This window comes from Lentzea sp. NPDC051838 (assembly GCF_040681245.1).
Classification (GTDB): Bacteria; Actinomycetota; Actinomycetes; order Mycobacteriales; family Pseudonocardiaceae; genus Lentzea.
Map to the genome: position 1 here is coordinate 171,524 of NZ_JBFAYI010000006.1, position 57,671 is coordinate 229,194.

A 57,671-nucleotide genomic window follows, 5' to 3' on the forward strand; every position below is an offset into this window, starting at 1 on the left:
GGTCGTGTTCGGGCTGTCGAGCCTCGGGCGCGGAGCCGGCAACCCGCTCACCCTCGCGCTGGCCGGACAGGGCGTGACGGTGTTCCTCGCCGCGATGACCGTCGGGATCGCGTTGGGCGACAAGCTGACCCTGGACGTGCTGCGGTACTGGAACGCCGGTTCGGTGCAGGGCGTCGGGTGGAACGTGATCATCGTCGCCACGATCTTCGTGGTCGTGGGACTCGTGCTGGCGTTGCTCAACCTGCCCACGATCAACCTGCTCAACCTCGGCGACGACGTGGCGCGCGGGCTAGGCGTGAACATCGCGGCGGGCCGGACCATCGGCGTCGTGGCGGTCACGTTGCTCGCGGGAGCGGCCACGGCGGCGTGCGGGCCCATCGCGTTCCTCGGTCTGATGGTCGCGCACATCGCGCGATGGCTGACCGGCCCGGACTACCGCTGGCTCGTCCCGTACGCGGGGTTGCTGGGCAGCTTGGTTCTTCTGCTCGGCGACATCGCGGGCCGGCTGGTCGTGCGGCCGTCCGAGCTCGCGGCCGGCATCGTCATCTCCCTCATCGGCGCCCCGTTCTTCGCGGCGCTGGTCTGGCTCGGGAAGTTCAGGCAGGCATGACCACCACACAGATGCACCCCGGTGTCCGCGTCGGCGGCTGGTCCTGGGTCTGGCGGCCGTGGATCGTGCTGGTGACCCTCGTCCTGGCCGCGCTGACGTTCCTCGTCTTCTGCGTGTCGATCTCGGTCGGCGACTTCACGATCGAGCTGCCCGCGGTGATCAGGACGATCTTCGGCCAGGGCGAGCGCGTCGACGAGTTCGTGATCATGGACCTGCGCATGCCGCGCTCGTTGATCGGCCTGATCGTGGGCGTCGCGCTGGGAGTCTCCGGCGCCCTGACCCAGTCGATCGCGCGCAACCCGTTGGCCAGCCCGGACGTTCTCGGCATCACCGGCGGAGCGAGCGCGACCGCGGTGTTCCTCGTGACTTTGAGCGGTGGCGCGGCGATCACCAATGCGGTCGGCCTGCCCGCGGCGGCGCTGACCGGCGGGCTGCTGACCGGGTTGCTCGTCTACTTCATGGCGTGGCGGCGCGGCATCGACGGCGTTCGGCTGATCCTCATCGGCGTCTCGGTCAGCGCGGTGATGCAGGCTTTGACCACGTGGCTGCTCGTGGTGGCGGACATCCGCGACGTCGCGCGCGCCCAGGCGTGGCTCGTCGGTTCTTTGGACTCGCGGTCGTGGAACGAGGTGTGGACGACGCTGTGGGTCACCATCGCGCTGGTCGTCGTCGTCCTGGTCGTGGCGTTCCAGATGCGGCCGATGCACTTCGGTGACGACGTGGCCGCCGGTCTCGGCGTCCGCTACACGACCGTGCGCGCCGTACTGCTGCTGTGCGCGGTGCTCCTCGCTGGTGTCGCGGTCTCGGCTGCCGGTCCGGTGCCGTTCGTGGCGCTCGTAGCACCGCAGATCACCATGCGGCTGCTGCGTTCTCCCGTGCCGCCGTTGATCGCTTCCGGCCTGTTCGGTGCGTTGCTGCTCATCGGCTCGGACCTCATCGCACGGACCGTGCTGCCCAACGACCTGCCCGTCGGCATCGTCACGGCGATCATCGGCGGGCCGTTCCTCGTCTACCTGCTGGTGCGCGCGAACGTGAAACGCGCCGCCTGAGGTCACTTCTTCGTCGCCACCGCAGCGGTGAGCGCGCTGGTCACCGCCACGATCACCACGGATCCGACTGCGACGATCGTCAGAAGGGTCCACGGGACGTAGACCACGGTCGTACCGATCGCTTTGCGCACCGCGCCGCCGATGCCCGCGAGACCCGCCCCGGCCACCAGGCAGCCGAGCAGCACGCCGATGACCGCGACCGCGATCGCCTCCACCACGGCCGTCCTGACCACCTGGGGCCGCGTCAGCCCGGTCGCGCGGAAGACCGCGAACTCGCGCCTGCGTTCGGTTCCGGCGATGACCACGGAGTTCACCACGGCCATCAGCGCGTACAACCCGGCCAGTCCCATCAGAACGGTCAGGATCTTGACGTTGCCGTCCTGCGCGTTCTCGGCACGAGCGGAAGCCCACTCGGCCACGGTCCGGACGCTGAAGCCCAGTTCCTCGATTCGTCCGGCGACTGCGGCGGGACTTTGCCCGTCAGCGACCTGGACGACGGTCTCGGTCGGCGCGCCCGCCCACACCTGCCTGGGCAACGCCTGACGTGGCACGAGGAAGCTGTCGCCCATCTCCAGGGTCTCCGGCAGTCCCCCGACCACGGTCAGCTGCAACGGTGCCCCTCCTGCCTCGGCGGACAGCACCTGGCCCGGAGCGATCCGATCCGCGTGGAGAGCAGGACCGGTGAACACAGTGGCACCGGTCAGCGCGGACAGATCACCCCACACCGGAGCCAAGGTGTGCGTGCGCGCGTAGTCCGCCGCGTCCACCGCGACGATCCCGGCGTAGAACGACTTCCTGGCCGAAGTGATCGTGATGTCCACGGTGTTCTGCCGTGACGCGACGGCGACGCCCTCGATGCCCGCCAGCCGTTCCGCTTCCTCGCCGGACGACGTGACGACGAGGTGGGCGTTCACCGACCGCTTCGCCTCCTCGCCACCCGCGGCCGACAGCGAGCCGAACGTGCCCGCCAGTCCCAGCAACAGCGCGACCAGCACGATCAACGGCGACGCGGTGGCGGCGCTGCGGCGCACGCCGTCCCGCAGGTTGGCCCGTGCCAGGGTGCTGCCCGGCACCAACCAGGCGGTGAGCGGCACCACCAGCGGGCTGAGCAGACTCATCGCGACCGCGCCGGACATGGAGACGCCGAGCGCCGCCATCATCGCGCCGATCAGGTTCGCTCCCTGCGCCCACAACACCATCGCGATCGTGCAGGCGCCGGCCGACACCCCGAAGAACCACCGCGACACGGTCATCACCGCGGCGGCCTTTCCCGTCTCCCGCAACGCTTCCAGCGGCAGGATCCGCGCCGCCCGCAGCGAGGCGGTGAACACCCCGGCCACCGCGACGCCGACACCGACCACCCCGGACACGATCACCGCCCACAACCGCCACGGTGCCGTGAACCCGTCCGGCAGCAGGCCGATCTCGACGAGCAGCCACGTCTGCGCGTACTTCGCGATCAGTCCGAACGGGACACCGAGCACCGATCCGACCAGGCCGAGCAGCAGGGACTCCGACAGCAGCAGCACCCGCAGCTGGGTGCGGCTGCCACCGGTGAGGCGCAGCAGGGCGAGGTCGCGGCGGCGTTGGGCGACGGTGAAGCCGAACGTGGAGCTCACGATGAAGACCGCGAGGAACATGGCGAGGAAAGCGGTCATGCCCATGACGGTCGCGGCGGCCACGAACCCCTCACGGATCTTGTCCTCGGTCTGGCGGGACATCCCGGGCGGGATCTGCGGTGTACCGGTGGCCACCAGCACAAGCATCGAGGCCTGCACGAGAGCGACACCGACACCGACGCTGAGGATCGCTCCGACGAACAGCTCCCAGCGTTCGCGGAACGTGCTGAACGACAGCTGGAACATCAGCTCTCCAGTTTCGCGAGCCGCTCGGCGACGTCGTGGACGGTCGGTGAGTCGACGCGGTCCACGAGCCGCCCGTCGGCGAGGAAGACGACGGTGTCGGCACTGGCCGCGACCGCCGGGTCGTGCGTCACCATGACGATGCTCTGCCCCACCGTCCTCACCATGGTGCGCAACAACTCCAGGACGACCTTCGCCGAATGGGAGTCCAGCGCGCCGGTGGGTTCGTCGGCGAACAGCACGGCGGGACGGGAGATCATCGCGCGGGCGATCGCGACACGTTGTTGCTGGCCACCGGAAAGTTCACGCGGCTTGTGCGTCGCGCGATCGGCCAGCCCCACACCGGCCAGGGTCTGTCTCACGTCCTTTTTGGACACTCGCACTCCGGCGAGCTTCGAGGGGAACGCGACGTTCTGCTCGGCGGTCAGCGAGCTGATCAGGTTGAAGCTCTGGAACACGAACCCGATCGTGCGGCGGCGCAACTCGGTCAGCGTGCTGTCCGGCGCCCTCGTGATGTCGCGGCCCGCGAGCAGGACGCGTCCGCTGGTGACCTGGTCCAGTCCTGCGGCGCAGTGCAGCAGGGTGGACTTGCCGGAACCGGACGGACCCATGATCGCGGTCCACGTTCCCGCCGGGCAGCTCAGGCTGACGTCGTCGAGCGCAGCCACGCTCGTGTTCCTGGTTCCGTAGTGGCGCGTGACCTGATGCAGTTCCACGGCCTGCCTGTGATCGAACACAGTGGACAGCCAACCGCGCGGGACAGGCCGGCGTCACTGCTCTCAACTGCCGTCTGGAGGTAGCAGAACCTCTACCTTGGCTACGGTGGGGTGGTGCACACGATCTGGGGGTCGATGGCACGACCGGGGTTCCTGCTGAGCGCCTGGCCGTGGCGCGGTGTGGCGTACCTGCTGAGCACGCCGGTCGTGGCGGCGTTCGCGGGCGTGTGGTGCCTGCCCTGGCTGTACCTGGGGTTCCGGCTCATCGGAGGGGAACCAGCGCTCGGAGAGGTGACGCTCACCGCGCTGGGCGGGCTGCTGGCCGTGGCCGCGGGCCCGCTGATCGCCTTGCCCGTGGCGACCGTGGAACGGCTGCGGTTGCGGCTCGTCGGCCTGAAACCGGTGCCGAGACCTCGGCCGAACGGACTGCTGCGCCGCTACACCGATCCGATGGCCTGGCGGGAGGTCGGCTACCTGGCCGTCGTCTCGGCGGCCGCGCTGCCCAGCGCCGCGCTCGCCCTGACCCTGGTGGTGGCCGTCTCGATGATCGTCAGCCCGCTGGTGGTCGAGCCGGGCAGTCCACTGGCACTAGGCGTCGGCCAGGCGGGCACGGCCTCCGAAGCGCTGCCGTACGCACTGCTGGGGCTGGTCCTGCTCGCGGGGGCGCTGTACCTGGCCGCCGGACTCGCCGGCCTGCACGGCGTGGTCGCCAGGAGGCTGCTCTCCGACGAGCGGTTGCGCACCCAGCTCGTCGAGATCTCCCAGTCCCGCCAACGGCTCGTGACGGCGTTCGAGGCGGAACGGCGCCGGATCGAGCGCGACCTGCACGACGGCGCCCAGCAACGCCTGGTCAGCCTGATCCTCCAGCTGGGCATGGCGAAGGTGGAGATGCAGCCGGACTCCCCCGGCACCGAGTTCGTGACGGCCGCGCACGAGCAGGCCAAGCAGGTGCTGGTCGAGCTGCGCGAGCTCATCCACGGCATCCACCCGCAGGCGTTGTCGGACCTCGGCCTGCCGGCCGCGTTGCAGAACCTCGCCGATCGCTCGCCGACCCCGGTGAGCGTCGACTGCGAGATCCCCGAACGCCCGTCCGACGCGGTCGAGAGCGCGGGCTACTTCGTCGTCGCCGAGGCGTTGAGCAACGCGGGCAAACACAGTGGCGCCACCGAGATCAAGGTCTCCGCTGTGGCGCGGCACGACGTCCTCACTGTGGAGATCACCGACAACGGCCGCGGTGGCGCCGACGCCGGTCGCGGCAGCGGGCTGACCGGCCTCGCCGACCGTGCCGCGGCGATCGGCGGCACCCTGTCCCTGTCCAGCCCTTTGGGCGGGCCCACCACCGTGCGAGCGGAGTTCCCGTGCACGTGATCCGCACCGTCCTGGCCGAGGACAGCGCACTGCTGAGGGAAGGCCTCGCCGCCCTGCTCGACAGGTTCGGGTTTGACGTGGTGGCGGCCGTGGGTGACGCGGAAGCCCTCGTCGCGGCCGTCGCCGAACACGCCCCCGACCTGGTCGTCACGGACATCCGGATGCCACCGGGCTTCTCCGACGAGGGCCTGCGGGCGGCCGTGCGCCTGCGCCAGGACCGCCCTGACCTGCGAGTGGTCGTGCTGAGCCAGTTCGTGGAGACCAGCTACGCGGCGGACCTGCTGGACTCCGGCAGCGGCGAGGGCGTGGGCTACCTGCTCAAGGACCGAGTCGGGGACGTGCGGGAGTTCATCTCCGTCCTGCGGCGCGTGGCAGCGGGCGACACCGTCGTCGACCCGCAGGTGGTGCGCACGTTGCTCAAGCGCAACCCGCTGACGGCGCTGTCGAACCGGGAGCTCGAGGTCCTGGGCCTGGTCGCGGAGGGCTACGCCAACGCCGGCATCGCCACGAAGCTCGTCATCAGCGAGGCCGCGGTGAACAAGCACGTGGGCAACATCTTCACCAAGCTCGGGTTCTCGCCGGGTGAGGACCGCAACCGGAGGGTGCTCGCGACGCTCGCTTACCTGAGGTCAGGCTCAGTTAAGTAAGGTTGCCCTATGACCGCGCTCCGCAACGATGCCGCCCGACTGGGTGCAGAAGGCGTCACCGTCGGGTACGCCGACCGCGTCGTCCTGGACAACCTGGACGTCTCCATCCCGACCGGCGTCATCACCACGGTCATCGGCCCGAACGGCTGCGGCAAGTCGACCCTGCTCCGGACGCTGTCCCGGCTGCTCAAACCGCGCCAGGGCACGGTGCTGCTCGACGGCCACGACATCGCGCGGCTCAAGACCAAGGACGTCGCGAAGAAGATGGGCCTGCTCCCGCAGACGCCGATCGCGCCGGAGGGTCTGACGGTCGCCGACCTGGTGGCGCGTGGCAGGCACCCGCACCAGAGTTGGGTGCGGCAGTGGTCGAGCGACGACGCGGGGATCGTCGCGAAGGCGCTGGAGATGACCGGGGTGGCCGATCTCGCGCACCGGCCCGTCGACTCGCTCTCAGGGGGCCAACGGCAGCGCGTGTGGATCTCCATGACGCTCGCCCAGGGCACCGACCTGCTGCTGCTCGACGAGCCCACGACCTATCTGGACCTCGCGCACGCGATCGACGTGATCGACCTCGTCGACGACCTGCACGAGGGCGGCTGCACGGTCGTGATGGTCCTGCACGACCTGAATCTCGCGGTTCGCTACAGCGACAACCTCATCGTGATGAAGTCCGGGTCCATTGTCGCTCAAGGACATCCGAGCGAAGTGATCACGAGCGAACTGCTGCGCGACACATTCGGCCTGCAGGCGAAGGTGATCGACGACCCCGTCAGCGAGCGTCCATTGATCGTCCCTGTCGGACGGACTCATGTGACATCAAAGAGTGACGAAGGACTAGGTTAGCCTGCCCTAACCGGGTGATAAGGTTCGCCTGTCCTAATTTCCCCGCCGCGTGGGCAGCGAACGAAGAGGTGCCGAATGGGCCAGAGAACAGCCATGACCTGGAAGCGATTGACGGCCGTGGCAGCAGCCGCGATCGTCGGGGCGACCGTCCTCGCCGGGTGTGGTTCCTCCACGCCAGCCTCGACGCCGAACCAGAACAACGCCTCCGGTGGCACGTTCCCGACCAAGGTCGAGCACTTCTTCGGCACGACGGAGATCAAGGAAGCGCCCAAGCGCGTTCTCTCCCTCGGCTACACCGACGACCAGACGCTGCTCGCGCTCGGCGTCGTGCCGGTCGGCATGATCGACCAGTACCCGAACCCCGAGGGCACCAAGCCCGACATCAACACCCAGTGGGCCTGGGTGAAGGACAAGTGGGGTTCGACGACGCCCGAGGTCGTCATGAAGAACGGCGACACCGAGCCGAACTACGAGAAGATCGCACAGCTGCGTCCCGACCTGATCGTCGCCGTCTACTCCGAGGCCACCCAGGACTGGTACGACAAGCTGACCAAGATCGCCCCTGTGGTCGGCCGTACCAAGGAGGAGAAGGAGCCCTTCAGCGCGAAGTGGCAGGACAACGTGCTGCAGATCGCGAAGGCGGTCGGCAAGGGTGACGAGGGCGCGAAGCTGATCAAGGGCCTCGACGACAAGCTCGCCGAGGTCAAGAAGGCCAACCCGGCGTTCACGAGCCAGACCGCGTCCGTGATCACCTGGTACAAGGACTCGATCGTCGCGTTCACCACTACCGACGTGCGCGGCCAGCTCGTGGGCGGCATCGGCTTCAAGGGCAACGCGGAGGTCGACAAGCTCGGTGAGGGCGGTTTCTCCGCCAAGCTGTCGCCCGAGCGCGTCGACGTGATCAACACCGACCGCATCTTCGTGATCGCCGACAAGGCGGACGCGGACTCGCTGAAGAACTTCCAGCTGTTCGCGAACCTGCCCGCGGTCAAGGCCGGCAAGGTCACGTGGCTGCTCGACAGCGAGGGCCCGGCGGTCGGCGCCGCGATCTCGCAGGCCACGCTGCCGTCCCTGCCCTACGCGATCGACGAGCTGGCGAAGGCCGCCAAGTCCGCCGGCTGATCAACGCTCAACCCAGCGAAAGGCCTCCCCTCGTGACCACGAGTGTCTCTGGCGCGCCCGCGAAGATCTTGCGCACGGCCACCGGACGGGAGGCCCTTCGCTGGGTGCTCGACCACTGCCGCGCCGCTCCCGCCCTGCCGATCGCCACCGTGGTGGCGACGGTGGTGGGAGCGGTGCTGCAGATCGTCCCGGTGTTCCTTCTGGGCACCGTGGTGGACGGGATCACGCAGGGGCGCGACGCGTCGATCCTGTGGTCGATCGGCATCGCGACCGTCGTCTCGGCACTGGCCGGGGCGGTGATGACCGCGGTCTCGACCTACCTCGTCGGACGGGTCGGCGCGGAAATGCTTGCGCGACTGCGGGAAGGCGCTGTCCGGGCCGTGCTCGGCATGCCGAGCGCGCGCATCGAGCAGGTCGGCCGCGGCGACGTGCTGTCCCGTGTCGGCGACGACGTTGCTGTTATTTCCAAGGGTTTCCGCACGGCCATCCCGACGATCTTCTCGGCGGTCGTGCTGGTGGTGATCGCCACCGCGGGCATGTTCGGGCTCGACTGGCGGCTCGGTGTCGCCGGTGCCTGCGCGCTTCCCGCGTACGCCTTGGCGTTGCGCTGGTACCTGCCGCGGTCGCAGCCGCTCTACCGCGCCCGTTCCGAAGCCCAGGCGGATCGCGCCCAGGCGTTGATCAGCGGCCTCGACGGTATCGCCACAGTGAGGGCTTACCGCCTGGAGAACGCCTTCCGGGACAAGGTGACCGCGGAGTCGTGGCGGGTGCGCAACATCGGCATCGACGTCTTCCGGTTCTTCGGCCGGTTCATCGGACGGGAGAACCGCGCCGAGTTCATCGGTCTCGGCCTGATCATCGTCGTCGGCTACTTCCTGGTGACCAACGGACAATCGTCGCTGGGCCAGGTTTCCGTCGCCGCGCTGTTGTTCCACAAGTTGTTCGTGCCGCTCGGCCTGATCATGGCTTTCTTCGACGAGGCGCAGAAGTCCGGCGCCGGGCTGACGCGTTTGGTCGGTGTGCTCACCGAATCCGACGGCGACGAACTCGTGCGCAGCGCGGTCGCGGTGGACGCGGACGCACAACCACTTCCGGTGTCGGTGCGCGGGCTTTCCTTCCGCTATCCCGAATCCGAGCACGACGTCCTCCAGGACATCTCACTCGAAATCCCCGCGGGCACTTCGCTCGCATTGGTGGGCGCGACAGGCGCGGGCAAGACGACGTTGGCGGCTTTGGTTGCCGGAACGGGAACTCCGCGCACCGGCCAAGTGCACATCGGCACGACGAACCTCGCCGACGTCGACGAAGCAGGCGCCCGCGCGCTGGTGAGCATCCTGACCCAGGAAGCGCACGTGTTCGCCGGACCGCTGGCCGAGGATCTGCGTTTGGCCGCACCGGATGCGACCGATGACGAGCTGATGGACGCGCTGCGCACCGTCGGCGCCGAAGCATGGGTCGAGGCGCTTCCCCAAGGCCTGCACACGGATGTGGGCGAGGGCGGCGAACGTCTTGACGTGACCAAGATCGCCCAGATCGCGCTGGCCCGGCTGGTGCTCGGCCGCTCCCCCGTCGTCGTGCTGGACGAGTCGACAGCCGAGGCCGGCAGCCAGGGTGCCGCCGCGCTCGAACGGGCCGCGCTCGCGGCCTGCCGCGGCCGCACCACGCTGTTGGTCGCGCATCGCTTGACCCAGGCCATTGCCGCCGACCGCATCGCCGTTCTCGACGCGGGACAGGTGATTGAGCAGGGCACGCACGAAGAACTTGTCGCGCGTGACGGGCGTTACGCGGCACTTTGGGCCGCTTGGAGATTCGGATCGGCAAATACTTAGGTTAGGCTCACCTTTATGGAACAGGTGCTGCTTTCGTCCGACCGGATCGCCTCCGTTCGGCGCCGTGCCGGTGAGTACCCGCAGCGGACCATCGCCGTCGCTACCGCGGTGGCGCTGACGCACTGGGTGGATCCCTCGCTGATCGTCGACGGGATCGACCTCTCGCCCGCAACGCTTTTCGGCGACCTGCTCGTGTGGGCCGACAAGGGCCAGCAGTCGGACGTCGCCGAAGATGCCGACGGCTGGAGGATTCCTCTCCCCTCGGGCGTGGACGCGCAAGCAGCACAACGGGCGTTGGACGACCTCGCCGAGTTCCCCAATCGCGCCATCGGAACGATCACCGCGCAGACGCTGGACGAGCGGCTCGCGGACCTGGCCCGGTGGAACGACAACGAGTTCTCGCGCGAACGGCCAAGCATCGTCGAGCTGTTCCGCGCGCAGGCCGCCGAACGCCCGGACGCCGTGGCGATCAACGACGGCGACCGCGCCTTCACCTACGGCGAGGCGCTCGCCCGTTCCAACCAGCTGGCCCGGTTCCTGGTCGAGCGCGGCCTGAAGACCGAGCAGGTCGTCGGCATCTCGCTGCCCCGCTCGGCCGAGATGGTGATCAGCCTGCTCGCCGTGCTGCAGGCCGGTGGCGCGTTCGTGCCGCTCGACCCGCAGTGGCCGGCGTCCCGCCGCGAGTCCGTGATCACCGACGCCCAGGTCGTCTTGGTTCTGGGCAGTGGGCAGGAGAACGAGCCCGAGGCCATCGCGGTCGATCTCGACGACTGGGGCTTCGAGGGCTACTCCGCTGATCCCACCGACGTCACGATCGCCGGCGCGCAGCTCGCCTACGTGATGTTCACGTCCGGCTCGACCGGCCGCCCCAAGGGCGCGATGATCCGGCACGAGGCGATCAGCGAACGCCTGCTGTGGCAGGTGAACCAGATCCTCCACTTCGGACACTCGGATGCCTCGCTGTTCAAGGCGCCGCTGTCGTTCGACATCTCGATCAACGAGATCTTCCTGCCGCTCGTGTGCGGTGGCCGCACGGTCGTCGTGCGTTCCGGCGGCGAACGCGACCCGCACCACCTGCTGCAGACCATCGACCGGCACCGGGTGACGTTCGTGTACCTGGTGTCGTCGATGCTCGACGTGCTGCTGAACATCGCTTCAGACGGCGAGCTGGCGAGCCTGCGGCACGTGTGGTGCGGCGGCGAGGTGCTCACTCCCGAGCTGTACGACCGGTTCCGCACGCAGCTCGACATCCCGATGTACCACGGCTACGGCCCGGCCGAGGCCACGATCGGCGTCTCGCACGTGATCTACCGCGGCGAGGCCGAGCGGCTGTCGACGTCGATCGGCAAGGCGAACCCGAACACCGACCTCTACGTGCTCGACGACCAGCTGCGGCCGTGCCCGGTCGGTGTCGGCGGCGAGCTGTACCTCGGCGGGTTCCTGCTCGGTCGTGGCTATGTGAACGCTCCCGGCCTCACCGCGTCGCGGTTCGTCGCGAACCCGTTCTCCGACGACGGTTCGCGCCTCTACCGGACCGGTGACCTGGCGCGGTTCGCGCCGGACGGGTCGCTCGACTTCCTCGGCCGCGTCGACAACCAGGTCAAGATCCGCGGCATGCGGCTGGAGCTGGAGGACGTCGAGGTCGCCCTCGCCGAGCACCCCCAGGTTCGCCACACCTGTGTCGTGGTGCGGAAGAACTCGGCCGGCGGCAACTACCTCGTCGGGTACGTCGTTCCGTCGGACGAGTCGTTGACGTCGGATGCCGTGAAGCAGTGGGCGACCGAGAACCTCGTCGAGTACATGGTGCCCACGCACATCGTGGTGATGAGCGAGTTCCCGTTGACGGCCAACGGAAAGCTCGACCGCCGCGCGCTGCCGGAACCGGTCGTCGAAACCGGGCCGGTGACGGCGGCGGAGACGGACGACGAGGCCGTGATCTGCGCGGCCGTCGCGTCGGTGCTGCGGGTCGAGCAGGTCGGCGCCGACCAGGACTTCTTCGAACTGGGCGGCGACAGCATCCTCGCGATCTCGTTGCTGTCGGCTTTGCGTGCGGAGGGCGTGTTCGTCACCGCCACCCAGATCTTCGTCAACCGCACGCCGCGCGCTCTCGCCGCCGTCGCGTCACGTGACGGTGCTTCGGCGGTCGACCACGACGACGTGCCGACCGGTCCGGTGGTGGGTCTGCCGATCGTGCAGTGGCTCGGCGAGACCACCGACGCGATCGACGGGTTCGTGCAGTCGGTCGTGCTCAACACCCCGGCGGAGCTGACGGCGGACGCGCTGACGCAGATCCTCGACGCGGTGGTAGCGCGGCACGACATGCTGCGCGCCAAGCTGGTCCGGGGCGAAAGCTGGTCGTTCGACATCCCGACCGACGGTCATGCGCTCTGGGAGGAGAGCGACGCACCGCTCGAAGAGTGTGTGCAAGCCGCGACCGAGGGCCTCAACCCCGACGCGGGCATCATGCTGCGCGCGGTGTGGCGACCCGAGGCGCGGCAGCTCGTGCTCGTGATCCACCACGTGGTGATCGACGGCGTCTCGTGGCGCATCCTGTTCGACGACCTCGCGTTGGCGTGGCAGCAAGTCTCTTCTGGTGCCCCGGTGGAACTCCGGCCAGTCGGCACCTCGTTCCGACGCTGGACTCAGTTGCTCGAGCAGGCCGACTTCGACGGCGCTTACTACCGGCGTGCGTTGCCGGGCGTGGATCAGCTGCTCGGACGGCGCGAGCTGACCGATGAAGATGTCGTTGCGGGCGAGCAGACCCGCACCGTGACGGTCGGATCCCAGGCCACCGCCGCGTTGCTGGGCGACGTACCCGCGTTGTTCCACGCGAAGGTCAACGACGTGCTGCTGACGGGTCTCGCGGTCGCGCTGGCGAAGTGGCGGCGCGACAACGGCCAGGACCAGACGTTCGCGCACATCGAGCTGGAGGGCCACGGCCGCGAGGGCAGGTTCGTGCCGCGCGACCCCGACCTGTCGCGCACGGTCGGCTGGTTCACCACGTTGTTCCCGGTGACCGTGGACCCCGGCTCGAACGATCTGGCCACCGCGCTGAAGCGGGTGAAGGAAGACCTCGCGCGGGTGCCGTCGAACGGTGTCTCCTACGGGGCCCTGCGGTACCTGCGAGACGAGGTTTTCGACGCGTCCAGGCCGCAGGTGCTGTTCAACTACCTCGGCAGGTTCTCCGGCGGCACGACCGGCGACTGGCAGCTCGCGGAGAACGCCGGGCAGCTCGGCGAGAAGCGCGACCCGGCGATGCGGCTGCCGCGCGCCCTGGAGTTCAACGCCTCCGCCGAACCCGGCGCCGACGGTGAGCTGGAGCTGGTCACCGTCCTCTCGTGGCCGGACGGGATCTTCACCGACGAGGACATCGCGCAGATCGGCGAGTACTTCGTCACCGCGCTGGAAGGCCTGGCGGAGCTGTCCACCGGTGGCCACTCCCCCAGCGACTTCCCGTTGCTGCCGCTCACGCAGGCCGACGTCGACGCGCTGGACTCCCCGCAGCTGCGCGAGATCCTGCCGCTGACGCCGTTGCAGGAAGGCCTGTACTTCCACTCCGTCTTCGACGACGACTCCTCGCACCGGTACGTCGAGCAGCAGCTGCTGACGCTGACCGGCACCGTCGATGCTCGTCGGCTCGAAGCGGCGGCGACGCGGGTGTTCGAGCTGTTCCCGAACCTGGCCGCGCGGTTCACGAGCCTCGCCGACGGCAGGGTCGTGTCGGTGCTGGAGTCGGGTGTGCGGCCAGGGTTCACGACGGTGAACGGCCAGGGCATGTCCGACGAGGAGATCGCCGAGCTCGCCGAACGCGACCGCGTCGCCGGGTTCGACCTGAGCACCGGCCCGCTGATGCGCTACACGCTGGTGCTCACCGCGCCGCGTCAGTACGTGCTCGTGCAGACCGTGCACCACATCATCGCGGACGGCTGGTCGGTGCCGCCGATGCTGCGCGCGTTGCTGGCCGAGTACGACGCGCCGGGGTCGGTGCACGCGCGCGGCAGCTACTCCGACTACGTGCGGTGGCTCGTCGAAAGCGACGCTGCCGAGAGCGACCGCGTCTGGGCGCGCGAGCTGGAAGGCTTGCCCGGACCGTCGATCACCGTGCCGGACCACGTTCCGTCCGAGCGGTTCGGCGACATGATCCTGGACGCGCCGTCCGATGTGGACGAACGTGTGCGCGCGGCCGGGGTGTCGCTCAGCGTCGCCGTGCACAGCGCGTGGGCCCTGACGCTCGGCGAAATCCTGGGCAGCCAGGACGTGGTGTTCGGCTCCACGGTGTCGGGCCGTGACGCCGAGGTGCCCGGTATCGACGAGCTCGTCGGCCTGTTCATCAACACCATTCCCGTGCGCGCCAAGTGGTCCGGCGAGACGACGGCTCGCGAACTGCTGGACGCGGTGCGCGAGCACCAGACTGCCGTCCTGCCGCACCAGCACGTGTCGCTGACCAGGATCGGCCGACTCGCCAACGCCGGGTCGATGTTCGACACGCTCGTGGTGTTCGACGTCGCGACGGACGTGACCTCGTTGCGCAGCGACTCGTTCGGCATTGCGGACGTCGTCAACGAGGGTGCGCCGCACTACCCGCTGACCCTGGTGGTCGCGCGCCGGCACGACGGTTCGCTGTGGTTCAACCTGGTGCACGACACCGCGGTGATCCGCCCGGCGGGTGCGCAACGGATCGTGCAGACCTTCGCCGACACGCTGAACGCATTGCTGGCTGGGAACATCCAGACTTCCCTGTACGTCCAGCCTGCCGTCGAGCCCGCCACGCTGGCCGACCTTTTCGACACCACCGCCAGCCGCGCACCCCAAGCCCGCGCCGTGACGTTCTGCCGTCTCGACGGCACCTCGGAAACCCTCACGTATGGCCAACTCCTCGACGCGAAGAACCAGCTCGCCCGCACGCTCGCGAACGCCGGAGTCGGGCCGCACGAACGCGTCGCCGTCGCCGTGCCCCGGTCGCTGGAGCAGATCGTGTCGCTCGTCGCGGTCGTGTCCGCCGGTGGCGCGTACCTGCCGCTGGACGAGGCCTACCCGGACGACCGGCTCGAGTACCTGATCTCCGACAGCGCGCCGAAGGTCGTGCTCATCGCACCCGAACAGCGCGACCGCTTCGCCGCGATCGTCGCCAGGACCGGCAGCGCCGCACGGGTGGTCGCGATCGGCGACGAGGTGCCCGGCACCGGCGTGATCACCCCGGCGACCTGGCGGCACCCCGCGTACGTGATCTACACGTCCGGGTCGACCGGCAAGCCCAAGGGCGTCGTGATGCCGCACCGCGGCGCGGTGTCGCTGCTCGCGAACATCCAGCCGGACATGGGTTTCGGGCCGGACGACGTGATGACGCAGTTCCACTCGTTCTCGTTCGACCCGTCGGTGCTGGAGGTCTGGGGTGCGCTGGCCAACGGCGCCGAGTTGGTGGTGCCCGACCGTGGCCTGACCCGCTCGACGGTCGACTTCCACCGGATGGTGCGCGAGCGCGGCGTCACGTTCATCGTCCAGACGCCGTCGGCGTTCTACCAGTTCATCGAGGCGGACAAGCACAGCGAGCCGGTCACGACCGTGCGCCGGTTCATCATCGGCGGCGAGGTGCTGGAACCCGGCCGGATGCGCGACTGGATGGCGCGGTACGGCACACAAAGGCCGGACCTGGCGAACTGCTACGGCCCGACCGAGTCCACTGTGTACACCACGCGGCACGTGCTCGACGACTACGACTACGAGCCCGGTCGTCCCGACGGCAGCCCGATCGGTTCGTCCGTGCCCGGCCAGCAGGCCTACGTGCTCGACGAGCAGCTCAAGCCGGTCGGGCCGGGTGTCGTCGGCTCGCTCTACCTCGCCGGGCCGCAGCTCGCGGACGGCTACGCGAACCGGGCGGGGCTCTCGGCGAGCAGGTTCGTCGCCGACCCGTTCGCGGGTGACGGCTCCCGCATGTACCAGACCGGTGACATGGCGAAGTGGAACCTCGACGGCGACCTGGAGTTCCTCGGCCGCGCCGACGGCCAGGTGCAGCTGCGCGGCTTCCGCATCGAGCTGGGTGAGGTCGAGACCGTTCTGCGCGAGGTCGCAGGTGTGGCCGACGTGGCCGTGACCGTGGCGGACACCGCGGACCACCTCGTCGCGCACGTCGTGGGCACGCTGCCCGCCGACATCACGTCCGTGCTCGCCGCGAAACTGCCGCAGCACATGGTGCCGCAGCGGTTCCTCTCGCTCGACGCGCTGCCGATCACGATCAACGGCAAGCTGGACCGCACCGCGCTGGAAGCACGCGCCCGCCAGGGCGACGCCCAGGTGGTCACGGCGGACGCCTCTGTCCTCGACGCGCTGGTGGAGATCTTCCGCGCTGCTCTGCCGGTGTCCGAGGTGGACGCCGACACCGACTATTTCATGGCGGGCGGCGACAGCATCGTCGCGATCGGCGTCGTGAACCGGGCGCGCGCGCTGGGGCTGGCGATCTCGCCGCGCGACATGTTCCTGCACAAGACTCCGCGAGCGCTGGTGGAGAAGTTCGCCGCGCAGCCCGGGGTGCAGCAGGTCGTGGAAGAGATCTCCGACGGTCCGGTCGTGCCGACGCCCATCGTGCTGCGGTTGCGGGAGCTCGGCGGGTCGCTCGACCTCTTCGCACAGGCGAGGCAGCTTCCGTGCGCGAGCCTCGACGACGCCCGGCGCGCGGCGAACGCGGTCGTGGCAACGCATCCCGCGTTGCGGTTGCGCCTGAACACCGACCAGGGCGTGTGGTCGCTGCGCACCGAACCGGCAACCCAGATCGACGTCGTGGTGTCGGAGGACGACCCGCAGGAGGCCGCTGAGGCAGCCGCGCGCACGCTCGACGCCGAGGCCGGTGTCATGGCGGCGTTCACGTGGCTGAAGAACAGCAGCACGCTCGTCGTCGTGGTGCACCACTTCGCGGTGGACGCCGTGTCGTGGATGATCCTGCTCGAAGACCTCGCCGTCGCGATGCGCGGCGAAGAGCTCGCGCCGGTGACGACGTCGTTCGCCTCGTACGCGGCGGCGTTGGCGCTGAACGCCCAGTCCGGCGGCGACCTGCGCCGGTGGATCGAGACGCTCGACGCCCCGGTGCTCACGCCGCAGCTCGGCGCACGGCGCGAGGTCACCGTCACGCTGGCCGGCGACATCACCAGCAACGTTGTGCAGAAGGCCCCGAACGCGCTCGGCGTCGGCCTGACCGAACTGCTGCTCGGCGCGCTGCGGACCGCGCTCACCGAGATCCAGGGCACCCCGACGGACCTGGTGGTCGACCTCGAACGACACGGCCGCGTCCCCGCCGCCGACCACCACGACTACACCCGCACGGTCGGCTGGTTCACCGCGCTCGCGCCCGTGAAGCTCAGCCCCGCAACAGATCCGGTCGCGGCGGCCCGTGAAGTCGTCGCACGGCAACCGGACGAGGTCGCGCACGTCGCGTTCGGCCAGCTGCGCCACCTGAACCCGCAGACCGCGCCCGTGCTGGCCGCGTTGCCCCGGCCGCAGGTGCTGTTCAACTACCTCGGCCGCGCGAGCGAGTCGCAGGCGCTGCACGTCGATCCCGAGAACCGGCCGAGCCCGTACGCGGTCGAGGTCAACTGCTGGGTCGACGTCACCGGCTCGCTGCGCGCCACGTTCGGGCTGACCGAGGACGTGTCGGACGAGATCGCGGCACGGTGGCTGCTGGCGCTGGAACGAATCGCGGACGCCTCGGCGACCGTGCGGCACACCGCGCCGGTCTCGCCGTTGCAGCGCGGCCTGTACTTCCAGGCCGAGCTGGCCGGCAAGTCCGGTCAGTACGTGGCGCAGAGCTTCTTCACATTCGACCGGCGGCTCGACCCCGGCGTGCTGGCCAAGGCGCTCACGCACGTGATCGCGAAGCACCCGGTGGTCGGCGCGGCCTTCGAGTCCGACGAGAACGGCACGCCGGTGCAGGTGCTGGGCATCAGCGGCGAGGTGCCGGTGCGCACGGTCGACGTGCTGAACTCCGATGCCGTCGAGGCGTTGCGCCTCGAAGATCGCGCCACGGGCTTCGACCTGACGGCACCGCCGTTGGTGCGGCTGACGATCCTGCGACTGCCGAACGGCCACGACTCGTTGCTGTTCACCACGCACTTGCTGCTGTGGGACGGCTGGTCGCGCATGCTCGTGCTGGAGGATCTGTTCGACGCCTACCGCGCTTTGCTCGCGGGCGAACCGGTCGACTCGACGCCCGCCACGCCGAGCTTCGAGAGCTACACCCGTGCACTGGCCTCGAAGGATGCCGAGGCAGCGCAACGATTCTGGGCGCACTACCTCTCCGACCTGCCCGGCCCGACACTCCTGGGTGGACAGTCCACGTCGGACTCGCTACCGACCAAGATCGTGCGGACGTTGCCGATCGAAGCGTCTCACCGGGTGCGTGAGGCCGCACGTCGCCACGGCGTGACGGTGAACTCGGTGCTCACCGGAGCGCTCGGGCTCGCGCTCGGCCGGGAGACCGGGCGCGGCGACGCGGTGTTCGGTGTGACTGTGTCCGGACGTGAGGAGGAGGGCACCGAGGGCATCGTCGGTGTTCTGCTCAACACCGTGCCGATACGGGTGAACGCACGGCCGCACGACACCGTGGGCGAGTTCCTGGCGTCGGTGCAGGCCTCGCGAGTCGCGACGATGGAGCACGAGCACTTCGGCCTCGGCGAGATCCAGCGCGCGAGCGGCCACGACCAGCTGTTCGACAGCCTGTTCGTGCTGCAGAACTTCCTGGGCGACGACACGTTCACCGAGTTCGACGCGAAGAACGGGATCATCGAGCACGACGCGGAGGACTCGACGCACTTCCCGTTCACGTGGGTCGTGACGCCGGGCGAGGAGCTCACGGTCAAGGTCGAGTACCGGCCCGACGTCACCGAACCCGCGTTCGCGCACCGGTTGTTCGACGGGTACCTTCAGGTGCTCGACGAGCTGACCCGCACGGACGGTCTGCTGGGGTCGATCGGCTCGGGGCTGACGCCGGAGCTCAACCCCGCCAACGACTTCGGCACCCTCACGGTGGTCGACCTGTTCGACCAGGCCGCTGATCGCAACCCGGATCGAGTCGCGCTCGTCTCGCACGGTCGGACCATGACCTTCGCGGAACTGCGGGACCGCAGCCGACACCTCGCCGGTGTGTTGTCCGGCAAGGGAATCGGTGTCGAGACGTCGGTCGCCATCGCGGTGCCGAGGTCGATGGAGTGGGTCGTCGCGCTGTTCGGCATCCTGCGCTGTGGTGCGGCGTACGTGCCGCTGGAGCTGGACCACCCGGACGAGCGGATCGCGTCGATCATCGAGGACGCACAGCCGTCGTTGATCATCACGACATCCGCTGTGGCGCCTCGGATCCAGGGGCCGACGTTGAAGCTCGACGAGCCGTGGCCCGCCGCCGAGCCGGTGATCACGTTTGCTCCGGGTGATCCGAACCGGCTCAAGCACGCGGCCTACACGATCTACACCTCGGGTTCGACCGGCAAGCCCAAGGGTGTCGTGACGGAGTACGCCGGCCTGACGAACATGCTGGTCAACCACCAGCGCAGGATCTTCGAGCCGGTGCTGGCCGAGCACGGGCACCGGATGTTCCGGATCGCGCACACGGTGTCGTTCGCGTTCGACATGTCGTGGGAGGAGCTGCTCTGGCTCGCCGACGGCCACGAGGTGCACATCTGCGACGAGGAGCTGCGCCGCGACGCGACCGGGCTGGTGGAGTACTGCCTGGAGCACGAGATCGACGTCATCAACGTGACGCCGACCTACGCGCAGCAGCTGGTCGCCGAGGGGCTTTTGAGTTCGGCGCACAAGCCGCCGCTGGTGCTGCTAGGTGGTGAGGCCGTCACGCCGACGTTGTGGCTGCTGCTCGCCGACACCCCCGGTGTCGTCGGCTACAACCTTTACGGGCCAACGGAGTACACGATCAACACGCTGGGCGTCGGCACGTTCGACTGCGTCGACCCGGTCGTCGGCGTGGCGATCGACAACACCGACGTCTACGTGCTGGACCCGTGGCTGCGGCCGGTGCCGGACGGCATCGCGGGCGAGCTTTACGTGTCAGGCGTGGGTATCGCGCGTGGCTACCTCGGGCAGCCGGGGCAGTCCGCCGAACGGTTCGTGGCGTGCCCGTGGGTGCCGGGTGAGCGGATGTACCGGACGGGCGACCTGGTGATCAGGCGTGCTGACGGCAACCTGCTCTACCTGGGCCGCACCGACAAGCAGGTCAAGATCCGCGGCCACCGGGTCGAGCTGGGCGAGGTCGAGGCGCGGTTCGCGGCGCACCCGGACGTCCGGTTCGTCGCGGCCGTCGCGCAGGCCGACCCGCAGGTCGACGGCGCGTACCGGCTCGCGGCCTACCTGGTCTTGGCCGACGGCGCGGACATCCCGTCGATCGCTTCGGCGGTCGGTGCCGGGATGCCGGACTACCTGCGGCCGACGCACTACGCGGCAGTGGACGCGATCCCGTTGACGGTCAACGGAAAGGCCGACACCTCGGCCTTGCCCGAGGCCCGCCCGCTCGGCACGCTGGTCGAGCAGGAGGTCCGCGATCTCACCGAGACCGAGGTCGTGGTGCGGGAGATGTTCGCCGAGGCACTGGACCTCGACGAGGACGAGGTGGGCATGGCGAGCGGCTTCACCGAGCTGGGCGGGCACTCGATGCTCGCCGTGCGGCTGATCGGGTTGCTGCGCCGCGAGTTCGGCCCGGTCGTCACGATCCGCGACCTCATGGCTCTGTCCACCCCCGAAGCGATTGCGCGCCACGTTGACGAACACTGAAGTCCGCACCGGCAGGGAGATCCTGCGGATCGCCCTGCGCCGCAACCTCGGCGCGATGGCCGGTGGCACCCTGCTGATGGGGATGTACCAGGCCGCCGAGACCGCCGTGCCGATCCTGCTCGGCGTGATCGTCGAGTACGCGCTGCGCGGCGGTCAGCTGAGCTCGCTCGGCCTGGCGTTGCTGGCGCTCGGGCTCGTCATGGCGACCGTCTCGTACTCGTGGCGGTTCGGCATGCGGATCCTGCAGAAAGCCAACACGACCGAGGCGCACCGGTGGCGCGTCGAGGTCGCGGATCGCGGCCTGCAACCGGTGGCACGTGACGTCGACCTGAAGTCCGGCGAGGTGCTCACCATCGCCACCGAGGACGCGGACCAGACCTCGGACATCATCGAGGTGGTGCCGCTGCTGGTCAGCTCGCTGGTGTCGGTGGTGATCACGGGTGTCGTGCTGGCGGTGATCAGCGTGCCGTTGGGCGTGCTGGTGTTCGTCGGCACGGCGGCGATTCTCAGTGTTCTGAGCGTGATGTCACGGCGAATCGGCGCCAGCACCCAGATGCAGCAGGCGAAGGTCGCCCGGGCTGGGGCCAAGGTGTCGGACCTGATCGCCGGTTTGCGTCCGCTGCACGGCTTTGGTGGCAGCTACGCGGCGTTCCAGGCGTATCGGCGGGTGAGCACCGAAGCGAAGAAGCAGTCGATCGTCGTGGCACGGGTGAACGGCGTCTACGCGGGTGCTGCTTTGGCGCTGAACTCGTTGCTGGCGGCCGTTGTCACGTTGTGGGCCGGCTACCTGACGTTCCAGGGCACGATCGGGATCGGCGAGCTGGTGACGGTGGTCGGGCTGGCGCAGTTCCTGATCGAGCCGTTGAAGCTGTTCTCGGAGATGCCGAAGTACGTCATGATCGCGCGTGCTTCCGCCGAGCGGATGGCGTTGATCCTGGCCGCGCCGCCGCTGATGACGCCCGGTGTCGAGGTGCCGGGAACTGAGGGCGGTCTTGAGGTCAAGGGGCTGACGCACGGAACGTTGCGGGATCTGACGTTCTCCGTGCGGCCCGGCGAGTTCGTGGCCGTGGCGGCCTACCAACCGCAGGCCGCGGCCGAGCTGGCGTCGGTGCTTTCCGTTGACGTGCCGCCGTCTTCGTACTCGGGGGTCGTCCGGGTGGCGGAGCAGGAGATCGCCTCGCTGACCATCGAGAGCGTTCGTGAGCACCTTCTGGTGAACCCTTCGCACCACGAGGTGTTCGCGGGAACGTTGCGGGACAACGTCGATCCGTCCGGCACGAGCTCGTTGGTCTCGGAGGCCGTCTCGGCGGCGATGTTGACCGACGTCGTGGCGCTGCACTCCGAGGGCCTCGACTACGCCGTGCGCGACCGCGGCGCGAACCTCTCCGGCGGCCAACGGCAACGCCTGTCGCTGGCCCGAGCGTTGGCCGCGGACCCCTCGATCCTGGTGCTGCACGACCCGACCACCGCCGTCGACGCGGTGACCGAACAGCTGATCGCCCGCAACGTCACGGCGTTGCGGCGCGGCCGGACGACCGTCGTGATCACCAGCAGCCCGGCGCTGCTCGACGTGGCCGACCGGGTGCTCGTGCTCGACGACGGCGCGGTGACCGGCGAGGGCACGCACCGCGAGCTCCTCGGCAGTGACTCCTCCTACCAGCTGGCGGTGGCCCGATGACGTTGTTCCAGTTCGACCGCCCGGCGACGCTGCGGTTCGAAAGCACGGTGGACGAGGTCGAGCTGCGCCAGGACGGCGACCTGTGGTCGGCCGAAGTTTCGTTGCCCGAGCGGTTCCGCGTGACCTACCACTTCTTCGCCGACGGCGAGGAGTTCGCCGATCCCTCGAACCCGTCCGCTGCCGGCCCGAACAGGTCGCTCTTCTCGACCCCGGACCTGGAGGCGCAGCCGCACTGGCCGGTGGTCGGGCCGGACGAGGTGCTGGACGTGCCTTCGCTGCGCATCCGGTGGAACGGTTCGCTGGGCCGCAAGACCGTGCGCGTGCACAAGGGTGGCCCGGCGGTGGTGCTGCTGCTCGACGGCGACGACTGGATGTACGTGCACCCGGCCGTCGCCGCGTTCGAGTCCGCGATGGGCTCGGCCATGCCCACGCTGGTTTTCCTGCCCACGCCACGGGATCGTGACGCCGAGTACAGCTCTTCCGCTCTGTGGCAGGCGATCCGGGATGAGCTGCTGCCGTTGCTCTCCGAGAACGGTGTTCCCGTGGATGTCTCGCGGTTCGTCGTGGCCGGTCAGAGCCTCGGCGGGCTGAGCGCGTTCAACGCCGCCCTGGACTTCCCCGACCTGGTGTCGCGGGTGGCGTGCCAGTCCGGTTCGTTCTGGTACGCCCAGGACCTTCCTGGTAACGGGATCTCGCTCGACGGTCCTGCCGGTGGCGACACCGCGGAACGCCTGCGCGACCGCGACCTGTCGGGGCTGCGGGTGGCGTTCGACGTCGGTGAGCACGAGCCTCGGATGCACCGGCACTGCGAGGCCGTGGAAGAACTGAGCGCCAAGGCAGGCGCGGTCGTGCAGGTGAACCGCTCCCCCGCGGGCCACGATCGGGTGGGCTGGCGGCACGCGCTGCTGAGGGACGTCGTCTGGTTGCTCGACGACCTCTGAGGAGCGACGCTGGTCACCATGTCCGAACCGGTGATCTCAGTGATGCTGATCGTCCCGGACGCCGACGCCGCGGTCGCCTGGTACCGGACCGCGCTCGGCGCGACGGAGCTGTGGAACCTCGGCGGCGTCGCCGGTCTGTCGATCGGCGGCGCTGCTTTCTTCGTCCACCAGGTCAATCCGGACAATCCCGCGGAGACCAGTCCCGCCGGGGTCACGAGCGTGCGGGTCGAGCTGTTCTGCGACGACCCGGACGACTTCGTGGCACGCGCGGTCGCGGCCGGGGCCGTTCAGGGGTCGGCGGTCGTGGAGCATCAGGTCCCGTGGGGCACGCATCGGCAGGGCGGGTTCACGGATCCGTTCGGCCACAAGTGGTCTGTGGGCGACAGGTCACCGTTGCTCTAGCGGCCACACCTCCACCACTCCGTGAGCAACCGCGCACGGAGTGTTCGCGACCATGGCGACGGCGTCGTCCAGCGACTCGGCCTCGATGATCGCGAACCCCGCGATCGGGAGGTCGGCCCGCAGGAACGCGCCTTCCTCCACCTTCCTCCCGGTGTTCTCGGGATTGCGCACCTGCACGGGAGTTCCGGCCATGCCCATGTCCACCCCCGCGGCACGGAGCCGCTGGTCGTGCGCATGCGCTTCGTCGCGAACAGTTTGCGGTGTCCGCTCGTAGTCCTCGCGTGAGCCATATCCGATCGTCACGAACTTCATGCCTGTACAGACTCGGCGGCCGCGTGAAACTCATCGGCTCGTTCACCGACTGTTCATTCTGCGGTTGCGACGATCGCCTCGGATACCGCGTCGAAGTGACGTGAAGAGAACACTCGGCATCGGTCTCGCGGTCGTGCTGTTGGTGGGTGTGGTTGCGGCCATCGTCTACGGACAGGGCGACGAACAAGCCCAGCTCCAGACGGTGCGCGGCGTGATCGGCTCGGAGAAGCTCGCCTTCTTCGCCGACCAGCGGGTCAAGGACGTGTTCGCGAAGCACGGGCTCAAGGTCGAGGTGGATCCGGCCGGGTCGCGGCAGATCGCGACGGCAACGGACCTGAGCTCGTACGACTTCGCGTTCCCGTCGTCGGCTCCGGCGGCGGAGAAGATCCAGAAGGACAAGAAGGCCGCGCGGACGTACGCGCCGTTCTCGTCGCCGATGGTGATCGCCACGTTCGACCCGATCATCGACCTGCTCACCAAGGCGGGCGTGGTCAAGCAGGGGCCGGGCTACCAGACGTTCGACGTGCAGGCGTACCTCGACCTGGCCGCCAAGGGCACGCGCTGGGACCAGCTGCCGAACAACACCGCGTATCCCGCGCGCAAGAACCTGCTGGTCACGACGACGGATCCGCGTGACTCGAACTCCGCGGCGATGTACCTGGCGATCACGTCGTTCGTCGCGAACGGTGGCGTCGTCACGTCGCCGGACGCCGAGGCCAAGGTGCTGCCCGCGGTGTCGAAGCTGTTCCTGGACCAGGGATACACGCAGAGCAGCACCGAGGGGCCGTTCGAGGACTACCTGTCCGCGGGGATGGGCAAGACGCCGCTGGTGCTCGCGTACGAGGCGCAGTTCGTCGACAGGGTGGTGCGCGGCGACTCGACGATCCGGCCGGACATGAAGCTGCTCTACCCGGCGCCGACCGTGCTGTCGAAGCACACGCTGGTGCCGTTGCGGGAGAACGGGGACAAGGTCGGGCAGCTGCTGCAGACCGACGCCGAACTGGGCAAGCTCGCCGCGACGTTCGGCTTCCGCACCGCCGAGCCGCGCCACTTCAACGACATCGTCAAGGAGAAGAACCTGACCGTGCCGCAGACGATCGTGGACGTCGTCGAACCGCCCGCGCACGAGACGCTGGAGCGGATGCTCGAAGCGATCGCGAAGCAGTACTGATGAACGACTTCGTGTTGACGCCACCGGATCCTGTCGAGCCCGTGCCGGTCGACCGCGCGGCCGGGCTGATTCCCGTGGCGGACGACGCCAAGGTCGAGCTGTCCGCGCAGGCGCAGGAGTTCATCTCCGCCCTGGCCGCGGTCGACCCGCAGTCTCCGGACTTCGGCCGGATCGTCGACCAGGCGTTGGTGCTGGGCGAGGCGGAGATGCGGGTGGCGGCCCAGATCGCGGGCCGGATGCTGGACCGCACGCTGGCCTCGGTCTCGTCGCCGCATGGCGCGCAGGTGTCGACGAGTCTGGTTGAGCTGCGACGGTCCGTGCGCGAGTTGGACCCGCAGGACCTGACCAAGCTGACCAGCCGCAAGATCCTCGGGTTCATCCCCGGTGGCAACGCGGCGAAAGGGCTCTTGGCGAGGCTCCGGGCGGCAGACGAGCCCGTCAACCGGATCGTGCTGAAGCTGCGGTCGGGCCAGGACGCGCTGAAGCGCGACAACGCGGCCATCAAGGGCGAGCGGCAGCGGTTGTGGGACCTGATGACGAAGCTGTCGCAGGACGCCGCGCTCGCCGCGGAGATGGACGAGGCCGTCGGGCGGCAGGTGGACATCCTCGACCTGTCGGATCCCGGTCGCGCTACCGCGTTGCGTGCTGATGTCCTTTTCGGACTGCGGCAACGGCATCAGGACCTGCTGACCCAGCTCGCCGTGTGCGCACAGGGCTACATGGCCCTGGATGTGGTACGCCGCAACAACGACGAGCTGATCAAGGGCATCGAACGCGCGGTCAGCACGACCGTCACGGCGTTGCGCATCGGTGTGGCGGTGGCGGCGGCACTGGCCGGGCAGCGCGAGGTGATCGACCAGGTCGACGCCGTGCGCGGTCTCACCGACTCGATCCTGCGGTCGAACGCGACGCTGATGTCGTTGCAGGGTCAGGACATCCAGCGCATCGCCGCGACGCCCGCCGTCGGCATCGAGGCGGTGCGGACGTCGTTCGACCAGATCTACGCGGCGATCGACGCCATCGACACGTTCAAGGCCCGCGCGGCCGACTCGATGTCCAGCACGGTGACCGCGCTGGACGCCGAGATCCGGCGCGCCCACGACCACCTGAGCCGGGTCCGCGAGACCGGTGAGCAGTCTTGACCCGCCACTACTTTGGAGCCCGCATGATCCGCCGCCTCATCCCCGCAGTGGCCGTCGTGGCCCTGCTCGCGGGATGTTCCGACGAAGCAGACCCGTCCAGACCTGTCGGCGACGCCTCCCCCGGCGTGCTGCGCGTCCTCGCCGGCAGCGAGCTCGCGGACCTGCAGCCCGTCCTCGACGAGGCCGCCAAGGCCACCGGCATCAGCGTCAAGTTCAGCTTCACCGGCACCATCGAGGGCGCGGAGAAGGTCGCGAGCGGTGCCGCCGAGCAGGGCTTCGACGCCGTCTGGTTCTCCTCCAACCGCTACCTGGAACTGGTTCCCGAGGCCCAGAAACGTCTCGGCACGCCGACCAAGGTGATGTCCTCCCCCGTCGTCCTCGGCCTGCCCGCCGCGAAGGTGCGCGAGCTCGGCTGGGACTCCAAGCGCGTCGGCTGGGCCGAGATCGCCGAGGCCGCGGGCGCGCGGAAGTTCACCTACGGCATGACCGACCCGTCCGCCTCCAACTCCGGCTTCTCCGCACTGGTCGGCGTCGCGGCGGCGCTGTCCGGTTCGGGCTCTGCGCTGGACGCGGCCAAGATCAACGCGGTTGCGCCACAGCTCAAGCAGTTCTTCTCGGCCCAGACGCTGTCCGCGGGCTCGTCCGGCTGGCTGTCCGAGGCTTACCAGCGCAGGGCCAGGGGTGAGGATCCCGGCGCCAAAGTGGACGGTCTGATCAACTACGAGTCGGTCCTGTTGTCGCAGAACGAACTGACGCTGGTCTACCCCAGCGACGGCGTGGTGACCGCGGACTACCCGCTCACGCTGCTCACGTCGGCGTCGTCGGAAGCCCGTGAGGCGCACCAGAAGCTGTCGGACTACCTGAAGAGCCCGGACGCCCAGCGCAGGATCATGGACACCACGCACCGCCGCCCGGCAGTGCCGCAGGTGCCGCTGGACGGCAAGTTCGCGGTGAAGGACCTCGTCGAGCTGCCGTTCCCAGGCAGCCAGTCCGCTGTGGACGGTCTGATCACGACGTACTTCGACCAGCTGCGCCGCCCGTCCCGCACCCTCTACGTGCTCGACACGTCCGGCTCGATGCAGGGCGACCGCATCGAGGGCCTCAGGCAGGCCTTGGTCGGACTGACCGGCGCCGACGAGTCGCTCGCGGGCAAGTTCAACAGGTTCCACGGACGCGAACAAGTGACCCTGCTGCCGTTCAACAGCACCGCGCAACCGCCGTTGAAGTACGAGGTGGCGGCGGACAACCCGCGCCCGGTGCTCGACCAGATCCGCACCACCGCCACGTCACTGGACGCGGCGGGCGGCACCGCGATCTACAGCAGCCTGCGCAGCGGCTACGACGTGCTGCACGAGCAGATCAACGCGGACCCGGACAGGTTCACCTCGATCGTGCTGATGACCGACGGCGAGAACACCGGCAGTGAGGACATCGGCCAGTTCGAGACGTTCCACCGCAACCTGCAGCAGAACCTCAAGGGCATCCCGATCTTCCCGGTGCTGTTCGGCGAGAGCGCCACGGCCGAGATGGACCGGCTCGCGAAGATGAGCGGTGGCAAGGTGTTCGACGCCCGCAGCCGCTCGCTCTCGTCCGCCTTCAAGGAGATCCGTGGCTACCAGTAACCCGGTGCTGCGCTACCTGGCGTCCTGGAAGAACCTCGCGGGATGCACGGGCGGGCTGATCGGCCTGCTGCTGCACTTCGCTGGGCTCGCGGGCTCCTACTGGGTCGTCGTGGTGATCGGCCTGTACGGCGTGGGCGCCCTCGCCGCGCCGCCCGAACGGATCATCCTGGTCACCGATCCCGAAGAAGAAGCAGGGCAGCTCCGGTCCGAGCTGGACGCGCTCCTGGTGCGCGTGCAGGGTTTCAGCGTGCCTGGTGAGGTCATGCCGAAGCTGGGTGAGATCGCCGAGATCCTGCGTGGCATGCTGGACCGTCCACGCGAGCTACGCGCAGACCCGGATGCGCTGCACGCGGTGGTGCGGCTCGTCGGCACCGATCTGCCGCTGTCCGTGCAGACCTACGTGAACCTGCCGTGGTGGTACTCCGCCGCCCGCGGTTCGGGCACGGAACTGGTGCGGCAGCTGGAGTTGCTTCACAAGGATGCCGTGCGGGTCGCCGAACGGTTCCACGCGGCAGACGCGCAACGGCAGTCCGACCACACCCGCTACCTCGAAGATCGAGAGTAGCCTGCAGATCATGCGGTACGTCAGGGTTTTCGCGGACGAGAACGGCAAATCGGTCTTCGAGGACGTCGAGGTGGAAGGCACACCAACGGTCACGGTCGAAGGTGTGCCGCCACTGCTGGTGTCCGGACCGTTTCCAGCGGCGCGGATGCTCGTCGTCGAACAACCCGCAGGCGGCACGCCCGAGTGGGAACTGCACGTAGCGCCGCGCAAGCAGTGGCTCGTCGTGCTGACCGGCCGAGCGGCAGTCACGGTGTCGAACGGGGAACGCCGCGAGTTCGGGCCGGGCGCGCTGCTGTCCTTTGAGGACACGACGGGTGAGGGTCACATGTCGACACCGCTCACCGACGACCTGTCGTTCGCGATGTTCCCGCATCAGGCCGGATAGCCCAGCGCTGGACGCCGCTACGCGAGGAGGTCGAGCTCGACCTCGGACAACGGATAGCCCACGCACGTCAGAACGTCGCCGTCGGCCTTCTGTTGCGGTGTCAGGCAGTTCGGTCCGCTCATCGCGACCTGGCCACCGAGGAGCTTCACCCGGCAGTCCCCGCAGCTGCCGACCGTGCACGAGTACGGCATCGGCAGTCCTGCGGCGAGCCCGGCGTCGAGCAACGTCTGGCCGGGCTCGACGACCACGCGTGTGCCGTCCTCGACGACCATCACCTGCGGCGCGGTCGCCGAGACAGGAGTGTCCGCCCCACTGCTGTAGCGCTCGCGGTGCACAAGGGAGTCAGGAACACCAAACTCGGCCAGGGCAGCCGAGACCGTGTCCATCAACGCCTCCGGCCCGCACACGTAGAACCGGGCGTCACCGGACGGCCGCAGCGCGGTGAGCCAGTCGCGGACACCAGCGGCGTCGAGCCGTCCACGTTCCCGCGTCAGGACGTGGGTGATCGACAACCGCTCCGGGTGCTCCTCGGCCAACCGGGACAGCTCATCGGCGAAGATGACCTCTTGCTGGCTGCGATTGCTGTACAGCAACGAGATCCGGCCTGCCGATCCCGCCAGCAAGGTGCGGATCATGCTCATCATCGGCGTCACACCGCTGCCCGCCGCGATCAGCACGACGTCGTGCGCCGCCTCGGGATCGACGTGGAACGCCCCGGACGGACCTCGAAGCGACAACCGGTCCCCGGCGACGATGTTCTGGTGCACGTGCGTCGAGACGCGACCGCCCTCGACCTGCTTGACCGTGACCTCCAGCCGAGGTCCTGGCGCAGACGAAGCCGAGTAGGCACGGCGGCCGATGTCGGTGACGAGCGTGAAGAACTGCCCCGGCCGGAACTGGAACGCCTCCCCCGTGGAGTCCTCCAGCACGAGGGTGACCGCGCTCGGTGTCTCCCTGCGCACCTCCGCGACACGCACCTCCCGCAACCGTTGCGGCGCATCGGGTCCAACGACAGGCGGCGAGCCGACCTGGACGTCGTCGTACCCCTCCTTGCGCAGCCCGGACCGGTAGCCGAGGTTCATCGCCCACCGCAACACCCGGCCGATCCCGGGAATCCCGGCGACGATCCGGATCATCCGGGCGCTTCTGCCGGCCATGTTCGCGGCGAGATGATTCCCGGCGATCACCATCAGGTCCGGCGCCGAGCCGCGGTCGAGATGGGTGCTCAAAGCCCAGACCCGCGACCGCGTCACGGCGTCGTTCGCGGTCACCTCGGCGTGCTCGACGTCGATGACCAACGCGGCGTGCGGGGGCATTCCGCGCAACGCCAGCGGCTCCAGCAGCGCGGGATCGTCGGTGATCGAGGCCCGGCCGCGGACGTGCAGCACACCGGTGCGGCCGGGAACCAGCGCGGCGAACGAAAGCCTGTCGTCCTGCACGAGGTTGTGCAGGCTGTCCGCACGCTTGTTGCCCTTGCGGTCGGCGATGACGAGCGTCCTGCCGTCGAGGATTCGCGCGACAGCACCGTGATCCCCACGCGGACTCGTGTCGCTCCCGCCTGCGAAATCCCAAGTGGACAGTGCGAGGAACGGCGCTGCGGCGACGAAGTCCGCGACGCCGGGACCGCACAACGGTCCATCGCCCTCGACCTCCGGCGCCGGCTCGGAAGACACCGGCGGCTGCCACAACCGAGAGCGGATGACGGCCTGCGCGCAGTGCACGTACGCCTCGGCGACGTCCACGAACGTCTCCGCGCCCTTCCGACGAGTCACGGAACCGTTGACGCGCAAGGCTTCCCCGACACCCGGCAGGAGGAAGACGAACGACACCGGGCCGTGCGCCTCCCCGTCCGCCAGGGTGAACGACATCCGCGTGGGCGAATGAACGCGCACGAACCCAGGCGCGCCACCGATGAACGTCGTGCGACTCACGCCATCCGCGTCCCGGTAACCGAAGCCCGCCAGCGGCGAACGCGCGAGGACCGCCCGGCAGCCTTCATCGAGAACGCTGATCTGTTTCAGCATGATCATCGACGGCGGCTGTCCCAGGATCGCTTCGAGCTCATCAGCGGTGGACAGGCGGCGGACTGTGATGTTTCCGCTGTTCATGACACTATTGTGAGCATTAGCTCAGGTATTGACTACTCGCTTTTCACCGCCGCCGAGGAGACCAGGATGCCGTCCGCAGACCGTCGCTTGGAGCCACGTCGCAAGCCCCGTCAGGTGCGCGCCGAGCTCACCCGCGACCGCATCCTCACCGCGGCTGCTCACGTTTTCGCCGAGCACGGCTACGCCTCCGGCACCACCAACCGCATCGCCGAGCGCGCCCGCATCTCCATCGGCTCGCTGTACCAGTACTTCCCGAACAAGGACGCGATCCTCGCCGAGCTCCTGGTCCAGCACATCGACCGCGGTGCCCGGACCAGCGCCGACACGCTCGACCTCTCGCCGGGCACGCTGGAGGCGACGGTCCGGGAGCTCGTGCGCGACGCGATCGACAGCCACCGCGACGATCCCCGGCTGCTCCGGGTGATGATCGAGGAGGCACCGGTCTCACAGGAGCTGCTCGACACGATCGGCCGACACGAGAAGCTGCGCACCGCCCAGCTCCGCGAGATCCTCACCCGGCACCCCGACATCCACGTCGGCGACGTCACGATGGCCGCCGAGCTCGTCCTGCTCACCGTCGAGATCAACACGCACAAGTTCATGGCCGGACCGCGCACGACCCCCGTCGAGACGTTCGAGACCGAGCTGGTCGCGATGGTGACCCGCTACCTGCGCGGCTGACCGTTGTTCGTCGAACACCCCACCTTCGTCGTTCGCCAAAATATTGACGACCGTCACAGATCTGAATAACTTCGGGCACCCCAGCCCGGAGGTGGACGATGACCGCGCGCACAACCGCGCTCCTGACCCTGGTCCTGATCACGAGCCTCTTGCCGGCACCACAGGCGTCCGCGGCGTCCCTGGTGGAGGTGACGAACTTCGGCACCAACCCCGGCCGCATGCGCATGCACGTCTACGTGCCGGACGCCCGCCCCGCGAAACCGGCGATCGTGGTCGCCATGCACGGCTGCGGCGGCTCCGGACCCGGCTTCTACGCGGGCAGCGAGTTCGCCTCGCTCTCGAACCGGCTCGGGTTCGTCGTGATCTACCCGAGCGCGCAACAGGAAGCCGGGTTCGGCAAGTGCTTCGACACGTGGTCCGACGCCGCCAAGCGCAGGGGCGGTGGCAGCGATCCCGTGTCGATCGTCTCGATGGTCACGTACGTCCAGCAGCGGTACGGCGGCGACCCGAATCGCGTGTTCGCCACCGGCTCGTCGTCCGGCGGCATGATGACCAACGAGATGCTCGCCCTCTACCCGGACGTGTTCAAGGCGGGCGCGGCCTTCATGGGCGTGCCGTTCAACTGCTTCGCCAACGCCGCGGACTACCCGCCGGGCCGCAGCAAGTGCACCGGCGGCAGCATGAACCGCACCCCGCAGCAGTGGGGCGACGCCGTCCGCCAGGCCTACCCCGGCTACCAGGGTCCCCGCCCGCGGATGCAGCTGTGGCACGGCACCGCGGACACCCTCGTGCCGTACTCCTTGCTGCAGGAGGAGATCGAGCAGTGGACCAACGTCGCGGGCCTGAGCCAGACGCCGACGTCCACCGACACCCCGCGTCCCGGCTGGAACCGCCGCCGCTACGCCGACAGGGTCGAGGCGGTCAGCGTCCAGGGCGCGGGGCACAGCCTGCCGTCGGCGGGGATGGCCGCGGCCGCCCTCGAGTTCTTCGGCATCACGGCACGGGGTCCCCTGCCCGCACCAGTCCGCTCTGATAGGCGATGACGACGAGCTGAGCCCGGTCGCGGGCACCGAGCTTGGCCATCGCGCGGTTCGCGTGGGTCTTGACGGTCAGCGGGGACAGGAAGAGCCGTTCGCCGATGTCGTCGTTGGTGAGTCCGTGGGCGACGAGCACCAGGACCTCGCGTTCGCGTTCGGTCAGCTGGTCCAGCCCGACCGGTGGCGGCAACGGAACCGGTCGGGCCTGGCTCAGGAACTGACCGACGAGCCCGCGGGTGGCAGCCGGTGACAGCAACGCCTCGCCCGCGGCCACGACCCTGATGGCGCGCAACAACTCCGCTGGTTCGACGTTCTTGCCGAGGAACCCGCTCGCACCGGCGCGGAGTGCGCGCACGACGTTCTCGTCGTTCTCGAACGTGGTCAGCACGAGGATCCGCACGCCCGCCAGGTCTTCGGCGGCGGCGATCTCCCGGGTCGCCTCGATGCCGTCGAACTCGGGCATCCGGATGTCCATCAGCACGACGTCGGCCCGGCACGTCCCGGCCAGCCGCACGGCCTCCCGCCCGTTGTCCGCCTCTCCCACGATCTCGATGTCGGGTTCGGAGGCGAGGAACATCCGGAAACCGGCGCGGATCAGCGGCTGGTCGTCGACGAGCAACACCCGGATGATCATGAGGTCACCGCGGGCAGGGAGGCGCGCACCGCGAACCGGCCGGATCCGTCCACCCCTGCCGTGACGCTGCCGCCGAGGGCTTCGGCGCGCTCACGCATGCCGGGGATGCCGTAGCCGGACCCGCTGTTCTGGTTGCGGCCCAACGGATTGGTGATGTCAAGCGTGACCCCCAGCGAGTCGTAGGCGACGGTGAGAGCGGCGGTCCCGTCGCCGTGCTTCTGAGCGTTCGTGAGCGCCTCCAACGCGATCCGGTACGCCGCGACGTCGACGGCCGTGGGCAGTGGCCGCGCGTCTCCGTTCTGACGGTGCTCGACGGCGAGGTGGCCGGAGACGTCCTCGATCAGATCGGTCAGCTGCGCGAGCCCGCGCGGCGGCCGGGTGGGTGACGGCTCGCGCAGGAGACCCACGACGAACGCCATCTCCCGCAACGCCGCGTCGGCGGAACGACTGATCGCGTCCAGCGCTCCTGCGGTCTGCTCCTCGTGCCCCGGCCCGAGATGCCGGGCGCCGGTGGCCTGCACCTTCACGACGGCGATGTGGTGGGCCACCACGTCGTGCAGCTCCCTCGCGATCCGCAGCCGCTCCTCGGCGACCCGGCGGCGCGCCTCCTCCTCGCGGGTCCTCTCCGCCCGCTCCGCGCGGTCCTCGACCGCCGCCACGTAGGCCCGTCTGCTCCGGGTGGCGTCCCCGTAGGCGGCGGCCATGCCGAGGAACGCGAGATCCACGCTGGTGCCCGGATCCCACCACGGCGCGGCGCCGCCGATCATGCTCGCGAGCCACCCCACGAGGAACACGCCGACGGTGCTCAACCACAGGGTGCGGCGGCCGGTCACCAGCGCGACCGTGTAGAGGGCGATCATGAGCGCGACCGTCAGCGCGAGCGGCTGCCCGCCCAGCCCGACGGTGATCGGGAACCCGGCAACCGTCGTGCCGACCAGCACCCGCCACGGCGCCAGGCGGCGGCAGGCGACGGCGGCGAACACCACGACCGCGGCCACGACGTGGTACCCGGTGATCTCCTCCCGGGGCTCGCCGAGCGGGGAGACGCGCGTCATCGCGATCGAGAGGACGGCCAGGAAGAGGCCCACCGCGCCGTCCGTCCACTGTGGATGCAGCCCGGCTGACCGCCGCAAACCGGCAAGTTCCATGCATTTCATCGTAGGGACGCCGTCCGGTCCGCGCGTCATCCCGACGCGGTATCCGGCGCGCTCCGGACACGGTACGAGCCGACTGCCGCGGGACGACGCGCCGGGGCCGCCGGTCCGGCGATGGTGAACGCCCAAGATCCCAACTGACCCGAGGGGCACACCATCATGTCCGCACTGGCTCGGCTGAGCCTCGCGAACCGGGGGCTGGTCGCGCTCATCACCGTGATCGTGCTCGGCTTCGGCGCTTACGCGATCCCCCAGCTCAAACAACAGCTCCTGCCACCGCTCTCGCTCCCGATGGCGGTGATCACCGCGCAGCTCCCCAGCGCGCCACCGGACATCGTGGCGCAGCAGCTGACGACACCGATCGAGACCGCGGTGAAGTCGGTCAACGGCGCCACCTCGGTCACATCGGTCTCCCGCGAGGGGTCGGCGAGCGTCGAGGTCGCGTTCGACTACAGCACACCGTCCGACGACATGGTCAGCAGGCTGCAGGCCGCGGTCGGCCGCATCTCGGGGCAGCTGCCGCAGGGCAGCGACCCGCAGGTGAGCGCCGGTTCGTTCGAGAACGTCCCGATCATGCAGGTGTCGGCGACCAGCACCGCCGACGCGCGGGCGTTCACCGCACGGCTCCGGCAGGCGGTCGTGCCGAAGCTGCAGACCGTGCAGGGGGTGCGCGGGGTCGACTTGCTCGGCGGCACCACAGACCAGGTCCGGATCACGCTCGACCCGGCGAAGGCGGCAGCCGCGGGCGTCACCACCGCGGCCGTCTCGGAAGTGTTGCGCTCCAACGGTTCGGCGGCTCCGGCGGGCACGCTGACGCAGCAGAAGGAGTCGCTCGCGATCCAGGTCGGCGCGGGACTGCGCACCATGGACGACGTCCGCAACCTGTTCGTGGCCGTGGAACCGAAGTCCGACGAACCTCCTCCCGCGCCCGTGCGGCTCGGTTCGATCGCGACCGTCGACCTGGTGCCCGACGAGGTCACCTCGCTCACCCGGCTCGACGGCAAGCCGAGCATCGGCCTGTCGGTGACGATGCGCCCGGACGGCAACGCGGTGTCGATCTCGCACGCCATCCGCGCCCAGCTGGCCGATCTGCAACGCGAGCTCGGCGGGGACGCGCAGCTCACCATCACGTCCGACAGCGCGCCGTCGATCGAGAAGGCCGTCGAAGGGCTCACCACCGAGGGCGTGCTCGGCCTCGGGTTCGCCGTCCTGGTGATCCTGGTGTTCCTGCTGTCGCTGCGTTCCACACTGGTGACCGCGCTGTCCATCCCGGTGTCGATCGTGGTCGCCCTGCTGGTGCTCTGGGCACGCGGCTACACGCTCAACCTGCTCACGCTGGGGGGCGCTCACCATCGCTGTCGGCCGTGTCGTCGACGACTCGATCGTGGTGCTGGAGAACATCAAACGCCATCTCGGCTACGGCGAACCGAAACGGGAGGCGGTGCTGTCCGGCGTCCGGGAGGTCACCGGCGCGGTCGTCTCCTCGACGCTCACCACGGTCGCGGTGTTCCTGCCGATCGCGTTCATCGGGGGCTTCATCGGCCAGGTCTTCGGGCCGTTCGCGATCACCGTGACCGTGGCGCTGCTCGCCTCCCTGGTGGTCTCGCTGACGATCGTGCCCGCGTTCGCGTACTGGTTCCTGCGCTCGCCCGCCGGTGCCGACCCTGAGCGGATCCACCGGGAGGCGCAGGAGAAAGAACGACGCAGCCTGCTGCAACGGATCTACGTGCCGGTGATCGAGTTCGCCACCCGGCGGCGGGTGACGACGCTGCTGGTCGGTGCCCTGGTGTTCCTGGGGACGGCCGGTCTCGCCACCCAGCTGCAGATCAACTACCTCGACTCCAGCGACACGACGACGATCAGCGTGAAGCAGCAGCTGCCCGCCGGTACCAGCCTCGCGGCCACCGACGAGGCGGCGAGGAAGGTCGAGAAGATCCTCACCGAGTACCAGGAGATCGCGAGCTCGCAGGTGACGATCGGCGCTTCCGGCAGCACCGGCTCGTTCGGCGATGCGAGCAACGGCGGCGAAGCCACGTTCACGGTCACCGTGAAGGACGGCACGGACGTCACCGCGTTCTCGCAGAAGGTCAGGGACCGTCTCGCCGCGATGACTGACATCGGGAAGACCACCGTCGGGGTCGGCGACGACGTGGGCGGTGGTTCGAGTGGGCTGGAGGTCGTGGTCCGCTCCTCCGACCCCGCGGTTCTCGCCCAGGCCACCGAACAGGTCCGCGCGGCGGTCGCGGCCACACCGAAGGTCATCAACGTGACCAGCAACCTCGCAGCCAGCGCGCCGCGGGTCGACGTCACCGTCAACCGGGAGGCCGCCGCCCGCCACGGCCTGAGCGACACCGCGATCGCCGAACACGTCTCGACGGTGTACCGCGGGCTGACCCTCACTTCCGCCACGATCGACGGCGGGCAACGCGACATCGTGCTGCGCACCGGCACCACCCCGGCCGACCTGGACGCGCTCAAGGCCCTGCCGGTGCCGACACCGTCCGGCCCGCTCCGCCTCGACGCACTCGCCACCGTGCAGCGGGTCGCGGGGCCGGTGCAGGTCACGCACATCGACGGGGCCCGGTACGCGTCGGTCACCGGCACACCCGACACCTCCGACACCGGGGCCGTCACGGACGACCTGGAGGCGAGGCTCGCCGCGCTGAAGCTCCCCGCCGGTGCCACCTACACCGTCGGCGGCGTGAGCGCCGACCTCACAGCGGCGTTCACCGACCTGGGCCTGGCTCTGGCCGCCGCGGTCGTCCTGGTGTTCCTGATCATGGTCGCCACGTTCCGCAGCGTCGTCCAGCCGCTCGTCCTGCTGGTGTCGATCCCGTTCGCGGCGACGGGCGCGGTGGTGCTGATGCTGCTCACCGGGACCTCGCTCGGCCTGCCGGGGCTGATCGGACTGCTGATGCTGATCGGGATCGTGGTGACCAACGCGATCGTGCTGCTGGACCTGATCAACCAGTACCGCGCCCGAGGCATGAGCGTGCACGAGGCGGTGGTCGAAGGCGGGCGGCGACGGTTGCGCCCGATCCTCATGACCGCCGTCGCCACGATCTGCGCCTTGAGCCCGATGGCGCTCGGCATCACCGGCAGCGGCGAGTTCATCTCGCGGCCGCTGGCGATCGTCGTCATCGGCGGCCTGATCAGCTCGACGCTGCTGACCCTGGTGCTCGTGCCGACGCTCTACACGATCGTCGAAGGAGTGGCGGAACGGCGCAGGGCCCGGCGACTGGCGAGTTCGGAGAGCTGATCGGTCACGGCTTCCCGGCCCACACCAGCCCTCGTCCCGGCGTCAGGGGCAGGTCGAGCGCGGTCAGCAGGCCGGGCGGGGCCGCGACCACCGCAGGGATGGCGTTCACCAGCCGCATGGCGGTGGACGCCACTCCCGCGGTGTTGTGGTCGCCGTCGCTGCCGACCAGCCGCAGGTCCAGCACATAGTTCGGCTCGCCGGTGATCTCCACGCGGTAGCAACCGGTGCCGACGGGCTGCGGCCAGTCCGGTGCGAGGTCCGCCCGGAGCCTGGTGACGTGTTCGAGCACCAGGACGGGCTCCTCCCCGATCATGCCGCTGACCGTGAACCGCAGTGCCGCCATCGTGCCCGCCTCGACCGTGCGGCCGGCGACGGTGAACGGTTCCGGTGCAGGGAACCGTTCGTGGTGCTCGACGACCGAGTCCAGTTCCACATCCAGACCCGCTGCCAGCTGACGGACCACGCTGCCCCAGGCGAGGGTCAGCACCCCGGGTTGCAGCAGCAGCGGGGTCTGGTCGGGCGACGAGCCGAACCCCATGATGTCGAACAGCACCAACGGGTTGTCGTAGGTGGAGTAGTCGAGGATCTCCGAGCAGCGCAGAAGGTCGATGCGCTGGCAGGTGCCGGACAGCATCAGGGGCAACCAGTCGTTGGCCCAGCCGGGGTCGATGCCGTTGACCCACAACGAACTTCCGCCCTCGGCCGCGGCCTGGCGGACGGGCTCGACCACCTCGGGCGGCACGGTGCCGTCCGGAAAGGACAGGAAGACGGGTCCGCTGGCCACCACGTTGATCCCGTTGCGCAGCAACAGGCACAGGTCGTCGATCGCCTCGTTCAGCCGGTGGTCGGCCATCGCCGTGTAGACCACGCAGTCGGGTTTCAACTCGATCAACGCGGCCGCGTCCGTGGTCGCGAGGATCCCGACAGGGTCGACCCCGGCCAGCTCGCCCGCGTCCCGGCCGTTCTTGGCAGAACTCGACACCCACACGCCGGCCAGCTCCAGACCGGGGTGGCCGAGGATGCCCTTGAGCGCCCACCTGCCGACGTTGCCGGTGCTCCACTGCACCACGCGCATCCGAGCCTCCTCAGAGATCAGGCAGCTTGAAGTCCAGGTTGGGGGCGCCGATCCCGCCGTCGACCCGCAGCACCGAGCCGGTCGTGTAGCCGGACGCCCGGGACGCCAGGAACAGCACCGCCGCCGCGACCTCTTCCGGTTTCCCGAGCCGGCGCAACGGTGTCGCCTGTTCCATCGACGTCCTGATCTTCTCGTCGCGCGCGACCACGTCCAGCGCCGAGGTGTGGACCGAGCCCACGTCGATCGAGTTCACCCTGATCCGCGGCGCGAGATCCGTGGCGGCCAGGTGCGTGTAGTGCGTCAGGGCCGCTTTCGCCGTGCCGTAGGCGAGAAACCCGCGTCCCGCCAGCCTGCCCATCACGGACGAGATGTTGACCACCGACCCGCCACCGCCCGCGAGCATGTGAGGAACCGCCGCGACGGTGAGCGCGTGCGCGGTGGTCACGTTGAAGTGGAAGGCTTCTTCCAGGAAGTCCGGCGTCGTGGTCAGGAACGTGTTCGGCAGCGTGCCGCCCACGTTGTTCACCACCACGTCGAGCCGCCCGAACCGTTCGGCGGCCGTGTGCGCCAACGACGTCACGGCGTCCACATCGGACAGATCCGCCGCGACGACCACCGCCCGCCGCCCCAGCGCCTCGATCTTGCCGGCGACCTCGTCCAGCTGGTCCGCGGTACGTGCGCTGATCACCACGTCCGCACCCGCCTCGGCGAGCGCTATCGCCGACGCCGCACCGATCCCGCGGCCTGCTCCGGTCACCACCGCCACCGCGTCGGGCAGCGCGAACATGTCCGTCACCACGTGGCCAGACTTAAGCGCTCGCGCTTAAAAGTCAAGACATGCGTGTTAACGTGATGGCGTGGCCAGCGCGGACGCCCGAGAGCGGATCATCGTCGCCGCCGAGCGGTTGATCGCCGAGCGCGGCCTCGACGTGCCGTTGCGCGACATCGCGACGGCCGCGGGTCAGCGCAACAACTCCGCTGTTCAGTACCACTTCGGCGGCAGGGACGGACTGATCGACGCCGTCGCCTCGTTCCGCATCGCCGACCTGGAACAGCACCGCCTCGAACTGCTCACCGAGAGCGAGGCCGCGGGCAAGGCGCACGACCTCCGCGCCCTCGTCGGGGCATTGGTCGTGCCGATGCTGACCGTCCCCTACGACCACGGCGCAACCCACTACGCCCGGTTCCTCGAACAGGTCCGCACCCACCCGGCGCTCGCCGCGGACACCAACCTCGACCGGGCCGGCCGAGCCGCTGTCCGGTTGATCATCCTGCGCCTCGACCGCGCGCTGCACGACCTGCCGCCCGCGGTCAGGCGTCGCCGGCTGCGCGTCCTGCCCACCGTGCTGTTCGCCCTGCTCGCCGACCGGGAACGGGCCGTCTGCGCGGGCGACCTGCCGCCGGACGACCCTGCTTCAGCCGCGGAGCTGGTCGACCTGGTGATCGGCCTGCTCACCGCACCGGTCAGCCTTGCCGCGACACCCAGTTCGCGACCTGCACCCTCGACCTGACCCCGAGCTTGGCGAGGATGTGCTCGGTGTGGGTCTCCACGGTCCGCACCGAGATCACCAGCCGGTCCGCGATCTGCCTGCTGGTCAGTCCCTCGGCGATCAGCCCGGCGATCTCGCGCTCCCGCCGGGTCAGCACGGCCGGCGGCTCGGCCGGTTCGACGGCCGCAGCCTTCTCGTTCAGGGAGAACGCGATGGCCTCGTCGACGCTCATCGCCCGCCCGTGCACGAACGCGTACTCGAACCCCTTGCCGCCCAACCGTTCTCGCCCGACCCGTTCGGTTTCCTCGTGGTACGGGTACAGGTGCTGGTAGGTCCGAAGTGGACGGCCCATGATCTCCCAGACCCGGTCCGCCGCACCGAGCAGCGTGGCCGCCACCTCGTCGTGCCCCAGCGCGGACTCCACCCACGACAACGACTCCGTCGACCATCCGATCCCGGTGAGGTCGCGGATGTCGCGGCGCAGCCGGATGCTCTCGCGGTGCAGCTCGGCGGCCTGGTCGTGCTCGCCCCGCGTCATCGCGAACAGGCCCATGCTCCACAGCGCGTACGACCGGTGGAAGCACTCACCCGCGGGCTCGGTGAGCCGCAACCACTCCTCGTGGCAGGCGGTCGCACGGGCCACGTCGCCGAGCAGGCCCACCGCGCTCGAGTAGCTCAGCATCAGGTCGAGGCGGCACTGGACGTCCACTCCGGGCGGCAGCACCGCCATCCCCTGCTCGAAGGCTTCGACGGCCTCGGGCAGCTTGCCGCTGTAGAGGTCGACGCTGCCTTCCACCCAGCAGCCGAAGGCCGCGATGCTCGGGTCCGCGAGCAACCCGGCGTCGGCCCTCGCGTCGGCCAGGCGGCGCAGGGCGATGTCGAACTGCCCGTCCGCGGACGCCAGGCTGCCGTCGGTGAGCAGAGCCCTGGCGCGCTCGACGGACGGCGGGCCCGGCCGGTCGAGCGCACGAGCGAGCCACAGGCGTCCCTCCCTGGCCCAGCCGCGGCCCCACCAGTAGAAGTGGAACAGCCCGGCCAGCATCCGGAACGCGGCGTCCAGCTCGCCCGGTTGCCGCAGGCAGTGGTCCACGGCCGCCTGGACGTTGGCGTGCTCGCGGTCCAGCCGGGCGAACCAGACCGCCTGCCGCGGGCTCACCCAGTCGTCGTTGGCCCGCTCGATCAGGCCGAGGTGGAAGTCGCGGTGCCGGCGGAGCAGTCCGGCGTGCTCACCGAGGTGCTCCAGCCGCTCCACCCCGAACTCGCGGATGGTCTCCAGCATCCGGTAGCGCATCACGTCGCCGTGCTGCTCCGCGACGAGGATCGACTTGTCCAGCAACGAGGAGACGGTGCTCAGCACGTCGTGGACGGCGAGCCCGGCGCCGGAGCACACGTCCTCGGCGGCGTCGAGCTCGAACCCGCCCGCGAACACCGACAGCCGCGCCCAGAGCAGCCGCTCCCGTTCCGTGCACAGACCGTGGCTCCACTCGATGCACGACCGCAGCGTCTGCTGCCGGGCGGGCAGCACGCGCCTCGGTGACGCCAGCGACTGGGGCAGGCGGACGAGAATGTCCTTCTCCGACAACGCGCGCACCCGTGCCGCCGCCAGTTCGATCGCCAGCGGAAGCCCGTCCAGGCGTTGGCAGATCTCGGCCACGACGCCCTCGTTGGCGGCGTTCACGGTGTACCCGAGCCGCACGGACGCCGCCCGTTCGCCGAACAGCGTCACGGCCTCGGAGCCGCCGAGCGGTGGCACGGGCATGACGACCTCGCCCGCGACGCCCAGCCATTCCCGGCTGGTGGCCAGGATCCGCAGCTCGGGACAGTGCTGCAGCAGCGCGCCGGACAGCCCGGCGACGGCGTCGACCAGGTGCTCGGAGTTGTCCAGCACCAGCAGCAGCCGACGCGACTCCAGGTAGGACACGAGCATCTCGAGCGACGTCCGCCCGGCCTCGCGCATGCCCACCGCCAGCGCCACCGCGTTCGACACGAGCTCCGCGTCCCGCAGCTGGTCCAGCTCGACCAGCACCACCCCGTCCGGGAACGCCCGGTGCATGACCCTGCTGACCTCGACGGCGAGGCGCGTCTTGCCCACACCGCCGGGTCCGGTCAGGGTCACCAGGCGCGACTCCGCCAGCAGCCGCCTGACCTCGCCGACCTCGTGCCGGCGGCCGACGAAGCTGCTCAGCTCCAGTGGGAGACCCGATGTCCGGACCACCGTGCTCATAACGCCCCAAGGTAACGCGGTGCCCGCCGCCCCGCAGGATCCGTAGCCTTCTCCGTAGTTCTCCCGATGTGTCGGCGAGGGCGCGGCGCGCAGGCTCTCTCCACGTGGCCCGGAACTCGAGGCCGGTGAGGAACCGGCAGCCGGTCCACCGGGAGCGACAGCCATGTGCGAACACGAGCCCCAGTGCCCTGCCGCGGCGGACCCGCGCGGCAGCCGCGCCGAGATCGTCGTCCCTCATCCCGAGCAGGGCTGGTACCTGCTGTGCAACGGGATCGTGCTGTTCGACGACGGCGGCCTGATGCTGCCTGGCCACCGCGTCGTCACTCCCGCCGCGTGAGCTCGCTCGGGGGCGGCCCGGCACTTTCGGCCGCCCTCAGCGTGCCCGGTGACTCTCCGATTCCGGCGTCGGCTCCCGCGACGGACGCCGGTGCGCACCGGGCGGGCGGGGTGGACGGTCTGCTCGCCGCAGCGCGCCTCTGCGGTCGGACCGTCCCCCCGCGATCCACTCCCATGACGCACAATGACGTGGTGGCACCGATCGAGGCGCGCGGCAAGGACGAATGGGCTGAGGTGATCAGCCACAGCTTCGTGCCGCTCACCCTCGGTGACACCGCGGACGCGTTCCGCGGAACCGTCCAGCAGACCGTTCTGCTGTCCGGCGTGACGGTGACCGACGTCCGCACCTACGGTCCGTCCGTCGTCCTGCGCACCAACCGCCTGACCCGGAGCCAGCCTCGCGAGGACTACCTGTTCTCGCTGCACCTGCACGGGATGGGCACGGTGGTGCAGGACGACCGCGTGGTGACCCTGCAGCCCGGTTCGGGTGCGTTGTACGACACCACGCGGCCCTATCGCCTGCTGTTTCCCACCAGCACGCGGGAGATCGTGCTCCAGGTGCCCCGCCGGATGCTGCGCGACCGGCTGGACGACGCGGCCGGGCTGTGCGGCCGGGACGTGCCCGCGGGTTCTCCCGCCACGCGGCTGCTGGCGGTGTTCCTCCAGGAGCTCGTCGCCACCTCGCCCGACCTCGACCCCGAGCACCGCGCCGAGTTCGGCTGGACCGCGATCGAGGTGCTCGCGACCGCACTGCGCGCCACGACGACCAACACCGTTGCGGCACAACCACTGCTGCCCGTCCTGCGCCAGTTCGTGTCGACGCATCTCGCCGATCCGGATCTGTCACCGGCGGTGCTCGCGCGTGCGCACGGCGTCTCGCCCCGTCACGTCACCGAACTGTTCGCCGGCAGCGGTACGTCGCCCGCGGCGTTCATCCGCACCGAACGGCTCAAGGCCGCGCACCGGGCGCTGACCGACCCGCGCCAGGCTCACCGCACGATCGCCTCGATCGCCGCCCAGTTCGGCTTCCCCGACCGGACCACGTTCACCAGGGCTTTCGTGCGGCGCTACGGAGTCGCCCCGGCGGAGGCGCGCACGGTGCGCGGAACGCCGCCTGCCGGTGCCTGAAACGCCTCATCACGCGCGCGCGGGCGCCTAGCGTGAGCGCACTTTCCACTGGTGCGCACAGGAGGCCTCCATGCCCGACACCTACCGCGTGGCCGCGGTCCAGGCCGAACCCGTGTGGCTGGACGTCGACGCGGGCGTCGACAAGACGATCGCGCTGATCGAGGAGGCGGCCGCCGCGGGCGCCGCACTGGTCGCCTTCCCGGAGACCTGGCTGCCGGGGTACCCGATCTTCCTGTGGCTCGGCCCGGTGGCCGGGCAGATGCCGTACGTCGCCCGCTACCACGCCAACTCGTTGACCGTGGACGGCCGCCACCTCGCCGCGATCAGGAAAGCCGCCCGCCGCAACGACATCACCGTGGCGCTCGGCTACAGCGAGAAGGACCACGGCACCCTCTACATGACACAGACGGTCATCGGACCGGACGGCGAGGTGCTGCTGCACCGCCGCAAGCTCAAGCCCACGCACGTCGAGCGCAGCCTGTTCGGCGAGAGCGACGGCAGCCACCTCAAGGTCGTCGACACCCACCTCGGCAGGCTCGGCGCCCTCAACTGCTGGGAACACCTGCAGTCGCTCACCAAGTACGCCATGTTCACCCAGCACGAGCAGATCCACATCGCGTCCTGGCCCGCTTTCGGGCTGTACAAGGGAATCGCGCCCGCTCTCGGCGCGGAGGCCAACATGGCCGTCACCCAGACCTACGCGCTGGAAGGCGGCTGCTTCGTCGTGACCGCCACCCAGGTCATCAGCGACGCCGGCATCGAGGTCTTCGCGAGCACCGACGAGCAACGCGCCCTCGTCACCGCGGGCTCCGGCTGCTCCAGGGTGTACGGGCCGGACTCCAGCCTGCTCAGCAAGCCGCTCGACGAGCACGAGGAAGGCCTGGTGCTGGCGGACATCGACCTCGCGTTGATCGACCTCGCGAAGAACGCGGCGGACCCTGCGGGGCACTACGCCCGCCCGGACGTGGCCCGCCTTCTGCTCAACACACGGCCGTCCGCGCTCGTCGTGACGCCGGAGCAGGGCAGCACGCCGCTGTTCCCCGCGCTGGAGGAAGTCTCCGAGGAACTCGTTTCCTGAACACGAAACCGGCCCGCGTGACACGCGGGCCGGTTCTTTCGTCCTAATTGGACAATACTCGGTGCGCGACCGGGAAAACCGCGTACCTGCCGTGGCGGCTCACCAGACCCCACAATCCGCGCGGCAGGTAGAGCGACACCACGATCGCGGCCGCCCCGATGATCACCAGGTACCACACGCCGCTCTGCGAGAAGTACTTGTCCAGCAGGAAGTACGCCACCGCGCCGATGATCGGCCCCTCGATCGTCCCGACGCCCCCGATGATCACCATGAAGATCATCAGGGCGGAGTACTGGACCCCGAAGATCTGCGTGGGCGAGGCGACCCCGAGGCTGCTGACGCAGATGACCGCGCCCGCGGCGGCGCATCCGGCCGCCGACAGCACGTAGATGAGCCGTTTGCCTCGGGTGACCCGGACGCCGAGCGAGCTCGCCGCGACCTCGTCGTCCCGGATGGCCTGCAGGTCCAGGCCGACCCGGCTGCGCAGCACGAGGTAGGTGCCGGCCACGGCGGCGGCCATCACCACGACCGCGAGCCAGTACGTGTAGGCGCGGCGCAGCACCGGATCCTCGGTGATCGTGCTGAGGTTGCGGCCACGGGCGGCGCCGAGCGCGTCGAAGCGGATGACGACCAGCCGCACGACCTCGGCGATCACCCAGGTGCCCACGGCGAAGTACCCGCCGCGCAACCGGAACGCCAGGTAGGACACGGGCCAGGCGACCAGCCCGACGACCACCGACACGACGATGGTGCCCGTGTACACGTCGAAACCGTGGTCGTTGACGATGAACAGCACGTACGCGCCGAGCCCCAGATACGCCTGCTGCCCGACGGAGATCATGCCCGCGTAGCCGGCGAGCAGGTTCCACATCGTGGCCAGCGTGATCAGGTAGCACAGCTTGACCAGCTGCCCGGTCACCGAACTCTCGACCAGATAAGGCAAAGCGGCCAGCACGACGACGATCAACGCGAAACCGCCGACACCGAGGACCGCGGCACGCCCGCCGCGCGACACCGAGACGTTCACGCGGTCACTCCCTTCCCGAACAGGCCCTGCGGCCGGAACACCAGTACCAGCAGGAAAACGACGTGCCCGGCGAGCAGCGGCAGGTCTGGCGACAGCTGCGCGCCGACCGACTGCGCGATGCCGAGCGCCACTCCCCCGGCGAGCGTGCCCCACAACGACCCGAGGCCGCCGATGATCACGGTCTCGAACGCGAACAGCACCGTCAGCTGCCCCTCGAACGGCGTGACTCCGCCCTGCCGCATCGTGTACAGGGTGCCGGCGAGCGCGACCGTGCCCAGCGCGATCACCGTGGTCAGCGCGTACACCCGCCGGTTGTCCACGCCAATCAGCCGCACGGTCCGGCTGTCGTCGGACGTGGCGCGGGTGATCCGCCCGTACTGCGTGCGGTACAGGAACAGGTGCAGCCCCGTGAGCACGAACACCGAGGCGACCAGGGTCAGCAACGGGAACCAGCCGATCGCGAGCCCCGGCGCGAGGTCGATGCTCGCCGTGCCGAGCGCGCCGATTCCCAACGGCACGGCGTCGTTGGAGAACATCTGCGTCAACGCGTTCGGGATGATCACCGAAAGGCCGAACGTCACCATCAGCGGGGTGAACTCACCCACCCGCATCGCGCGGTCCAGCAGCAGCCGCTGGACGGCGAAACCCAGCGCCCCCAAGGCCACCGTCGACACGACCGCCGTGAGCCACACCGGCACGCCGAAGTACGTCGCGCACGCCGCCGCCACATAGCCGCCCAGGATCATCAGATCGCCGTGCGCGAGGTTGGCGATCCTCATGACACCGAACATCAACGACAGCCCGCTCGCCGCCATCGCGAAGATCCCGCCGAGCAGGATTCCCTGCACCAGCGCGTTCACCCAGTTCACGAGACCACCTCCGAGGTGCCGAAGTAGGCCGCCGTCACCTGGTCGCGGGTCAGCTCACCGGCGGCACCGGTGAGGACGATCCGTCCTTCGAGGACACACGCGATCCGGTCGGCGACCTCGAACGTGCGCGTCAGGTCCTGTTCCACGAGGACGACGGTCATGCCGTTCGCGCGGATGTCCGGCAGGGACGCGTACAGCCGGTCGACGACCACCGGCGCCAGTCCGAGCGAGACCTCGTCCAGCAGCAGCAGGCGGGGGTTTCCCATCAACGCGCGGGCGATCGCCACCGCCTGCTGTTCACCACCGGAGAGGTGCGCTGCCTTGCGGTCGCGGCGATCGGCCACCAGCGGCATCAGGTCGTAGATCGTCGCCAGGTTCCACGGGCCGGACCGTCCGGTGGCGGCCCCGACCTGGAGGTTCTCCTCGACGGTCAGGGAACCGAACAGCCGCCTGCCTTCCGGCACCAGCCCGATGCCGAGCCGCGCCCGCCGCACGTCCGGCAGGGCCGTGACGTCCCCACCGGCGAAGCAGACCGAGCCGCGGAACGGGCTCAGCTCGCCCGCGATGGTGCGCAGCAGGGTGGTCTTCCCGGCGCCGTTCGCCCCCACCAATGCCAGCAGTTCCCCTTCGGCCACGGTCAGCCCGACGCCGAACAGCGCCTGGAAGTCGCCGTAACCGGCGTCGACGGAGTCGAGATGGAGCAGGTTCACGCGCGTGCCCCTCCCAGGTAGACCTCGGCCACCTCGTCGCTGGCCAGCACCTCGGCCGGGTCGCCGTCGGCCGAGATCCGGCCACCGGCGAGGCAGACGAGCCGGTCCACGACCTGCACGAGCGCCTTCACCACGTGCTCGATCCACAGCAACGTCGTGCCACCGTCCTTGATGGACAGGATCGTGGCGACGAGCTCGTCCGCCTCGGCCTGGGTCAGCCCGCCGGCGATCTCGTCGAGCAGCAGCAGCTGCGGGTTCGTGGCCAGTGCGCGCGCCAGTTCCAGCCGCTTGCGGGCGAGCAACGGCAGCGTCCCCGCCGCGGTGTTCGCCACCTCCAGCATTCCCGTGGTGGCCAGCACGTCCAACGCCCGTTCCCTGGCCTGGCGCCGCGGCAGCCCCGCACCTCGTTCCGCGCCCAGCAGCACGTTCTCGAACACCGACAGACCGCCGAACGGGCGCGGGATCTGGAACGACCGGCCGATCCCCAGCCGGCACCGGTCGGCGGCCGGCAACCGCGTCACGTCGCGGCCGGCCACCTTCACGGTGCCCGCGGTCGTCCTGGTCACACCGGAGACGGCACTGAGCAAAGTGGACTTTCCCGCCCCGTTCGGCCCCACCATGCCGACCGCCTGGCCGCGCGGGATCTCCAGACTCACGTCGTCGAGCACGCGCAGTGCGCCGAAGCGCACCGCGACGTGTTCGAGGCACAGCAACGGTTCCGTCACAGCGACGCCGCCTTGCCGTCGATCGCGACCTTCGGCGCCAGCGTGTTGCTGACGACCTTGAGGTCGAACGACCCGGCGGCGGTCTTCGTCCACTGTGTACCGACCATCGGAATGGTGGCCACGTTGCGGACCGGGTTGCCCGCGCCGCCGCCGGTCCAGGACAGGTGACCGAGGATCGTGTCGATCGTGGTCTTGCCGAGCTGTGCCGCCACGGCTTCGCGGTCCTTGGGGTTGACGGCCGTGAGCACCGCGTTGGCCACCTCGAACAGCGCGTGGTTCGGGCCGAGGCCCTGGTTCCACCTGCGCCCGGCCGCCTCCGCCGACTTCTCGTAGTCGTCGGCGAGCTGACGGGACGTCTGGCCGGTGAGCGTGGAGGTGTACGGGTACTGCGGCACCCACCAGCTCGCGATCGACAGGCGGTCACCGAGGTCGTTCGGCAGCGCGGCCACCGACGAGCCGAACAGGATGGCCTTGGAGATCGTGGCCACCTTCGGCCGGAAACCCTGCTGGGCGGCCTGCGTCCAGAACGTCGCGAAGTCGGGCGGCGTCGGCACACCCGCGAGGATCTCGACGCCCTCCTGCTTGAACCGGGTGATGATGGAGGAGAAGTCCTTGGTGCCGTTCTCGTACGCGCCGGGGTCGACGAACGTGAAGCCCTGCGTGGACGGCTGGGCGCGGTAGCCCGTCGTGGTGTCGCGGAAGGCCGCGCCGTCCGCGTCGTTGGGCCACAGCACGCCCACCTTGCGGTTGGTGTCCATCAGCTTCCAGATGTCGCTCTCGACGGTCGCGACCTGCTCGATGCCGTTGAAGAAGTGGTAGGTGTACTTGAAGGTCTTCTCCGGCGAGCCGCCGCGGCCGTAGAAGTACGCCTGCCACGGCTCGATCGTCGAGACGCACGGCACGCCCTCGGCCTCGCACTTGTTGGCCACCGGGTGCACCGTCTCCGGGGTGGCCGTGACCAGCACGAGGTCGACCTTCTCCCGGGAGATCAGCTCGTCGGCCACCGTCGCCGCCTGCTGGGGATCGGATCCGGTGTCGCGGTCGAGGATCTCCACCGAGTAGTTCGTGCCACCCGCGCTGATCCCCTTGGCGAAGAAGTCCCTGGCCTGCTTGAGGAGATAGGCGTCGGACTCGGCGAAGGCCGCGTAGGCACCGGTGCGCGGGCTGACGTACCCGATCTTCACCGACGTGCCGGAACTGGCACCGGCGCCCTTGAGACCGGCGCCGCACGCGGACAGCAGCGGCGCGGCGCCGAGGGCGGCCGCGCCGAGCCCTGCCGCACGCAGCAGGGTGCGCCTGGACATCGCGTTCTCGAAGATTTCCATGGGGGCTCCTGAGCAGCCGGAGGTGGGCCGAGAGCCAGGGAAGTTAAGCGGCGGTGTGCCGGATGGACAGAGGCCGTCTCTCATAGCGAAACCACCGCGTTGTCCAGGTCAGAGCGACGTCCTAGGGTCCGGGGACATGACGACGCGTCTCGACCTCTTGCTCGCCGGACGTCTTTCGAGCGTCGCGCTCACCGAGGAGTTGCTCACCGAGGTGGAGCGCACGGCCGGGCTGGGCGCGTTCATCACGATCGCCGACCGGGCACCCGACCTGGCCCACGCCGCCGACCACTCGGAGCGAACCGGGCCGCTGCACGGTCTCCCGGTCGTGGTGAAGGACAACATCCACGTCGCGGGCATGCCGAGCACCGCGGGCACACCCGGGCTCTCCGAGTTCGTGCCCAGCACCGACGCCGTGGTCGTCGCGAGGCTGCGCGCGGCGGGCGCGTTCGTGCTCGGCAAGACGAACATGCACGAGCTGGCACTGGGCGCCACCAGCGCGAACGCCGCCTTCGGGCCGGTGCACAACCCGGCGGACCCGACCCGGTTCGCGGGCGGCAGCAGCGGTGGCACGGCGGCGGCGATCGCGGCGGGAGCGGCCGTCGCCGGGCTCGGCACGGACACCGGGGGCTCGGTCCGCGTGCCCTCGGCCCTCACGGGCATCGCGGGGCTGCGCCCGACCACCGGCCGTTACCCCGGCTCCGGCGTCACCCCTGTCTCGACGACCCGCGACACGGTAGGTCCGATGGCCGCGACGGTCAGCGGTCTCATCGCGCTCGACACGGTGCTGGCCGCGGACCTGAGTTCAACCGAGCCACCAGAACCGTCTGCGCTCACGCTGGGCGTGCCGGACTCCTACTTCACCTCGCCACTGGCTCCGGAGACCGAAGTGGTGTGGGAGCACTGCCTGGAGGTGCTGCGCCGCGCCGGAGTCACCCTGGTGCCGGTGCACGTGGAGGGCTTCGAGACCATCGAGCGGGACATCGGCTTCCCGATCACGTTCTACGAGATGGCCCGCTCGCTGCCCGACTACCTGGCGAAGACAGGGATCGGGTTGGCGGAGCTCGCGAGCCGGATCGCCAGCCCCGATGTCCGCAGCATCGTGGGCTCCATTGTGGACGGCGCCGTCACGACCGAGGTCTACGAACGTGCGCTGCTGCTGCGAGAACAGCGGCTCATCGGCGGTTACCGGCGAATCTTCGCAACGTCCGCGGTCGACGCGCTGGTCTTCCCCACCACGCCACTGCCCGCCGGACGGCTCGACCGCGACACCACCGAGGTGCTGCTCGACGGGCGGCGACTGCCCACCTTCGAGACCTACATCCGCAACACCGGCCCCGGCAGCATCGCCGGGCTGCCCGGCGTCACCGTCCCGGTGCCCACCGCAGGCCTGCCGGTCGGACTCGCGCTCGACGGGCCGTGGGGCGATGACCGGCGGCTGCTCGGCATCGCGTCGCTGGTCGAGCGACTGCTGTCCCCGGCGTAGGGTGAGCGAATGGCGCAGCCGGACCCGCCGAGACCGTCGGTGCAGACCCTGGACCGGGGTCTGCGGCTGCTCGAGCTGATCGCGCTCTCCCAGGCGCCGCTCCCGCTGGCCGAGCTCGCCGAGCAGATGCGGCTGCACCGCTCGATCGTCTACCGGCTGCTGCGGACCCTGCAGGACCACCGGCTGATCGTCCACACACCGCAGGGCTACGTGCTCGGCACGCGCGCGCAGTCCTTGGGCCGCAACGCACTGCCGGTGCTGCAACGGATCGCCAAACCCGAGATCGCGAAGCTCGCCGCGCGGGTCGGGCTCACCGCGTTCTTCGTCGTGCGCGACGGCGACGAGGCGGTCACCCTGGTCTCGGTCGAGGTGGAAAGCGCCCGGTCCCGCACCGTCTACACCCCCGGCGACCGCCATCCGCTCACCCGTGGCTCACCCGGCATCGCGATCCTCTCGGCCGAACCACCCCGTGCGGGCGAGCGGCCCGAGATCGCGAAAGCACGCGAGACCGGCTTCGCCGCCACCGCGAACGAGGTCATCCCGGGGCTCGCCACGATCGCCGCGCCCGTCACGTCCGCACCGGACACGGCCGTGGCGGCGGTGGCGATCGCGTACTCCGTCGAACGCCTCGGCCGCGCCGAGCTCGATGCCGTCCTGGACACCGCGCGCGTCATCACCGGCCGCCTGCGCACGGCGCTGTCCACCGGCGCGGTCGTGCCCGGCGTGACCTGAGCCGTTTCGCATTGCGAACCGAGGCGTTGTCACCCGCGCCGGCTCCTCCCTAACGTCTGCGTTCCCGCAGGTCGCCCGGGAAGGACTCGCCACTGTGCCCACGGTGAAAGACGCCAGTTTCGAGGTGCTCCGCCGCTTCCGGCTCACCACCCTGTTCGCCAATCCCGGTTCCACCGAGGTGTCCCTGCTCGCCGGCCTTCCGTCCGATGTGGACTTCGTGCTCGGCCTGCACGAGGCGTCGGTGATCGGCATGGCGACCGGCTACGCGTTGCGCACCGACCGGCCCGCGCTGGCCCTGCTGCACACCACGGCCGGTCTCGGCAACGCCGTCGGCGCGCTCGCCACGGCCCGCGCGAACCGCGCCCCGCTCGTGGTCGTCGTCGGGCAGCAGGACCGCAGGCACCTGGCCACCGAACCGTTCCTGGCGGGGCGCCTGCACGGCCTCGCCGGCGACTACCCGGTCTGGGAGCACCAGCCGGAGCGGCCCCAGGACGTGCCCGGCGCGCTCGCCAGGGCGTGGCACGAAGCTCGCGACGGCCGCGGCCCGGCGCTCGTCATCGTTCCCATGGACGACTGGGACGCCGAAGCCGACCCGGACGCACTCATCGCGCCTTCGACGCTGCACCAGGGACGTCGGGTCGACGACGTGGCACTGGCGGAGGTCGCGGCGCTGCTGGAAGGCGCGACCTCACCGGTCGTCGTCGCGGGCGCGGGCAACGACTCACCGGCGGGCTGGGCCGCGCTGACCGAACTGGCGGAGCGGCTGGACTGCCCGGTGTGGCAGGAGGCGTTCGGAGCCCGCGCGGGTTTCCCGCAGGACCACTGGTTGTTCGCCGGGCACCTGCCGGCCTCGCGGTCGGGACTGCGGAAGGTCCTTTCCGGACACGACGTGGTGCTCACCGTCGGGGCACCGGCGTTCCGGCAGTACCCCTACGAGTCCGGCGCGTTCGTCGAACCGGGCACGAGGATCGCGGTGATCACCGACGATCCGGAGGAAGCCCACCGCAGTCCCGCCGAGGTCGCCGTGCTCGGCGACCCAGCCGAGACGGTGGAGCGGCTGGCCCGGCGGTTGTCGCGGTTCCTCGGACCGGTGCGCGAGGCGATCGAGCGCCCGCGCCCTCCGCTGCCCGGCCCGGGAGAACCGTTGCGGGCCAAGCACGTGCTCGACGCGCTGGCGCAACGGCTGCCGCACGACACCGTGCTGCTGGAGGAAACCCCCTCCAGCAGACCGGATCTGCACGCGCTCGTCCCGGCCCGCGCGCCGCTCGGATTCCTCAGCGCGGCGATGGGAGGACTCGGTTTCGCCCTCCCCGCCGCGATCGGTGTGCGGCTGGCCGGACCCGACCGCCCGGTGGTCGCGGTGCTCGGCGACGGCGCTTCGCTGTACTCGATCCAGGCGTTGTGGAGCGCCCGGCACTACGGCGTCGGCGCGCTGTTCGTCGTCCTGGCCAACGGCCGTTACGCGATCATGGACCGGCTGTCGGAACAGGCGGGTGCCGCCGCTCCGGCGTGGCCCCCGTTCACCGAGGTGAGCGTCACGGCACTGGCGCGCGGCTTCGGTTGCCCGGCCGACCGCGTGGACGACCTCCCCGGCCTGCTGGCAGCACTGGACGCCGTGCTGCCCACGCTCGCCGAACGTCAGGAACCCCTGCTCCTCGAAGTGGTCGTCGAGCCCGACGCCCACTACCGCGCATGATCGCCACCACGGAAGGACACCGGTGAAGGTAGTCATCATCGGAGGCGCCGGCGGGATCGGTTCGTCGGCCGCCTTCAACCTGCTCGCCGCCGAGGGCACGTACGAGGTGGTGCTGGTCGACACCCGGCCGAACATGATCACCAGCCACACCATGGACCTGGAGAACGCGGCCGCGCTGGGCCGGACCTCGACCACCGTCCGCGGCGGCACGGTCGACGACGCCCTGGACGCCGACGTGGTGGTGCTCAGCGCCGCGGTCCCGTTGCGGCTCAACAGCTCGCGCCTGGTGTTCCTGGCCGACAACGCGCGCATCGTCGACGAGGTCCTGGCGCCGCTGGCCGGTTCGTCGTTCGCCGGTGTGGTGCTGATGCTGACCAACCCGGTCGACCCGTTGCTCACCCACGTGCACCGGCAGGGCTGGATCCCCCGGCACCGCCTCGTCGGCTACACCCTCAACGACAGCCTGCGGTTGCGCACCGGGATCGCGCTGGCGCTGAACCGGCATCCTCGCGACGTGGACGCGTGGATGCTCGGCGAACACGGCGACCACCAGGTTCCGCTGTACAGCAGCGTGTCCGCCGGCGGATACCCCGTCACCCTGACCGCCGGGCAGCGCGCCGCCGCACAGTCCTATGTGGACACCTGGTACCAGCGCCACGTGGCACTGGACTCCGGCCGCACGTCGACGTGGACCACCGGTCTCGGCGCCGCCCGCATGGTCGAGGCGATGGCCACGGAGTCCGGCGCGGTCATGCCCGCGTCCGTGGTCCTCGACGGCGAGTACGGCGTCTCCGGCGTGAGCCTCTCCGTGCCTGTGGTGCTGGGCCGCAAGGGCGTGGCCCGCATCGAGGAATGGGACCTGATCGACGACGAACGCGAGGGCATGACACGTGCCGCGGCGCGCGTCGAAGAGACCTTGGCCGAACTCCACCAAGCCTGACCCGGAAGGGACTCAACGACGATGTCCACAGCAGACTCCTTGCTCGACCCGGTTTCCTGGGCCGGAAGCTTCTTCAGCGACGGCTGGAGGGTGGCAGCGCACACCACTCCCGTCGTCGAACCGGCAACCGGAGCCGAACTGGCCCGCATCGGCGTGGCCGACGCCGAGGACGTCGCCCACGCCGCCAAGTCCGCGGCCGAAGCGCAACGTGCCTGGGCGGCCGCTCCGTACCACGAACGCGCCGCCGTCCTGCGCCGTGCCGGGGATCTCTTCCAACAGCACGCCGAGTCCGTCCAGCACTGGCTGGTGCGCGAAGCCGGGTCGATCCCGCCCAAGGCCGCGGTGGAGACGGACACCGCGGCGCAGGAGTGCTTCGAGGCCGCCGCCCTCGCCTCGGCACCGGCGGGCGAGGTCCTGCCCACGGCGTTCGACCGCCTGTCCCTGACCCGCCGCGTCCCGGCGGGTGTCGTCGGCGTGATCGCCCCGTTCAACTTCCCGCTGATCCTGTCCATCCGCTCGGTGGCTCCCGCACTGGCACTGGGCAACGCGGTGATCCTCAAGCCGGACCCGCGTACCGCGGTCTCCGGTGGCGTGGCGCTGGCCCGGATCTTCGAGGAGGCGGGCCTGCCCGACGGCCTGCTGCACGTCCTGCCCGGCGGCGCCCCGACCGGCGAAGCGCTGGTGACCGATCCGCGCGTACGGGTCATCTCGTTCACCGGATCGACCGCCGCGGGCCGCCGCGTCGGTGAGCTCGCCGCGCGCCACCTCAAGCGGGCCCACCTGGAGCTGGGCGGCAACTCGGCGTTGATCGTGCTGGAGGACGCGGACCTGGACGCCGCGGTGGGTCTGGGCGCGTGGGGCTCCTACCTGCACTCCGGCCAGATCTGCATGACCACCGGCCGGCACCTGGTCCACGAGAGCCTGGTCGACGCCTACGTGGCCAAGCTGGCGGCGAAGGCGGAGGCCCTGCCCGTGGGAGACCCGGCCACCGAGCACGTGGCGCTGGGCCCGATCATCGACGCCGGCCAGCGCGACAAGATCCACCACCTGGTGCGGTCCACTGTGGACGCCGGGGCGCAGCTCGCCGCGGGCGGTACCTACCGCGACCTGTTCTACCGCCCCACCGTGCTGGCCGGCGTGCGCCCGGACATGCCCGCCTACCGCGAGGAGGTGTTCGGCCCGGTGGCCCCGGTCCTCTCGTTCGCGACCACCGACGAGGCCGTCCGCCTCGCCGCGGACAGCGAGTACGGCCTGAGTCTGGGCATCGCCACCGCGGATGCCGCAGCCGGCCTGGCGCTGGCCGAACGCATCCCCACCGGCATCGTGCACATCAACGACCAAACGGTCAGCGACGAGGCCGTTGCACCGTTCGGCGGAACCGGCGCCTCGGGTACCGGAAGCCGGTTCGGCGGTGCCGCCGCCAACATCGAGGCCTTCACCGAGACGCGCTGGATCACCCTGCGCGCCCGCCCGGCCACCTACCCCATGTGAGGGTCCATAGTCCCTGAATACGTTCGTTCGCGTACGTGGCGTGTGCCAGCCTCCACTTAATTCCTCGTGGAGGCGGCATTCGAACGGGCGAAGCAGGGGGCCGGACAGTTCTTCCTGGTCGAGGAGCACGACCAGGCACGGGCCGTGGAGCTCGCCCGCGCACACGGGTTCGCGGTCGTCTGGGCGAGCTGCCAGGCGGACACACCCGCGTACTGGCGCAACGTCGTGGGTGCTCTGGCTAGCACACCGGCGTTGGTCCTGGTCGACGACACCGACGAGCAGCTCACCCGGTTTGTCGTCAGGAGCCTGCCCGTGCTGCCGCTCGTCCTCGTCGTCACCACCAAGGCCGATCTGGTCACTCGTGCCCACACCGCGCTGGAGCAGGGCCGGATCACCGAGGCGCGGGACCTGCTCGACCAGGCCGCGCGCGACGGCCACCCGGAGGCCGCACTGGGGCTGCAGGGCATGTGGGTCAACAAGTTCCGCGGCCGGGCCGACCGCGCGCTCGCGATCTCCCGGCTGCGGGACGCGCTGGCGACCGACCCGTCCGAACCCCTGCGCACCCGGCTGGTCACGCGCCTCGCGGCCGAGCACGCATACCACCGGCGCGAGAGCGAGCCCGTGCTGGAAGCGTTGGAACACGCGAGAACCACCGGTGACCCGCTGACGATCGCCGAGGCGTTGTCGTTGGCGCATCACGCTTTGTGGTCTCCCCAGCACGTCGTCGCCCGGCTCGGCCTCACCGCCGAGCTGATCGAGGTGGCGTCCGCGGCCGGGCTGGACCTGCTGGCGCTCAGCGGGTTGTGCCGGCGCACCCAGGACCTTTTCTGCCTGGGTGATCCGCACGCGGAACGGTCGCAGGTCGAGCTGGCCGAACGGGCGGCCGGACATCCGGGCCTGATGTTCTTCCACGCGGCCATGGACGTCATGCGCACGATCCGCGCCGGACGGTTCGCCGCGGCGGAGCAGAAAGCCGGACTCTGCCTGAAGCTCGGGCTCGACCTGGGTGACGTGGACGCCGAGACGTTCCACAGCACGCACTTCTTCGCGATCCGCTGGATGCAGGGGCACGGCCGTGAGCTGGTCGACCTCGCCGAGACGGTCACGCAGTCGCCCACGCTCCCCGATCTGGAGTTCACCTTCGAGGCGGCGCACGCACTGCTGGCGATGGAGGCCGGGCAGCCCGACCGCGCGCGGGCCGCGTTGCAGCGGATGACCATCAACGGCCTGGCCGCGGTTCCGTTGACCAGCAACTGGCTCACGTGCATGTTCTCCGTCGTGCACGTGGCCGCCGGGCTCGAGGAGTCCGAGATCGCCCGCGAGGCCTACCACCTCCTGGAACCGTTCGCGGACCTGCCGGTCGTGCCGGCCACCGCCGTGGTCTGCTTCGGCTCGACGGAACTGTTGCTGGGCATGGCGGCCAGGACGTTCGGCGACCACGACC

General features: G+C 69.9%; 43 protein-coding genes and 1 pseudogene (2 of these 44 running past the window's edge). 30 read left to right on the plus strand and 14 right to left on the minus strand.

Annotation, left to right across the window (positions count from 1 at the left end; translation table 11 throughout):
- Both AB0M24_RS16770 and AB0M24_RS16775 read left to right on the plus strand, forming a co-directional pair.
- Positions 1 to 610, plus strand: the 3' portion of a protein-coding gene (locus AB0M24_RS16770) for an iron ABC transporter permease (protein WP_363768264.1). It extends 443 nt beyond the left edge of the window; the window shows 610 of its 1,053 coding nt (coding positions 444-1,053); its start codon lies beyond the left edge, outside the window; its stop codon occupies positions 608 to 610.
- Entirely contained in the window at positions 607 to 1,659 is a 1,053-nt protein-coding gene (locus tag AB0M24_RS16775) for an iron ABC transporter permease (RefSeq protein WP_363767542.1), read from the plus strand. Before AB0M24_RS16770 ends, AB0M24_RS16775 begins: the two co-directional genes overlap by 4 nt.
- A gap of 2 nt (positions 1,660 to 1,661) precedes the next feature.
- On the opposite strand, the gene AB0M24_RS16780 is transcribed toward AB0M24_RS16775, so the two are convergent.
- Together AB0M24_RS16780 and AB0M24_RS16785 are read right to left on the minus strand one after the other, a co-directional pair.
- Positions 1,662 to 3,524 (minus strand): FtsX-like permease family protein, encoded by a 1,863-nt coding sequence (locus AB0M24_RS16780; RefSeq protein WP_363767545.1) that lies wholly within the window; start codon positions 3,522 to 3,524, stop codon positions 1,662 to 1,664.
- Positions 3,524 to 4,189: an ABC transporter ATP-binding protein gene (locus AB0M24_RS16785; RefSeq protein ID WP_363767548.1), complete on the minus strand. Its 666-nt coding sequence runs from the start codon at positions 4,187 to 4,189 to the stop codon at positions 3,524 to 3,526. Before AB0M24_RS16785 ends, AB0M24_RS16780 begins: the two co-directional genes overlap by 1 nt.
- Positions 4,190 to 4,351: 162 nt before the next feature.
- On the opposite strand from AB0M24_RS16785, the gene AB0M24_RS16790 reads away from it, so the two are divergent.
- The 9 genes from AB0M24_RS16790 (at position 4,352) to AB0M24_RS16830 (ending at position 23,828) form a co-directional block, all read left to right on the plus strand.
- Complete coding sequence (locus AB0M24_RS16790) at positions 4,352 to 5,605, plus strand: sensor domain-containing protein (protein ID WP_363767550.1); 1,254 nt, start codon at positions 4,352 to 4,354, stop codon at positions 5,603 to 5,605.
- Positions 5,605 to 6,252: a response regulator transcription factor gene (locus AB0M24_RS16795; RefSeq protein ID WP_363768267.1), complete on the plus strand. Its 648-nt coding sequence runs from the start codon at positions 5,605 to 5,607 to the stop codon at positions 6,250 to 6,252. The genes AB0M24_RS16790 and AB0M24_RS16795 overlap by 1 nt, the downstream gene beginning before the upstream one ends.
- A gap of 9 nt (positions 6,253 to 6,261) precedes the next feature.
- The gene (locus AB0M24_RS16800; protein WP_363767553.1) at positions 6,262 to 7,095 is read left to right on the plus strand and encodes an ABC transporter ATP-binding protein; all 834 of its coding nucleotides are present in this window, start codon (positions 6,262 to 6,264) and stop codon (positions 7,093 to 7,095) included.
- 93 nt (positions 7,096 to 7,188) lie between these two features.
- Positions 7,189 to 8,217 (plus strand): iron-siderophore ABC transporter substrate-binding protein, encoded by a 1,029-nt coding sequence (locus tag AB0M24_RS16805; RefSeq protein WP_363767556.1) that lies wholly within the window; start codon positions 7,189 to 7,191, stop codon positions 8,215 to 8,217.
- A 32-nt stretch (positions 8,218 to 8,249) separates the two neighbouring features.
- Positions 8,250 to 10,046 (plus strand): ABC transporter ATP-binding protein, encoded by a 1,797-nt coding sequence (locus AB0M24_RS16810; protein WP_363767559.1) that lies wholly within the window; start codon positions 8,250 to 8,252, stop codon positions 10,044 to 10,046.
- Between the two features lie 15 nt (positions 10,047 to 10,061).
- On the plus strand, positions 10,062 to 20,807 hold the full coding sequence (locus AB0M24_RS16815; RefSeq protein WP_363767562.1) for an amino acid adenylation domain-containing protein: 10,746 nt from the start codon (positions 10,062 to 10,064) through the stop codon (positions 20,805 to 20,807).
- Positions 20,794 to 22,485: an ABC transporter ATP-binding protein gene (locus tag AB0M24_RS16820; RefSeq protein WP_363767565.1), complete on the plus strand. Its 1,692-nt coding sequence runs from the start codon at positions 20,794 to 20,796 to the stop codon at positions 22,483 to 22,485. The genes AB0M24_RS16815 and AB0M24_RS16820 overlap by 14 nt, the downstream gene beginning before the upstream one ends.
- Entirely contained in the window at positions 22,482 to 23,426 is a 945-nt protein-coding gene (locus AB0M24_RS16825; protein WP_363767568.1) for an alpha/beta hydrolase-fold protein, read from the plus strand. Before AB0M24_RS16820 ends, AB0M24_RS16825 begins: the two co-directional genes overlap by 4 nt.
- An 18-nt stretch (positions 23,427 to 23,444) precedes the next feature.
- Positions 23,445 to 23,828, plus strand: a complete 384-nt coding sequence (locus AB0M24_RS16830; protein WP_363767571.1) for a VOC family protein — start codon at positions 23,445 to 23,447, stop codon at positions 23,826 to 23,828.
- On the opposite strand, the gene AB0M24_RS16835 is transcribed toward AB0M24_RS16830, so the two are convergent.
- Positions 23,814 to 24,140 (minus strand): YciI family protein, encoded by a 327-nt coding sequence (locus tag AB0M24_RS16835; RefSeq protein WP_363767574.1) that lies wholly within the window; start codon positions 24,138 to 24,140, stop codon positions 23,814 to 23,816. The genes AB0M24_RS16830 and AB0M24_RS16835 overlap by 15 nt on opposite strands.
- Before the next feature lie 100 nt (positions 24,141 to 24,240).
- On the opposite strand from AB0M24_RS16835, the gene AB0M24_RS16840 reads away from it, so the two are divergent.
- From AB0M24_RS16840 to AB0M24_RS16860, 5 genes are read left to right on the plus strand one after another with little or no spacing between them, the layout of a single operon-like run.
- A complete protein-coding gene (locus AB0M24_RS16840) occupies positions 24,241 to 25,311 on the plus strand; it encodes a hypothetical protein (RefSeq protein WP_363767577.1) in 1,071 nt (356 codons plus the stop codon).
- Complete coding sequence (locus AB0M24_RS16845; protein WP_363767580.1) at positions 25,311 to 26,453, plus strand: toxic anion resistance protein; 1,143 nt, start codon at positions 25,311 to 25,313, stop codon at positions 26,451 to 26,453. The genes AB0M24_RS16840 and AB0M24_RS16845 overlap by 1 nt, the downstream gene beginning before the upstream one ends.
- Before the next feature lie 23 nt (positions 26,454 to 26,476).
- Positions 26,477 to 28,075: a substrate-binding and VWA domain-containing protein gene (locus AB0M24_RS16850; protein WP_363767583.1), complete on the plus strand. Its 1,599-nt coding sequence runs from the start codon at positions 26,477 to 26,479 to the stop codon at positions 28,073 to 28,075.
- The gene (locus AB0M24_RS16855) at positions 28,062 to 28,640 is read left to right on the plus strand and encodes a hypothetical protein (protein ID WP_363767586.1); all 579 of its coding nucleotides are present in this window, start codon (positions 28,062 to 28,064) and stop codon (positions 28,638 to 28,640) included. Before AB0M24_RS16850 ends, AB0M24_RS16855 begins: the two co-directional genes overlap by 14 nt.
- A gap of 10 nt (positions 28,641 to 28,650) precedes the next feature.
- Entirely contained in the window at positions 28,651 to 29,025 is a 375-nt protein-coding gene (locus tag AB0M24_RS16860; RefSeq protein ID WP_363767589.1) for a hypothetical protein, read from the plus strand.
- 17 nt (positions 29,026 to 29,042) lie between these two features.
- Here AB0M24_RS16860 and AB0M24_RS16865 read toward each other — a convergent pair whose 3' ends face one another.
- Positions 29,043 to 31,133 (minus strand): 2Fe-2S iron-sulfur cluster-binding protein, encoded by a 2,091-nt coding sequence (locus AB0M24_RS16865; protein ID WP_363767592.1) that lies wholly within the window; start codon positions 31,131 to 31,133, stop codon positions 29,043 to 29,045.
- 66 nt (positions 31,134 to 31,199) lie between these two features.
- Between AB0M24_RS16865 and AB0M24_RS16870 the strand changes: the two genes are divergently transcribed.
- Positions 31,200 to 31,814: a TetR/AcrR family transcriptional regulator gene (locus AB0M24_RS16870; protein WP_363767595.1), complete on the plus strand. Its 615-nt coding sequence runs from the start codon at positions 31,200 to 31,202 to the stop codon at positions 31,812 to 31,814.
- Between the two features lie 98 nt (positions 31,815 to 31,912).
- Positions 31,913 to 32,857: a PHB depolymerase family esterase gene (locus tag AB0M24_RS16875; protein WP_363767598.1), complete on the plus strand. Its 945-nt coding sequence runs from the start codon at positions 31,913 to 31,915 to the stop codon at positions 32,855 to 32,857.
- Here AB0M24_RS16875 and AB0M24_RS16880 read toward each other — a convergent pair.
- Both AB0M24_RS16880 and AB0M24_RS16885 read right to left on the minus strand, forming a co-directional pair.
- The gene (locus AB0M24_RS16880) at positions 32,808 to 33,485 is read right to left on the minus strand and encodes a response regulator transcription factor (protein WP_363767601.1); all 678 of its coding nucleotides are present in this window, start codon (positions 33,483 to 33,485) and stop codon (positions 32,808 to 32,810) included. The genes AB0M24_RS16875 and AB0M24_RS16880 overlap by 50 nt on opposite strands.
- The gene (locus AB0M24_RS16885) at positions 33,482 to 34,633 is read right to left on the minus strand and encodes a histidine kinase (RefSeq protein WP_363767604.1); all 1,152 of its coding nucleotides are present in this window, start codon (positions 34,631 to 34,633) and stop codon (positions 33,482 to 33,484) included. The genes AB0M24_RS16880 and AB0M24_RS16885 overlap by 4 nt, the downstream gene beginning before the upstream one ends.
- 165 nt (positions 34,634 to 34,798) lie before the next feature.
- On the opposite strand from AB0M24_RS16885, the pseudogene AB0M24_RS16890 reads away from it, so the two are divergent.
- Both AB0M24_RS16890 and AB0M24_RS16895 read left to right on the plus strand, forming a co-directional pair.
- Positions 34,799 to 35,917, plus strand: a pseudogene (locus tag AB0M24_RS16890) (efflux RND transporter permease subunit); the annotation flags it as partial.
- 106 nt (positions 35,918 to 36,023) lie between these two features.
- Complete coding sequence (locus AB0M24_RS16895) at positions 36,024 to 37,898, plus strand: efflux RND transporter permease subunit (protein WP_363767607.1); 1,875 nt, start codon at positions 36,024 to 36,026, stop codon at positions 37,896 to 37,898.
- Positions 37,899 to 37,902: 4 nt separating this feature from the next.
- Here the strand turns inward: AB0M24_RS16895 and AB0M24_RS16900 are convergent, their stop codons facing one another.
- Both AB0M24_RS16900 and AB0M24_RS16905 read right to left on the minus strand, forming a co-directional pair.
- Positions 37,903 to 38,973, minus strand: a complete 1,071-nt coding sequence (locus tag AB0M24_RS16900; RefSeq protein ID WP_363767610.1) for a diacylglycerol kinase — start codon at positions 38,971 to 38,973, stop codon at positions 37,903 to 37,905.
- A gap of 10 nt (positions 38,974 to 38,983) precedes the next feature.
- Positions 38,984 to 39,772, minus strand: coding sequence for an SDR family oxidoreductase (locus AB0M24_RS16905; RefSeq protein WP_363767613.1), 789 nt, complete (start codon positions 39,770 to 39,772; stop codon positions 38,984 to 38,986).
- Positions 39,773 to 39,830: 58 nt separating this feature from the next.
- On the opposite strand from AB0M24_RS16905, the gene AB0M24_RS16910 reads away from it, so the two are divergent.
- Entirely contained in the window at positions 39,831 to 40,484 is a 654-nt protein-coding gene (locus AB0M24_RS16910; protein WP_363767616.1) for a TetR family transcriptional regulator, read from the plus strand.
- On the opposite strand, the gene AB0M24_RS16915 is transcribed toward AB0M24_RS16910, so the two are convergent.
- Entirely contained in the window at positions 40,438 to 42,687 is a 2,250-nt protein-coding gene (locus tag AB0M24_RS16915) for a LuxR C-terminal-related transcriptional regulator (RefSeq protein WP_363767620.1), read from the minus strand. The two genes, AB0M24_RS16910 and AB0M24_RS16915, sit on opposite strands and share 47 nt — an antisense overlap.
- Before the next feature lie 163 nt (positions 42,688 to 42,850).
- On the opposite strand from AB0M24_RS16915, the gene AB0M24_RS16920 reads away from it, so the two are divergent.
- The 3 genes from AB0M24_RS16920 to AB0M24_RS16930 all read left to right on the plus strand — a co-directional run bounded on the left by AB0M24_RS16920 (position 42,851) and on the right by AB0M24_RS16930 (position 45,229).
- On the plus strand, positions 42,851 to 43,024 hold the full coding sequence (locus AB0M24_RS16920) for a DUF5999 family protein (RefSeq protein WP_363767623.1): 174 nt from the start codon (positions 42,851 to 42,853) through the stop codon (positions 43,022 to 43,024).
- Positions 43,025 to 43,215: 191 nt separating this feature from the next.
- Positions 43,216 to 44,151 (plus strand): helix-turn-helix domain-containing protein, encoded by a 936-nt coding sequence (locus tag AB0M24_RS16925; RefSeq protein ID WP_363767626.1) that lies wholly within the window; start codon positions 43,216 to 43,218, stop codon positions 44,149 to 44,151.
- Between the two features lie 70 nt (positions 44,152 to 44,221).
- Positions 44,222 to 45,229, plus strand: a complete 1,008-nt coding sequence (locus tag AB0M24_RS16930) for a carbon-nitrogen hydrolase family protein (RefSeq protein ID WP_363767629.1) — start codon at positions 44,222 to 44,224, stop codon at positions 45,227 to 45,229.
- A gap of 43 nt (positions 45,230 to 45,272) precedes the next feature.
- Here the strand turns inward: AB0M24_RS16930 and AB0M24_RS16935 are convergent, their stop codons facing one another.
- The 5 genes from AB0M24_RS16935 to AB0M24_RS16955 are packed head-to-tail and all read right to left on the minus strand — an operon-like array spanning position 45,273 to position 49,885.
- Positions 45,273 to 46,256: a branched-chain amino acid ABC transporter permease gene (locus tag AB0M24_RS16935; protein WP_363767632.1), complete on the minus strand. Its 984-nt coding sequence runs from the start codon at positions 46,254 to 46,256 to the stop codon at positions 45,273 to 45,275.
- The gene (locus AB0M24_RS16940; protein ID WP_363767636.1) at positions 46,253 to 47,125 is read right to left on the minus strand and encodes a branched-chain amino acid ABC transporter permease; all 873 of its coding nucleotides are present in this window, start codon (positions 47,123 to 47,125) and stop codon (positions 46,253 to 46,255) included. Before AB0M24_RS16940 ends, AB0M24_RS16935 begins: the two co-directional genes overlap by 4 nt.
- Positions 47,122 to 47,835, minus strand: a complete 714-nt coding sequence (locus AB0M24_RS16945; protein ID WP_363767639.1) for an ABC transporter ATP-binding protein — start codon at positions 47,833 to 47,835, stop codon at positions 47,122 to 47,124. Before AB0M24_RS16945 ends, AB0M24_RS16940 begins: the two co-directional genes overlap by 4 nt.
- Positions 47,832 to 48,560 (minus strand): ABC transporter ATP-binding protein, encoded by a 729-nt coding sequence (locus AB0M24_RS16950; protein WP_363767642.1) that lies wholly within the window; start codon positions 48,558 to 48,560, stop codon positions 47,832 to 47,834. Before AB0M24_RS16950 ends, AB0M24_RS16945 begins: the two co-directional genes overlap by 4 nt.
- The gene (locus AB0M24_RS16955) at positions 48,557 to 49,885 is read right to left on the minus strand and encodes an ABC transporter substrate-binding protein (protein ID WP_363767645.1); all 1,329 of its coding nucleotides are present in this window, start codon (positions 49,883 to 49,885) and stop codon (positions 48,557 to 48,559) included. Before AB0M24_RS16955 ends, AB0M24_RS16950 begins: the two co-directional genes overlap by 4 nt.
- 136 nt (positions 49,886 to 50,021) lie before the next feature.
- On the opposite strand from AB0M24_RS16955, the gene AB0M24_RS16960 reads away from it, so the two are divergent.
- The 6 genes from AB0M24_RS16960 to AB0M24_RS16985 form a co-directional block, all read left to right on the plus strand.
- Positions 50,022 to 51,368 carry an amidase family protein gene (locus AB0M24_RS16960; protein WP_363767648.1) on the plus strand — a complete coding sequence of 449 codons (1,347 nt, stop codon included), beginning with the start codon at positions 50,022 to 50,024 and terminating at the stop codon, positions 51,366 to 51,368.
- Between the two features lie 9 nt (positions 51,369 to 51,377).
- Positions 51,378 to 52,100, plus strand: a complete 723-nt coding sequence (locus AB0M24_RS16965; protein ID WP_363767651.1) for an IclR family transcriptional regulator — start codon at positions 51,378 to 51,380, stop codon at positions 52,098 to 52,100.
- 103 nt (positions 52,101 to 52,203) lie between these two features.
- Entirely contained in the window at positions 52,204 to 53,796 is a 1,593-nt protein-coding gene (locus AB0M24_RS16970) for a thiamine pyrophosphate-dependent enzyme (RefSeq protein WP_363767654.1), read from the plus strand.
- A 22-nt stretch (positions 53,797 to 53,818) separates the two neighbouring features.
- The gene (locus AB0M24_RS16975; RefSeq protein ID WP_363767657.1) at positions 53,819 to 54,736 is read left to right on the plus strand and encodes a hypothetical protein; all 918 of its coding nucleotides are present in this window, start codon (positions 53,819 to 53,821) and stop codon (positions 54,734 to 54,736) included.
- Positions 54,737 to 54,757: 21 nt separating this feature from the next.
- Entirely contained in the window at positions 54,758 to 56,227 is a 1,470-nt protein-coding gene (locus AB0M24_RS16980) for an aldehyde dehydrogenase family protein (RefSeq protein WP_363767660.1), read from the plus strand.
- A 66-nt stretch (positions 56,228 to 56,293) separates the two neighbouring features.
- Positions 56,294 to 57,671: the 5' portion of a hypothetical protein gene (locus AB0M24_RS16985; RefSeq protein ID WP_363767663.1), read on the plus strand. 662 nt of this gene lie beyond the right edge of the window; the window shows 1,378 of its 2,040 coding nt (coding positions 1-1,378); its start codon is at positions 56,294 to 56,296; its stop codon lies off the right edge, out of view.

Excerpts from the sequence above, each read along its gene's own strand:
- AB0M24_RS16800 (WP_363767553.1), top strand. The coding sequence starts at position 6,262 with ATGACCGCGCTCCGCAACGATGCCGCCCGACTGGGTGCAGAAGGCGTC.
- AB0M24_RS16860 (WP_363767589.1), top strand. The coding sequence starts at position 28,651 with ATGCGGTACGTCAGGGTTTTCGCGGACGAGAACGGCAAATCGGTCTTC.
- AB0M24_RS16885 (WP_363767604.1), bottom strand. The coding sequence starts at position 34,633 with ATGGAACTTGCCGGTTTGCGGCGGTCAGCCGGGCTGCATCCACAGTGG.
- AB0M24_RS16780 (WP_363767545.1), bottom strand. The coding sequence starts at position 3,524 with ATGTTCCAGCTGTCGTTCAGCACGTTCCGCGAACGCTGGGAGCTGTTC.
- AB0M24_RS16955 (WP_363767645.1), bottom strand. The coding sequence starts at position 49,885 with ATGGAAATCTTCGAGAACGCGATGTCCAGGCGCACCCTGCTGCGTGCG.
- AB0M24_RS16980 (WP_363767660.1), top strand. The coding sequence starts at position 54,758 with ATGTCCACAGCAGACTCCTTGCTCGACCCGGTTTCCTGGGCCGGAAGC.
- AB0M24_RS16900 (WP_363767610.1), bottom strand. The coding sequence starts at position 38,973 with ATGCGCGTGGTGCAGTGGAGCACCGGCAACGTCGGCAGGTGGGCGCTC.
- AB0M24_RS16775 (WP_363767542.1), top strand. The coding sequence starts at position 607 with ATGACCACCACACAGATGCACCCCGGTGTCCGCGTCGGCGGCTGGTCC.
- AB0M24_RS16920 (WP_363767623.1), top strand. The coding sequence starts at position 42,851 with ATGTGCGAACACGAGCCCCAGTGCCCTGCCGCGGCGGACCCGCGCGGC.
- AB0M24_RS16825 (WP_363767568.1), top strand. The coding sequence starts at position 22,482 with ATGACGTTGTTCCAGTTCGACCGCCCGGCGACGCTGCGGTTCGAAAGC.
- AB0M24_RS16835 (WP_363767574.1), bottom strand. The coding sequence starts at position 24,140 with ATGAAGTTCGTGACGATCGGATATGGCTCACGCGAGGACTACGAGCGG.
- AB0M24_RS16915 (WP_363767620.1), bottom strand. The coding sequence starts at position 42,687 with ATGAGCACGGTGGTCCGGACATCGGGTCTCCCACTGGAGCTGAGCAGC.
- AB0M24_RS16805 (WP_363767556.1), top strand. The coding sequence starts at position 7,189 with ATGACCTGGAAGCGATTGACGGCCGTGGCAGCAGCCGCGATCGTCGGG.
- AB0M24_RS16930 (WP_363767629.1), top strand. The coding sequence starts at position 44,222 with ATGCCCGACACCTACCGCGTGGCCGCGGTCCAGGCCGAACCCGTGTGG.
- AB0M24_RS16830 (WP_363767571.1), top strand. The coding sequence starts at position 23,445 with ATGTCCGAACCGGTGATCTCAGTGATGCTGATCGTCCCGGACGCCGAC.
- AB0M24_RS16870 (WP_363767595.1), top strand. The coding sequence starts at position 31,200 with ATGCCGTCCGCAGACCGTCGCTTGGAGCCACGTCGCAAGCCCCGTCAG.
- AB0M24_RS16845 (WP_363767580.1), top strand. The coding sequence starts at position 25,311 with ATGAACGACTTCGTGTTGACGCCACCGGATCCTGTCGAGCCCGTGCCG.
- AB0M24_RS16875 (WP_363767598.1), top strand. The coding sequence starts at position 31,913 with ATGACCGCGCGCACAACCGCGCTCCTGACCCTGGTCCTGATCACGAGC.
- AB0M24_RS16850 (WP_363767583.1), top strand. The coding sequence starts at position 26,477 with ATGATCCGCCGCCTCATCCCCGCAGTGGCCGTCGTGGCCCTGCTCGCG.
- AB0M24_RS16965 (WP_363767651.1), top strand. The coding sequence starts at position 51,378 with ATGGCGCAGCCGGACCCGCCGAGACCGTCGGTGCAGACCCTGGACCGG.
- AB0M24_RS16880 (WP_363767601.1), bottom strand. The coding sequence starts at position 33,485 with ATGATCATCCGGGTGTTGCTCGTCGACGACCAGCCGCTGATCCGCGCC.
- AB0M24_RS16865 (WP_363767592.1), bottom strand. The coding sequence starts at position 31,133 with ATGAACAGCGGAAACATCACAGTCCGCCGCCTGTCCACCGCTGATGAG.
- AB0M24_RS16815 (WP_363767562.1), top strand. The coding sequence starts at position 10,062 with ATGGAACAGGTGCTGCTTTCGTCCGACCGGATCGCCTCCGTTCGGCGC.
- AB0M24_RS16960 (WP_363767648.1), top strand. The coding sequence starts at position 50,022 with ATGACGACGCGTCTCGACCTCTTGCTCGCCGGACGTCTTTCGAGCGTC.